This window comes from Sphingobacterium sp. UBA5996, assembly GCF_002429765.1.
Classification (GTDB): domain Bacteria; phylum Bacteroidota; class Bacteroidia; order Sphingobacteriales; family Sphingobacteriaceae; genus Sphingobacterium.
The window spans coordinates 288,358-346,028 of sequence record NZ_DJAS01000023.1; the positions used below are offsets into that span (position 1 = coordinate 288,358).

Annotated in this window: 35 protein-coding genes and 5 tRNA genes (1 of these 40 running past the window's edge); 14 read left to right on the top strand and 26 right to left on the bottom strand. The window is 39.8% G+C overall.

From position 1 onward, the window contains the following. The 5 genes from B3E00_RS18200 to B3E00_RS18220 form a co-directional block, all read right to left on the bottom strand. On the bottom strand, positions 1 to 661 hold the 5' portion of the coding sequence (locus B3E00_RS18200; RefSeq protein ID WP_209581697.1) for a beta-ketoacyl-ACP synthase III. The gene continues 329 nt to the left of window position 1, outside the view; only the first 661 of its 990 coding nucleotides appear in the window; its start codon is at positions 659 to 661; its stop codon lies beyond the left edge, outside the window. 7 nt (positions 662 to 668) lie between these two features. After that, on the bottom strand, positions 669 to 1,607 hold the full coding sequence (gene plsX, locus B3E00_RS18205) for a phosphate acyltransferase PlsX (RefSeq protein WP_293879633.1): 939 nt from the start codon (positions 1,605 to 1,607) through the stop codon (positions 669 to 671). A gap of 106 nt (positions 1,608 to 1,713) precedes the next feature. Next, positions 1,714 to 1,905, bottom strand: a complete 192-nt coding sequence (rpmF, locus tag B3E00_RS18210; RefSeq protein WP_046672269.1) for a 50S ribosomal protein L32 — start codon at positions 1,903 to 1,905, stop codon at positions 1,714 to 1,716. 14 nt (positions 1,906 to 1,919) lie between these two features. Then, positions 1,920 to 2,456 (bottom strand): YceD family protein, encoded by a 537-nt coding sequence (locus B3E00_RS18215; RefSeq protein ID WP_209581693.1) that lies wholly within the window; start codon positions 2,454 to 2,456, stop codon positions 1,920 to 1,922. A gap of 102 nt (positions 2,457 to 2,558) precedes the next feature. Then, positions 2,559 to 3,209, bottom strand: a complete 651-nt coding sequence (locus tag B3E00_RS18220) for an epoxyqueuosine reductase QueH (RefSeq protein ID WP_209581691.1) — start codon at positions 3,207 to 3,209, stop codon at positions 2,559 to 2,561. A gap of 178 nt (positions 3,210 to 3,387) precedes the next feature. Between B3E00_RS18220 and B3E00_RS18225 the strand changes: the two genes are divergently transcribed. Then, complete coding sequence (locus B3E00_RS18225) at positions 3,388 to 4,548, top strand: hypothetical protein (RefSeq protein WP_293879635.1); 1,161 nt, start codon at positions 3,388 to 3,390, stop codon at positions 4,546 to 4,548. Positions 4,549 to 4,556: 8 nt separating this feature from the next. Here B3E00_RS18225 and B3E00_RS18230 read toward each other — a convergent pair whose 3' ends face one another. The 20 genes from B3E00_RS18230 to B3E00_RS18325 form a co-directional block, all read right to left on the bottom strand. After that, positions 4,557 to 5,405: a transglutaminase-like domain-containing protein gene (locus B3E00_RS18230; RefSeq protein WP_293879636.1), complete on the bottom strand. Its 849-nt coding sequence runs from the start codon at positions 5,403 to 5,405 to the stop codon at positions 4,557 to 4,559. A gap of 100 nt (positions 5,406 to 5,505) precedes the next feature. After that, the gene (locus B3E00_RS18235) at positions 5,506 to 6,165 is read right to left on the bottom strand and encodes an ABC transporter ATP-binding protein (protein ID WP_209581685.1); all 660 of its coding nucleotides are present in this window, start codon (positions 6,163 to 6,165) and stop codon (positions 5,506 to 5,508) included. Between the two features lie 106 nt (positions 6,166 to 6,271). Continuing rightward, a complete protein-coding gene (locus tag B3E00_RS18240; RefSeq protein ID WP_293939597.1) occupies positions 6,272 to 8,674 on the bottom strand; it encodes an FtsX-like permease family protein in 2,403 nt (800 codons plus the stop codon). 254 nt (positions 8,675 to 8,928) lie between these two features. Continuing rightward, positions 8,929 to 11,367, bottom strand: coding sequence for an ABC transporter permease (locus B3E00_RS18245; protein WP_293939598.1), 2,439 nt, complete (start codon positions 11,365 to 11,367; stop codon positions 8,929 to 8,931). A 205-nt stretch (positions 11,368 to 11,572) separates the two neighbouring features. Then, positions 11,573 to 11,797, bottom strand: a complete 225-nt coding sequence (locus B3E00_RS18250) for a helix-turn-helix domain-containing protein (protein WP_293939600.1) — start codon at positions 11,795 to 11,797, stop codon at positions 11,573 to 11,575. Positions 11,798 to 12,042: 245 nt separating this feature from the next. After that, the gene (locus B3E00_RS18255; protein ID WP_293939602.1) at positions 12,043 to 14,439 is read right to left on the bottom strand and encodes an ABC transporter permease; all 2,397 of its coding nucleotides are present in this window, start codon (positions 14,437 to 14,439) and stop codon (positions 12,043 to 12,045) included. Positions 14,440 to 14,466: 27 nt separating this feature from the next. Further along, positions 14,467 to 16,872, bottom strand: coding sequence for an ABC transporter permease (locus B3E00_RS18260; RefSeq protein ID WP_293939604.1), 2,406 nt, complete (start codon positions 16,870 to 16,872; stop codon positions 14,467 to 14,469). 192 nt (positions 16,873 to 17,064) lie between these two features. Next, positions 17,065 to 19,470, bottom strand: a complete 2,406-nt coding sequence (locus B3E00_RS18265; RefSeq protein WP_293939606.1) for an ABC transporter permease — start codon at positions 19,468 to 19,470, stop codon at positions 17,065 to 17,067. A 32-nt stretch (positions 19,471 to 19,502) separates the two neighbouring features. Then, positions 19,503 to 21,896: an ABC transporter permease gene (locus tag B3E00_RS18270; RefSeq protein ID WP_293939608.1), complete on the bottom strand. Its 2,394-nt coding sequence runs from the start codon at positions 21,894 to 21,896 to the stop codon at positions 19,503 to 19,505. Positions 21,897 to 21,941: 45 nt separating this feature from the next. After that, a complete protein-coding gene (locus B3E00_RS18275; RefSeq protein WP_293879643.1) occupies positions 21,942 to 24,335 on the bottom strand; it encodes an ABC transporter permease in 2,394 nt (797 codons plus the stop codon). 75 nt (positions 24,336 to 24,410) lie between these two features. Next, a complete protein-coding gene (locus tag B3E00_RS18280; RefSeq protein WP_293879644.1) occupies positions 24,411 to 26,771 on the bottom strand; it encodes an ABC transporter permease in 2,361 nt (786 codons plus the stop codon). Between the two features lie 97 nt (positions 26,772 to 26,868). After that, entirely contained in the window at positions 26,869 to 29,259 is a 2,391-nt protein-coding gene (locus tag B3E00_RS18285; protein WP_293939610.1) for an ABC transporter permease, read from the bottom strand. Positions 29,260 to 29,474: 215 nt separating this feature from the next. Continuing rightward, positions 29,475 to 31,838 carry an ABC transporter permease gene (locus B3E00_RS18290; protein WP_293939611.1) on the bottom strand — a complete coding sequence of 788 codons (2,364 nt, stop codon included), beginning with the start codon at positions 31,836 to 31,838 and terminating at the stop codon, positions 29,475 to 29,477. A 55-nt stretch (positions 31,839 to 31,893) separates the two neighbouring features. Continuing rightward, entirely contained in the window at positions 31,894 to 34,302 is a 2,409-nt protein-coding gene (locus tag B3E00_RS18295) for an ABC transporter permease (RefSeq protein WP_293939613.1), read from the bottom strand. 43 nt (positions 34,303 to 34,345) lie between these two features. Further along, a complete protein-coding gene (locus tag B3E00_RS18300) occupies positions 34,346 to 36,748 on the bottom strand; it encodes an ABC transporter permease (protein WP_293939615.1) in 2,403 nt (800 codons plus the stop codon). 69 nt (positions 36,749 to 36,817) lie between these two features. Continuing rightward, positions 36,818 to 39,238: an ABC transporter permease gene (locus B3E00_RS18305; RefSeq protein WP_293939617.1), complete on the bottom strand. Its 2,421-nt coding sequence runs from the start codon at positions 39,236 to 39,238 to the stop codon at positions 36,818 to 36,820. Positions 39,239 to 39,298: 60 nt separating this feature from the next. Further along, positions 39,299 to 41,704, bottom strand: a complete 2,406-nt coding sequence (locus B3E00_RS18310; RefSeq protein WP_293879650.1) for an ABC transporter permease — start codon at positions 41,702 to 41,704, stop codon at positions 39,299 to 39,301. A 44-nt stretch (positions 41,705 to 41,748) separates the two neighbouring features. Beyond that, positions 41,749 to 42,426, bottom strand: coding sequence for an ABC transporter ATP-binding protein (locus B3E00_RS18315; RefSeq protein ID WP_293879663.1), 678 nt, complete (start codon positions 42,424 to 42,426; stop codon positions 41,749 to 41,751). A 90-nt stretch (positions 42,427 to 42,516) separates the two neighbouring features. Further along, positions 42,517 to 44,883, bottom strand: a complete 2,367-nt coding sequence (locus B3E00_RS18320; protein ID WP_293939619.1) for an ABC transporter permease — start codon at positions 44,881 to 44,883, stop codon at positions 42,517 to 42,519. Positions 44,884 to 44,948: 65 nt separating this feature from the next. Next, entirely contained in the window at positions 44,949 to 46,202 is a 1,254-nt protein-coding gene (locus B3E00_RS18325) for an efflux RND transporter periplasmic adaptor subunit (protein WP_293939621.1), read from the bottom strand. A gap of 633 nt (positions 46,203 to 46,835) precedes the next feature. Between B3E00_RS18325 and B3E00_RS18330 the strand changes: the two genes are divergently transcribed. The 4 genes from B3E00_RS18330 to B3E00_RS18345 all read left to right on the top strand — a co-directional run bounded on the left by B3E00_RS18330 (position 46,836) and on the right by B3E00_RS18345 (position 51,578). Beyond that, a complete protein-coding gene (locus tag B3E00_RS18330) occupies positions 46,836 to 48,218 on the top strand; it encodes a TolC family protein (protein WP_293879653.1) in 1,383 nt (460 codons plus the stop codon). Between the two features lie 32 nt (positions 48,219 to 48,250). Continuing rightward, on the top strand, positions 48,251 to 49,612 hold the full coding sequence (locus tag B3E00_RS18335; protein WP_293939622.1) for a sigma-54-dependent transcriptional regulator: 1,362 nt from the start codon (positions 48,251 to 48,253) through the stop codon (positions 49,610 to 49,612). A 3-nt stretch (positions 49,613 to 49,615) separates the two neighbouring features. Continuing rightward, positions 49,616 to 50,935, top strand: coding sequence for a sensor histidine kinase (locus B3E00_RS18340; protein ID WP_293939624.1), 1,320 nt, complete (start codon positions 49,616 to 49,618; stop codon positions 50,933 to 50,935). A 115-nt stretch (positions 50,936 to 51,050) separates the two neighbouring features. Next, on the top strand, positions 51,051 to 51,578 hold the full coding sequence (locus B3E00_RS18345) for a hypothetical protein (protein WP_293879655.1): 528 nt from the start codon (positions 51,051 to 51,053) through the stop codon (positions 51,576 to 51,578). Positions 51,579 to 51,759: 181 nt separating this feature from the next. Here B3E00_RS18345 and B3E00_RS18350 read toward each other — a convergent pair whose 3' ends face one another. Continuing rightward, the gene (locus tag B3E00_RS18350) at positions 51,760 to 52,923 is read right to left on the bottom strand and encodes a BamA/TamA family outer membrane protein (protein WP_293879656.1); all 1,164 of its coding nucleotides are present in this window, start codon (positions 52,921 to 52,923) and stop codon (positions 51,760 to 51,762) included. 326 nt (positions 52,924 to 53,249) lie between these two features. Between B3E00_RS18350 and B3E00_RS18355 the strand changes: the two genes are divergently transcribed. The 9 genes from B3E00_RS18355 to B3E00_RS18395 all read left to right on the top strand — a co-directional run bounded on the left by B3E00_RS18355 (position 53,250) and on the right by B3E00_RS18395 (position 57,651). Further along, a tRNA-Thr gene (locus B3E00_RS18355) sits at positions 53,250 to 53,322 on the top strand. A 26-nt stretch (positions 53,323 to 53,348) separates the two neighbouring features. Then, a tRNA-Tyr gene (locus B3E00_RS18360) sits at positions 53,349 to 53,429 on the top strand. A 50-nt stretch (positions 53,430 to 53,479) separates the two neighbouring features. After that, a tRNA-Gly gene (locus B3E00_RS18365) sits at positions 53,480 to 53,552 on the top strand. 95 nt (positions 53,553 to 53,647) lie between these two features. After that, positions 53,648 to 53,719: transfer RNA gene (locus tag B3E00_RS18370), tRNA-Thr, on the top strand. A 70-nt stretch (positions 53,720 to 53,789) separates the two neighbouring features. Next, positions 53,790 to 54,974 (top strand): elongation factor Tu, encoded by a 1,185-nt coding sequence (tuf, locus tag B3E00_RS18375; protein ID WP_075991174.1) that lies wholly within the window; start codon positions 53,790 to 53,792, stop codon positions 54,972 to 54,974. A 163-nt stretch (positions 54,975 to 55,137) separates the two neighbouring features. Continuing rightward, positions 55,138 to 55,208 (top strand) — tRNA-Trp (locus B3E00_RS18380). 23 nt (positions 55,209 to 55,231) lie between these two features. Next, positions 55,232 to 55,426, top strand: coding sequence for a preprotein translocase subunit SecE (gene secE, locus B3E00_RS18385; RefSeq protein ID WP_028072657.1), 195 nt, complete (start codon positions 55,232 to 55,234; stop codon positions 55,424 to 55,426). Positions 55,427 to 55,446: 20 nt separating this feature from the next. Next, positions 55,447 to 55,992: a transcription termination/antitermination protein NusG gene (nusG, locus tag B3E00_RS18390; RefSeq protein ID WP_209582306.1), complete on the top strand. Its 546-nt coding sequence runs from the start codon at positions 55,447 to 55,449 to the stop codon at positions 55,990 to 55,992. Between the two features lie 69 nt (positions 55,993 to 56,061). Continuing rightward, positions 56,062 to 57,651, top strand: coding sequence for a S41 family peptidase (locus B3E00_RS18395; RefSeq protein ID WP_293939626.1), 1,590 nt, complete (start codon positions 56,062 to 56,064; stop codon positions 57,649 to 57,651). The last annotated feature ends 20 nt before the right edge of the window (positions 57,652 to 57,671 follow it).

Below are 57,671 nucleotides of genomic sequence, written 5' to 3' on the forward strand. Positions count from 1 at the left end.
CTTCTTGATAGGCATAGTGCAATCCGGCATCTACCGTTGCATGCGAGGCTGGGTTAAGTGATCCACCACCTTTGATATTCAAAAATTGTCCCCCAGAACCATCGGTTTTTAAAATTGCATCTTGTATACCTAAACCCTCTTCATTAGGTTCCAATAGGACACAACCACAACCATCACCAAATAGGATACAGGTATTGCGGTCTTGATAATTGATGACCGAAGACATTTTGTCTGCACCGATAACGAGTACTTTTTTATGTGTACCAGCAATGATAAATTGCGTTGCCGTGTTCAAACCGAATAAAAATCCTGAGCATGCAGCCTGAAGATCAAATCCCCAAGCATTGGTCGCTCCAATTTTATCGGCAAGAATATTAGCTGTGGCAGGGAACAGCATATCTGGAGTACTGGTACAAAAGATGATGAGATCAATATCTGTAGCAGCTATGCCTCTTTTTTTCAATAAACCTTGAACGGCAGGTACAGCAAGATCTGAAGTAGCAAGCCCTTCGCCTTTTAAGATGCGACGCTCTTTGATTCCCGTTCTGGAAACGATCCACTCGTCGTTAGTGTCGACCATTGTTTCCAATTCTTTGTTGGTTAGGATGTAATCCGGAACGTAACCATTTACAGCCGTAATTGCGGCGTGAATCTTTGACATAAATATTCTAATTGAAAATAGATCTGATGCTGTCAATGAACTTAGACTCGATCATATCTCTTGAAAATAAAACCATATTTTTAATGGCCTCAGGTGTCGAAATACCGTGGCCAATAATGACAGGAGCATTTACTCCCAGGATGGGGCTACCGCCGTACTGTTCGTAGTTGAATCGGTCGAAAAAATCATCTTTAAAACCCTTTTTCAACGTTACTACATAAAATGATTCTGCAAGTTTCAAGACGACATTTCCTGTAAATCCATCACAGACATATACGTCTGCATGGTCACTGAACAGGTCGCGACCTTCTGCATTTCCGATAAAGTTAATTTTGTCGTTGGCTTTTAGTAGGGGGTAGGTAGAGGTTGTTAGGATGTTTCCTTTTTCTTCTTCTTCTCCGATATTCAATAATCCGACTTTAGGGTTGGATACATTGAACACATGTTCGGCAAAGACACTTCCCAAGATTGCAAATTGGTTCAACATCTCTGGTTTACAGTCCGCATTTGCGCCGACGTCCAATAAGATCCCGAAGCCTGATTTCAATTTGGGAACGATGGATGCTATAGCAGGACGCAATACGCCTGGGATAGCTTTAACGCTGAACATCGAGCCCACGAGCATAGCGCCGGTGTTACCAGCAGAAGCGAATGAGTCGATTTCTTTGTTTTTTAAATAGTCAAATCCCTTCGCAATACTTGAGTTGGGTTTTTGAGTTATTGCTTTGGTTGGATGTTCACCCATCGCAATAATTTCTGGAGCCTCAACATATTCAAAGTCAGATGAATTTCCTCCGGCTTGATTGATTAATTGTTTTGTCTCTTCAGTTTTACCAAAAAGGACTATTTTTTGGTCTCCAGTAAGCTGCTTTTGTGCTTCAATAGCACCTGTTATCGTTGCTTTAGGAGCATAATCTCCTCCTAAAATATCTAAACCAATCTTCATCCGTTATTATTTAGTAAATCAATAATACGCAAAAAACATCCCAAAGTAAAGCAAATTTCTAAAATAGTGCTTGTCTGGGATGTTTTGGCGTTATGAAAGGTTTACCTTAGACAACAGCTGTATTTTCAATGATCAATTTACCGTTGTAGTACAAATTTCCGTCTACAGTATATGCACGGTGAGGTAAATGAACTGCGCCAGTTTCTTTACATACTGTCAAGCTTGGAGCTTCAGCTTTATAATGTGTTCTTCTTTTGTCTCTTCTTGATTTAGAAGTCTTACGTTTTGGATGTGCCATCTCGTATTCTTGTTTTAGTTATTTTTAATATTTCTCAATGCTTCCCAACGTGGGTCGATAATTTCTTCTTCTTTTTGTTCCTCTGATTCTGGCTCGCTTGTGAATAATGCGAGCATCTCAGGATCACATTGTATGCCTTCTCCTTGCTCTTCACATTTGACGATATAGGGAACAGCTAAATTAATGTATTCATACAATAGCTCAGCTATATCCAACTCATGGTCGCTTTTGGATAAAATTAACACCTCTTCGGTGTTATCTGTCCAATCTTCATCCGTGAATTTGACTAATATCCGCTCTTGAATTGAAATCGGTGACATAAACTCTTTTAAGCAGGTATCACAAGTCAACTGAATTTCACCTTGGATATCAAAATGCAATATCAACAGGTTCTCCTGTTTTTGCAACTCAACTTCTGCTTCCAGATTGCCATCTTTTACAATCGAATGTTCGTAGCAGTCAAAGAACTTTTTATTAATGTCAAACTCAAAATTGTGCTTTCCAGCGTTGAGCCCCGAAAAGGGAATTCTATATTGTTTTAGATGTTTCACAATCTTGCATTTGAGCCTGCAAAGGTATGTATAAAATCATTAGGATCGAAATATTTTTTTAAATATTCTAAGGCCAAGCTTTATACCTACCAATGATAGGGCTTATTCATAATAATTTTTGCCTAACTCTATCTTTTCGCGCCCATTTGCCATGCGCCATTTATTCGTGTCGCGCAGCGAATAAGCGCAGCCGCAATACTCCTGCATATAGAATTTCTCCTTCTTGGAGACTTCCAACATACGGGCCGATCCACCTTTCTTACGCCAGTTGAAGGTCCAATATTCCATACCTTCATGCCGCGAAGCCGCACGTAAGCCGCAATCGTTGATTTGCTCCATATTTTTCCAGCGTGAAATGCCCAGTGAACTAGAAATCACATCAAAGCCATTCGCCGCTGCATACTCCGCTGTTTTTTCAAAACGCATATCAAAACACATCGTGCAGCGAATACCTCTCTCCGGCTCTTGTTCCATCCCCTTGGCTAAATCAAACCAATGGTCTACATCATAATCTGCATCAATAAAAGGAATATGATGTTTTTCTGCAAATCGAATGTTCTCGTCTTTGCGTAAATCATATTCTTTGCGTGGATGAATATTGGGATTGTAAAAATAAATCGTAAAATCGATATCTGAAGCAATGAGTGCTTCCATTACTTCTCCAGAACAAGGAGCACAGCAGGAGTGTAAGAGTAATTTCTTGCCTTCTCCAGGTAACGTCAATGTCTCCCTTACAAATTCCTTATTTTCCATAATCGTATATGCTAACAAAAACAAAGGCAATTTTAATCAAAAAGTAGCGAATTGACAAATATTTCCGTTTTACTTTGAAGGGGCTGCCCTTAAAAGAATCATATAAATTCATTTATTTTCTACATATATTAGTAGATTTGTATGTTTAACGCAATACGCTATTTTTAATAAAAAAAATATGAAATTTTCGTTTCAATCCTGTATTATTATAGTATTCATCAGTATTATAGGTTTTGTTTCCTGTAAGAAATTGGATGATGAACCAACAAACGAAGGACGAATCACGCAGATATCGAGATTGTATATCTCTTTTTTAGATTATGATCCGAATAATTCTTCCCTGAAAAATATGATGATTGTTGATCCAGCAGATACCAACAATTTGGATAATATCTATCAATATCTATCTCCGGCTAAAGGGGGCGGGCCAATTCTCTTTGATGCGAATGCCAAGGCTGTTTTCCAGGCAAGTATTACTCCGCAGGATACATTTATACAGGTTATCCCATTTGCAAATGATATCTATGGTATTCCCGGTACTTCTGGTGCAATTGGATACCGAGGTTTTACAAATGTCAGGGGCTTGGCCTACTACACTTTTTCGCAACAAAATAGTGCTACTTCCGCTACAACCATTCCGTTTCTTTTAGCCGTGACAAACCGTGGAGCCGGTAGCTCCATGTTGTATGCCGTAAGTACGCCTACTGGGAAGGTCGGCTCGAAGGGTGGAGCCCCTATTATTGATAAGCAGATAAATCTGGGAACTGTTGTCCCGAGTTCGCTGACGTTGCTCAATGGCAGCAATAACAATGATAAGTTAGTAGTTATAGGTTTTAATAGTGATGGCTCGAGTAAGGGAAGTGGATTTGCAGTTTATGCCAACCTCCAACAACAATTGATTAATCAGGCGCGTGATACGATTGTCGATTCAGATAAATTCAAGCCTATGATGAAAGTCTATATCAAAGGAAGAACCCAATTGGGCCCCGTATCTTATGCACCCAATAAGGGCTTATTAGCGGTAACATCGGGTAAAGAAGTATTATTTTTTAAAAATCCTGCCGCTTTGTTTAGTGGGACTACAGACAAAGTAGATGTTGAGCCTGATTATGTTGTCGGTGGAGCGAATACTGGATTAGTAGAGCCTTGGGGAGTAACAATTGATGACCGGCGCGACGAAGGAAAGTTTTTTTATGTTTCTGATCTAACGAATAATACGATTTCGCGGTTCCCATTGTTAGAAGAAGGTAACATACAACCAGATATTGCAGCAAAAACATACGGAAATCTGCGTCCAAATTATATCTTTTTGGATGGTCGGTCGACTACAAACTTTTAATAAATAGTTTAAGCAAGCAGTTCAAACAGTGTTTTGATTTCCTGTTGCTTGCTTGAACTTTCATGCTCTTCGTAGGCAGACATCAAATTTCGTAAAGCACGTTTAATGATTGTGACATTATCGCAGGGATAGGTAAACGCGCTATCTGGATATAGGTTCAGTTGCTTCAGAAATGAATTTACATCACTTTTTTGCATTACCTGACCCCGGTTAAATGCATTGATGTAAAATAAAACTTGTTCATTCCCTTCTTCGTCCATATCCATATACGCCAACACAAAATGCTTTGGTAAATTAATCCCATAGATTGGAATGTCCAGTTTCTGTGCAATGATGCTGTAGATGCAGGATAAGGTTAGGGGATTTCCTTTTTTTGTGTCCAGTACCTGGCCAATATAGGAGTTCTGTGGGTGATGATAGTCCTTCGTATTCCCTGCTAAGCCGAAAGACCCAAAAAGAACATGATTCATCAGGTTCACTTTTTCCAGCGGAGTCATGTCGTAATGAAGACCTCGCCATACCTCAGTTTTGAGGTCTTCTATCGCCAAAACAATTTTATGGTTTTCATAGGAAGGATATTGATAATTATTGAGGATAATTAATCCTTCCAGTAGGTTGAATGAGTTGCTCAGGTTCCAGATTTGTAACTCATTTTTGGTCTGATCAAACTGAATTTCATGAATGATATTTTCTAGACGCCCCTGTACATGGGGATCAAAGCTCGATTCCCAAAATCTTTCCAAATGGGGTATGATCTCAGGACCTTGACTTTTTAATTGGTGTTCAACTTCCTGAACAATCTGTTGGTCGGTGTCGTCCAACAGTGATACTAGCGATTTCAACTCTCTCTCATTCATCCTAACGAAGTTAAAAAATTGATTCGAGAAATAATATAAAAAAATCCCCCCAGTAATTTGCTTACCGGGTAGGGATTATTCAGGTTAATTTGGCGTACAATTATTTGAGCTGACCATCCAGCATATTCACAATTCTTTTGCCGTATTCTGCATTCTTTTCCGAATGCGTTACTTGTATGATCGTCACACCGTCATCGTTGAGCTGTTTGAATAGATCCATGATTTCTTCACCCTGTTTGGAGTTTAAATTCCCTGTAGGTTCATCGGCCAGTAATAATTTAGGCGAACCTGCTAATGCACGTGCAATACCGACAATTTGTTGTTGACCTCCGGATAACTGCGCTGGAAATAGGTCTTTCTTTCCCACGATGCCAAAACGATCGAGCATATCGGCCACAATAGCTTTTCTTTCTTTGCTTGAAATGTCTTTATAAATCAAGGGCGTTTCGATATTTTCGTATACAGTCAATTCATCCAAGAGATGATAAGCCTGAAATACATAGCCAATATGGGACTGGTAAAGCTGCGTTCTTTTTTTCGCTTTCATTTCCAATACATTCTCGCCCATAAAAAAATACGCCCCCTCGTCAGGTTCATCAAGCATACCGATAATATTCAGCAGGGTCGATTTTCCAGACCCCGATGGCCCCATGATGGAGATAAAATCGCCTTCAGCAATATCGAGACTTACATCTTTAAGGACGAATGAGCGTGTGCCACCTACATTATACCACTTGAATAAATTTTTTAATTGTATCATTTTTTAATATTGAGATCTTAGATATTCGTATTTATATTTTTTCTAGTAGCCACAATTGGTATTCGATTGCAGCGTATGGACTGGCATTGGTTCTCTTCATGTTCTATTATTCTTCCCGCAGACTGTCTACTGGATTTGTTTTTGCGACTTTTATAGATTGAAAGCTGATGGAAAATAATATCAACATAAATATGCAAAATATTGGAATCAAAAACGACCACCAGGATAGCTGTATATGATAGGCGAAATTGGAAAGCCATTTGTTCATAAGCATATAGGCTATTGGAATTGCGATCCCGATTCCGATCACAAAGAGCTTGAAAAAAGGCTTGTTTAGTTGAACAAACAGTAAGTGTACCGATGCTCCCAGTACTTTACGGATACTCATTTCCTTTTTTCGTAATGCCGCCTGATACGCTGCCATACTGAATAGCCCTAAAGCCGCGATGATAACCGAAAGGGTTGTGAAACTATTAAAAGCAGTCTGCAATTCTTGCTGCTTTTTGTGTTGTAAAGCATATTGCTCATCCATAAAGGAATAATCAAGGGGCAGATCTTTTGCGGCTGGGTTTTTCGCCCATTCTTGTTTGACGGTTTGAATTGCCCGATCGACCATTCCCGATTTTGTTTTGACCATGAGTGTTGCCTGAAAGCGCATACTGCCACATTCACTTTTAAATGAATATATCGTCGGTTGAACTACATTTTCAAAGCCGTAAGCTTTACTGTCTTTGACCAGGCCAACAATTTCAAAGTTAACATCACAGCCCTTAATTTTTACGCCTATGGGGTTTGCAAGTCCTAAATTTTTGGCAGCAGATTCGTTGATGACTGCATAATTCGATAGTGAGTCGCGGAGCAACTGGTCCATGGACAGGTTGATATTCCCCGCTAGATGAGGGATATTTAATGTCTTGAAATATCCAGGATCAATACCGACATGTGCAAATGAAACGGTTTTTTCAATATAGGAAAAATCCTTTTTCGGAGGCTGTTCGTCTTCCCCTGGGATATTTGTCGCTGATGCGACTGAGGCAATACTGGGATCATTCTCTATCCGACGTTTTAATTGTTGATAAGAACCATCGATTTTATTATCGTAATACATACCGACACCTCTGAAATTGACGACCTGTGCAGGTTCAAATCCTTTATCCGTCTGCTGCATATAATTTAGCTGTGCTCGAATAACTAGCATGCCCGAAATAAATAGGATGGCCATACTGATTTGGAAAGTTAGCAATGCGTTGCGAAATGTGCCCTTTTTGAGATTAGAAGTCAGTCCACCTTTTAGGAGATTGACAGATTTGAAGCCGGAGAGTACGATAGCTGGATATATTGCCGATAGAACCGTTGTCATTAGTACGGCAATAGCAAGTTGGGCGATTGTTTCCGAACTCAAAATATAGCCTTTAAGGTCATCATTGAACCATTTTTGAAGGATATTTCCTGTGAGGGCCAAAGCGACGAAACTTAGGCCTGCCGCACTGAATGTCAGAATAAATACTTCGAGCGCCAATTGTCTGACGATAGCCCAGCGGGAGCTTCCCAATATTTTTTTGAGTGCAAGTTCCTTAATGCGTTGATCCGCCTGTGCCATAATCATGTTGGCAAAATTGGCTGAGGCGAGTAAGAGAATCAAAACGGAGAGAATACCAATAATCCACGTGATGATATAAGCCGTGTTACTTCCCGTTTTTGGCCGAAGGTGAAGGTTGGTCAATGGATCCAGATAGATTTTCCCTTTGGCATAACTAGAGGAGCGAATTTTATCTTTCGGTGCGATTTCTTTCTGGTAAAGCGCATTGATGCGACCCGTCAAATTCGCGATATCCGTACCGGGCCGAACCTGAATAAAAGTTTGATACAAAAAAGGATTATTATCGGCAAAGAGATCCTGCGGTTCACGGATAAAAAGGAGATCATAATCAATTATGGATAGACCTTTTTCTTTGATGGTGCCATAAATCGTCTCGTGCACACCTAGAGCAAGGCTTTGAGCTGGAATCGAATGGGGACTGTCGAAATTTAGGCCCTCTTTTTTGAATAGTTGTTCGGCGATATGGCTTTTGACCATAGTCGCTTCCTTTTGTTCCTTGTTTTTGTAGAGTGGCCCAGTTGCATTTTCGATTTGAAAGATGCGTGCCGCAGAGGAGTCAATGAGCGCAGCATTTTTAATAAGGACTGTATTTTCACCAAAAAGGGGATAACTGCCGTAGTTGTAGACTATTTTTCGACCTGCATAGATGATTTCAGGTAAATTTTGTTTTAACAAAGGAGCCATAGCAGGCGAGGTCTCATCTGTAAAAGCGCCTTCGGCTTCCAAACCAATTTGATAGATATCCTTGAAATGTGGATTCCATGTATCGTAACTCGTTTCGCGATTGATGTATTGATACGAAAGGATAAAACCTGTAAAACCAAGGGGCAGTCCGATAATGTTCAAAAATGTGAAACCCTTATTTTTTAAAAGTTTACGCCATGCCAGTTTGAAATCATTTTGTGCCATTTTACGCTGGATATGTATGTTTAAACCAATTCGAACTATTTCACCTAATTAAAAATGCAATCCCCTTGCCATTGTTGTAATTGTTTTGCTATAAGTGTCTTATGTTGTGTTTATCTTGTTTTTGGATGTCCGATTTCGGACAGTTTTCGTTCGCAATCGAACATTCATCCCCCTTTAGCCATTGGCATTGCCCTCCACGCAACAGGCAAGCAATGACCAAGGCAACAAGCACTAATTTTTAAGATCTTCTGACTTTATTCATCTCTTAGACTATCGACGGGGTTGGTCCTGATAGCCTTCCAGGTCTGATAACTAATGGTACCTAAGGCGATGAGGACAGCGCCCATGCCCGCCAGAAAAAAGTATATCCAGTTGATATCTATTTTATAGTTGAAGTCTCTGAGCCATTGGTTCATTGCCCACCACGCAACAGGTGAGGCAATAACCAAGGCAACAAACACCAATTTTATAAAGTCTCCGGACAGCAGTTTCAGTAATCTCATCGTACTTGCGCCAAGCACCTTCCGCACACCGATTTCTTTTGTCCGCTGTTGTGTCACATAGGTGGCTAGTCCAAAGAGACCGAGGGCAGCCACAAAAATGGCGACGATTGCAAAACAGCTGAATATATTTTTCGTCCGTTCAACATCTTGATAAAGGGAAGCAAAGCCCTCATCCAAAAAACTGTAATTGATCTTTTGATTGGGTGAAAATTTATTCCATACACTGTTAATTCCGTTCAGGGTCTCCTGTAGGTTTTCGGGTTTAACTTTAATGGATAAAAGTGAGGGATAACCCCGTAATACCATACATAAGCCAGCGTACCCTTTACCTTTTAGCGACTCAAAAATAAAATCATCCACAACACCAACGACTGTCCAGGTATCGCCATTGGTTATTTTTGCTCCGATGGGATTTTTTAATCCCAGGTCATTCGCCAATTTTTGGTTGATGATGGCAGCGGTGCTGTCTGTGGCCATTTTGGGATCGAAATTTCTACCTTTGGTCAGTTGCAATCCGAAGGTCTCAAGGTAATCCTGATCAATCTCCCAGAACTGTCCCTGTGTGGCCATATCGATCTCCCGTCTGCCCTCATTCCAAAATGGGTTGCCGTTTCTTTTGGCACCATCAATGGGAACTGGAATAAAATCGCCTAAGGAAACGGAACTTACATTTGCAATGGACTTCAACTCATTTTTAAGGCTTGGGATCTGATTCCCCAATGTACCAATACCTCGGAGGATAATGACCTGCTCCTTTTTGAAACCTAAATCTTTTTCAAGGATATAACGTATCTGTTGATTGGTCACCAAGGCACTTACAATAAGGATGATAGATGTAGCAAACTGAAAGACGACAAGGCCATTTCTGAATAATGAAGATTTGGCTCCGGTGGTCTTGTTTTTCAATGCGGCAATTGGTTTAAATCGGGATAGATACAAAGCTGGATAGATTCCGGCCAGGCTGCCGATGAACAGTATTGCCAACAATAATGATGGGAAAAAGTAAGGGGATGTCCAGGGGATGGTCAGCGACTTATTGGCGAGACTGTTGAATATGGGCAACAAAACCCAACTCAGCAATAGACCAACAAGCAAAGACAATACACTATAACAAATCGCCTCGAGCAGGAATTGTCCGATCAATAATGTCCTTGTCGAACCAATTGTCTTCCGGATGCCAATTTCTTTGGCCCGTGTAGCGGCATTGGCGGTCGATAGGTTAATAAAATTGATACAGGCAATCAAAAGAATAAACAATGCGACGATGGCAAAAGTCCAGACCATACGGATATCTCCCCGATTCAATATACTGACTTTATCGTCATCGATATCGGAAGACTTCAAATGGATGTCAAGTGCATTTTGTAAGTTGATTTTTGCCTGTTCGAATAAAGGATTGAGCTTACGCCCTGATTTTTTATATTCAGGTAAATAGTGCGCTTTATAATTTCTTAAAATCTCCTTTTCGGTTTGTTCAATATTAACTTGCGGCTTTAATTTAACGTAGACTGTGTAATTGTTACTGAGCCATTGGTTCTGTTCGCCGGGATAAAAGGGTTCGCCTGCGAGCGACATGAAAAAGCTATAACCTGCTAAAGTGGAGTTTTTGGGTATATCTTCGATCACGCCGGTAATGGTATAGAGTTTGGACCTGTTATTATTCAGATACATGGTCTGACCTATAGGATCATTTTTAAAGTATTTTTCCGCTTTACTTCTCGTAATGACAAGTGTATTGGGTTGATCCAATGCATGGGCAAGAGTTCCTGAAACCATGGGTGTCGGAAACATGTCAAGAATAGATTGATCAATATACACAAAGCCATCATCATAAAAGCTTTGCGGGTTATCATTCAGGGAGAGCTGGTTACTTCCTGCGCCAAATAAAGGGTTAGGGAGTATCCGGCCTGTTTTTTCTATGGAAGGAATTTCAGCTTTCAGTGTCGGGGCAACGGGAGCCGAGAGTGATACCCAACGTTGAATTTTACCTTCAATCGGAAGCTGAACGACGAGACGATAGGTGCGATCCATTGCTGGATAGAACTTGTTGTAGCTGGTATCATGCTTGATATACAGTACGATGAGCATACAGATTGCAATACCAAAAGCAAATCCCCCGATCTTTATAAAAGAATAGAGCTTATTTTTTGCCATGTTTCGGCAAGCGACCTTAAGACTATTTCCTATCATAACAATACATTTTTAACATCTTATTGATCGGTAATCGACCGGTCAATCTAGACATTAGACTGAAGTCAATTGTATTGCCATTTTATTAAATTGCTGTTTTTCAGTGTTTTGTTTTGTTTTTTGGATTTTGTGGCTGTACGATATCGAACAGTTTTTCGTCCAATACCGCACAAATCATCTTATTAAAGGGCTCTAGGAAAGTATCCTAATCCTTAATCTCTTTCAGTTGGAGGTGCTCGCAGAGTTCGAGCATCATTTTGGCCGGATCTGTATCAATGGCCAGAGCAATCAAATACATTTCATCTAACCGTAATTTAGCGGTCTCGGTCATGGTCAATTCATTGATTCTCGCTTTACTTAATCCTGTTTTGCGGGCAATCTGGGATTTATTCACAGATTTCTTCGCTAAAAATTCGCCTAGTTTTGTCATCCTTTTATTTAATAATCTGTCCTTTTGTATAGATAAATATAGATAATGTTATTTTTATTTATACAAATGTTTTTGTTTTTGAAATATTTTCTATTTCTTTGTATCGAAAATCTATATGATTTCAATGTGTGAATGATGAAAACAGCGAAAATCCAAAGACTTATACCAATTATAAACTTTCATTCCCTTTAGCTAAATAATAGTTTGCACTATTTAAATTTCGCACACCTACGGCTAATTTTTTATTATTCATCCCGTAAACTATTGACGGGATTAATGCGGGCCGTCTGGAATATCCGGACAGCAATAATCGTTAACGTCGTCACACCCATAAACAATCCCGTGAAAACAAAGAGAGCAATCGGAACATCGATATGGTAGTAAAAATTTTCCAGCCATTTGTGCGTAAACCACCATGCTATGGGGAAAGCGATTAGAATCGCAATCAGCAAGAGCGCGATAAAGGATCTGGAAATCATATAGGTGATCGTATTTACCGAAGCACCGAGCACTTTACGGATACCGATTTCTTTTACCCGTCGTTCTAGCGTATAAATGGCAATGGCTACGATCCCTAAGATAGCAATCAGCATACTGGCTCCTGTAAAAAATGCCAATTGCTGGTACTGCTTTTTCTCTTTGTTATATTGATGCTGCACCTGATCTTCCTGCCAGTTGAATTGCGCGATCCGATTAGGGAAAAAGTGGTTCCAGGTGCTGTTTACCAAGGCTAAAGCTTCCTTTTTCTTACCTTCTTGCACGCGGATAAGCATGCAGCTGCCTTCCCATTCATTTTGCGATTTAATCGCAAAAGGACCGATCGGAAACTTTAAACTTGCTCCGTTGAACTCTTTAAATACGCCTACAGGTGTATTGTTTAAAGGCTCATTGCTCTTATTAAGTTTTAAAGACAGCCGCTGGGCGGTCTGTTCGGAAACGAGCATATTGGTAAGTACCCGTTGTCCGGCCTGAATCGAATCTGTAAACGGTCTATCCAGCGCATAGTCCGCACTTAAAGGCCGGCCACTAAGGAGCTTTATGCCCATTGTTTTGATGTAATCATAATCCGCATAGACAAATACCACTGGGAGTTCTTTGTTCGGATTGTTAGGGTCTGCTACTGTTTTAAAATCCACACTACCACTAAAGGGCGTCCAGCTTGTGAGACTGACCGAAGAGATGTACGAATGTTTTAATAGCTCCTGTTTGAAGGCCTGATCCTTCCCCTCCCAGGAGGTATAATTGATAGCCAAGAGATTTTTGGGCTCATAGCCAAGATCTTTGTTGTACAGATAGTGCAATTGCGCACGCATGGACATCATACAGATCGCTACGACGATGGCAATGGCAAACTGGAAAATCACCAATACTTTGGTAAATGCCATATTTAGGGGGAGCTTGAAGAAAGAAAGCTGTTTCCGAAGTTCTAGGGACGGATGTGTTTTTGATAGTGACATGGCTGTAGGTAGGCTACAAATCCAGCCCAGAACGATCCAAATAGATAGCAGTCCAACAAACATGAAGAAGGAATGTTGGTAGCTCATGGTCAAAGGATGTTCTAAATAGTGCTCAAATGCAGGAAATATAAGCACGTAACTCAAAAATGCAATCAGAAAAGAGCCGGCAAAGAGCATGGTACTCTCAAGGCCCATCTGTAGGATCAGATTTTTTCGGCTTGCTCCCAGTACTTTGCGGATACCGATCTGTTGTGTACGTTTGAGCGCATGTGCAAAGCTCAGGTTGATGTAATTGATACTGACCAATACAAGGATCAAGATCGCTATTCCTGCTAGCAGATAAATATCTTGCATAGGGTTCTCCCATCCTGTAATACTTCGCAAGTGTATATCAGTGATGGGTTCAATGAAAAGATTGTGCTCTTTCAGCCAATCACCTAGTTTTTGCGTATTATACCACTTGTTTATCTTGTCTGAAAAACTTTTAACATCAGTTGTACTTTTGAGCAACAGAATTTGTGTTTGTAACGAACCACTTTTTTCGGGATTGAATTCATTCACCTTAGGCATCAGCACAAAGGCTTCGGCCTGAAAGGAAGAGTTATGGGGCATATCCTCGATAATTGCATTAACATAGTAAGCTTCGGGTTTCCCTTCTTGTGGTTTATTGTAGAATGTGCTACCGAGCACGTCTTTGCCACCGAAGTATTTTTGTACCCCAGAGGCTGTCAATGTGATATTTTTTGCTCCGGCAATAACGTGTTTCGGATTACCTGCGATGATTTTTGTATCAAAAAGATTGAAAAAACCGCTGTCGATTTCCAGCGTATTGATTTCGGTAAACTGCTTTGAGCCCTTGTTTATTGTTAATTTTGTTGAAAATGAATGGATTGAAGTATAGCCAAGTACTTCTGGGAAATGAGCTTTTAATGTTGCAGAGATACCTTCAGGAGCTCCCGAATTATTGTTTGTGAATCCTTCCTGTATTTCTTTGGGCACAATTCGCATTCTGTAGAGCTCTTTGGAGTTGCTCCATTGTCTGTCGTAGGAAAGCTCATCAACCACAAGCGCACTGATTAGCATAAAAACCAGCAGGGCAATCGTTAAACCAACGAGGTTTGATAGCGAATAGATACGATTGCGCATCAATGTCCGCCAAGCGGTTTTAAGATAGTTCTTTATCATACTGTTTATATGGATTGGTTTCTGACATTATTCATCTCTCAATTTTTCAACCGGATTAAATCGGGTGGCCCGAAATACAATAATGGCAACCAATAAACTTAGTAAACCAATTAATGTTCCTAGTGGTAACAAGTAGGTAAGAACATTGATATCTATGCGGATGATGTAATTTTGAAGCCAGTATTGCATCAATAGATAACTCAGTGGAACCGTCGTCAATGCCGCAAATAGGAATATTCCGTAGTACTCCTTCGAAAATAACACCATTAAATGTGCTAACGATGCACCGAGTACTTTGCGGATACCGACTTCTTTATTCCGCAAATGGATGGAAAGGGATATTAATCCGGTGAGCCCCAATGCCACGATCAGCAGCGAAACGACCGTAGCCAACTGTGATGCACGATGCAGCTGCAGTTCAGTTTCATATAAATTTTTGATGCGTTCATCCATAAATTGATATTCGAAAGGAGCATCAGGCATCAACGTTTTCCATTTTTTTTCGAGTTGTTGTACTGTATTGGAAAGAGAGCCTTGCTTTAAACGGATGCTAAGGTATCGATATTGTAAGCTTTCCTGTACATCTATCCATACGATAGGCGGAGAGGCCTGGTGAAGTGAATTGGCCACAAAGTTTTCAGCAACGCCTAAAATAGTCATTTTGTAACTTGGATCAGCTAGAGCAATCTGCTGACCAATAGCTTGCTCGGCATTTTTAAAACCAAAATCGTCCATGGCTTTTTTATTGATCACAACTGGCCTATTATTCGCATTGGCAACATAGTTTTTAGGGAGAAAAGTTCCAGCAACTAGTGGTATCTCATAGGTCTCCAAAAAGTGACTATCACTTGTAATCCGTTGTACCTGGATTTCTTTGTCGTCAGTCGTCCCGAATGCTGGCTGCATATTGGATCCCAGCAATCCAGGTATTTCATAAGATAAGGTTACTGATTTAACTTCTGGTTGCAAGCTGAGTTCTTGTTGCACAGTCTCCATTTTGCGAACGCCATTTTCGGACCAGTCTCTGGGTACTTGGACAGTTAATAAATAGTCTTTGTTGTAACCTAGATTGCTATGGAGAAATAGATCAACTTGTTTAGAAATAATTAGCGTACAGACAAGCAGGAGCAAAGCTACCCCAAATTGAAAAAACAAAAGAATTTTTCGCACCAGCTGTTTGCCTCCTAGCGTCGAAAATTGATTTTTGACTGCAGGAAGTACCGCTATATTGGAAAGTTTAATGGCTGGGTAGAGCCCGGCCAGTAGGCCAATGAATAACGTCATTATACCCAATAATCCAAAAAAGTAAATCGGCAATTCCACTAAGGTGGGCAGCTTTCGCATCAAGATATGCTCAAAAATTGGACTTGCGATGATATAAAGCGGCAGACTGATCAATGCTGCTATGCTCACGATTAGGATATATTCGGTCATCAATTGCCTGATAAGCTGTATTCGAGATGATCCCATCATCTTGCGAACACCGATTTCCTTTAATCGGGTAATGTGCTGAGCGATACTAAAATTGATGAAATTGATGATAGCCATAATCAGGATAAAAATGGCCGTCCAAATCAATGTCTGTATCATTTTACGCACGGCCCCTTGGTTGTCATCCAAATAATAGGTTTTCAATGGTTTTAGATCAGGGCTATATTCACTGGAAAATTCCTTATCGGTATTTTTTCTTACCAACGTTTCAATGGCGGCATCTACGCGATCCAAGCTTACACCTGGTTTCAATTCGATATAACCGGCAATATAAGGGTTATTCCAATTGTCTATAGATCGACCAAAGAATTCCTCATTGATGATCGGTAAAAATATGTCTGCATGCATATTCTTTGTGAGATCCATAATGGCATTTTGGACGTCGGATCTAATGATTGCTGTAATTTCAAAATCGTGTTTTTCACCCTTGAAATTTTTTATCTGTAGCGATTTGCCGAGTACATCCACATGCCCGAAATATTTTATGGCAGCTTTGTCACTGATGACAACTGAAAAGGGATTATTTAAAGCCGTATTAGCATTGCCCGCCAGCATATGGAATCCGAACATCGTCAATAGGCTGGGATCTCCGAGAGACATCCCTTCTTCATGGATTGTCGAACCGTTGGCTACGATACCTGTCAATCCATCAATCCGATAATAATTAGAGACCAGATTGGGATACTCCTCATGTAAGGCTTTAGGGAGCGCCCCTAATGTGGTTAAGTTAATACCAAATCCTTCTTTCTTATACTTGCTTTGCAACAAAAATTGCCGGTCAAGATTTCTGATGCTGCTATTCACTTGATGTACATCCCATATATAGGCGCCTACAAGTAGGAGAAAAGTAATACCGCAGGTCAATCCAATTAGATTGATCAGATTTTGCACTTTTTTCTTTCCGATATTTCGCCAAGCAATTTTGAAGTTTGTAAAGTTCATTGTTTTATACTAAGAATTTATTCCGGTCGTGGAGCTGCTAATAGCTTGTGTGCTCCACTTAAAAAATTAAAAATACAAATGTTTGGCCAAGCAATTATCCTGTTGATCATTAACGGGTTGCCTTCCTCATTCTTTTACTTGCTGTTCGATATCGGACAGTGCTTTGTCCACCGCTGAACAGACAAGTCTATTTTATTCATCGCGTAGACTGTCAACAGGCTTTGTTATGGCCGCGCGTATCGCTTGTGAACTTACAGTAATTAAAGCAATAAAGACGGCTAGAGCTCCTGCTAGCACAAACATCCACCATTGCATCTCAATACGGTACGCGAAATTCTCTAACCATTTGTGCATTATCCACCAAGCTAGGGGAGAAGCAATGATAATGGCACTGAGAACGAGTTTGACGAACTCAATGGAAAGCATGAGTGTGATATCTGAAACTGTAGCCCCAATAACCTTTCGGACCCCTATTTCTTTTCTGCGTTGATTGGCGGTGAAAATAGCCAAGCCGAATAAACCAAGGCAGGCCACAAAAATAGTCAGTCCTGCAAAGATGCTCAGTAATTTACCCGTTTTCACTTCTGCTTGGTAGGTTTGTGCGTATCGGTCATCCAAAAAGGAATAGCTGAATGGAATGTCTGTTGGAAAGGAGCGATAGAGAGACGCTAATTTTTGAATGAGCTTATCCATATCGGCTGTTTGTATTTTGAGAATCAAACTCCCGGCTTGATCGCTAAGAACCATCACAAGCGGGGAGATCTGCTCATGTAAAGAGCGAAAATGAAAATCCTTAACGACACCAATAACACGATAGCTTTTGTTGTCTTTATTGGTCAATATTTTACCAAGGCTATGATCGTTCCAACCTAGATCTTTTGCTGCGGTTTCATTGATGATGACAGAAAGGCTGTCACTACCAAATGTTTTTGCGAAATTTCGTCCTTCTTTAAGCTGCATACCCATAACCGGAATATATTCTTCATCTATATCGTAACGAATCGTTTTGACCCATTGATCAGTATTGCCATCTGGATAGATGAAAAAATTGTTGTTGTTACTTTCTCCGGCAGGGAGATAGGACGAATGAGAGACATGCTTGATTCTGCTATCTTGCAGCAATAAATTATAATATGTCTTTTCGTTTTTCCCTAAAGGCCAGCTCGGTATAATAAGGACATTATCCTTGTTATATCCAAGTTTAATATGACGCATATAATCCAGCTGCTGAACAACGACCACGGTTCCAAAGATAAGTCCGACGGAAATGATGAATTGAAATACAACAAGTCCACTGCGTAAATTAAGGCCTTTAGTCGAACGACTTATTTTCCCTTTTAATACACGAAGTGGATTAAATGAGGACAGATATAACGCGGGATAGCTGCTGGAAAATAGACCGACGACTAAACCAAAAGTTAGCAGGAAGGGAATAATTTTAAAAGCGTCAAGTTTTTGAATTTCAATCTCTTTTCCTGAAATTTGATTAAATAGAGGAAGGACAAGTAAAACAATTCCCAAAGCTATTCCTAAGGCAATATAGGTCAGGAGGACACCCTCCAGCATAAACTGTCGCATCAGGTTTTGCTTGTCGGCACCCAATACTTTTCGTACGCCAACTTCTTTACATCGTTTAAAACCACTTGCTGTAGATAGATTCATGAAATTAATTGTGGCAATCAATAGCATAAAGAGCGCAATAGCGCTGAAAATGTAAACGTACCTTATATCCCCTGGAGCGCTGAGGTCGTAGTTGAAATTTGAATGTAGATGGATATCTGTTAGCGGCTGTAGGTAAAGCCCGATCTTATTTCCCGTCTTCTTGTATTCTTGGTAACTCATGCCAAAACCTGCCATAAATTGTGTGGCAACATGTTTGTCGAATAGAGTGGCTAAGTTTTTTTCGAGCTTTTCACGTGAAGCATTTTTCGAAAGCAGTGCATAAGTATAGTATTCGGAAGTCATCCACGAATCTGATCGTGAATCTTCAAGTGCATCCAAAGAGGTAAACACATCAAAATGAAAATGGGAGTTTTGAGGGATATCTTTGATTACTCCAGTAATTTTGAGGATATTTGGACTGTCTTTGATGATGAGGTCTCGACCGACAACATCGTTTGTGCCGAAGTATTTTAAGGCGGTGGATTCGGATATTACTGCAGAATTTGGGGAAGAAATAGCTGTAGACAAATTTCCTTTGATAAAAGGGAGCGTGAAAATTCTGAAGAAAGAAGCATCCACAAAAGCCATTTTTTCTTCGTGAAACACTTTATTATTGACGACAAATAGGGGAGAGCCACCGATTCTTAAGCGCGTGGTTTCTTCAACTTCGGGCAGCTCCGCCTTCATGGTCGAAGCAACAGGTGGCATCACATGTGCCTCATTGATTGTTCCACCCTTAACAGTTCCTCTGAAAACGACACGGACAATGCGATCTGCATGCACATTATAACGATCAAAGCTAAATTCATCGCTTACGTATAAACTGATTAGCAAACAGGTTGCAATCCCCATCGCTAACCCCGTTATGTTGATCAGTGAAGTGGATAAATTTCGGGTTAAATTCCGCCATGCTATTTTTAAATTGTTCTTGATCATATGGATGACGCTTAATGCTTTTATAATATAACTTACTCATCACGCAAACTATCAACGGGATTTACTAAAGCTGCTCGTATTGTTTGGATATTGACGGTAATGATACAGATCAAAAACACGACAAGAGCAGCAAGGGTAAAGTACCACCATTGTACCCCCACATTGTAGGCATAATCTTCGAGCCATTTTTTTGAAAGATACCACCCTATAGGACTGGCAATAACAATAGCGAGGGAGGTTAAAATGAGATAATCTTTTGAAAAGAGATGCGATAGGTCCAGCACTGTTGCGCCTAGGACTTTGCGAATGCCAATTTCTTTCGTTCGCTGTTCAAGATTTTGCATAATTAAACCCGTAATACCCAATGCAGAGATCAATAACGCCAATGTACTGAATAAAATAAATAATTGCACTTGCTTGCCCTCTTTTTCATATTGCTGTGCAATTAGCTCATCGATCCATTGATAAGACAGGTATTTGTGAGGATAGGTATGCTGAAAAATTTTAGATACCGATTGAAGGATATGTTGTTCTTGTCCTTCCCCCACTTTTATCAGTATATTGCCGCTTCCATTAAAATCTTTAGCCAAAATCGCCGTCGGTACGATCTTGAAACGAAAAGACTCACTATGAAAATCTTTAATGATGCCGACGGGGATAATCTGAAGGTCTTTATACAGGACACCGAGTCTGTCTATGCCAAGCATTCTTGCTGTACTTTCGGTTACAAGAGCATTGTTGACTCCGTCCTCTACCAACCCCATTTCAACATGTGTGTAATCTTTGGGAGTTAATAGTCGTCCCTTAACCAATTGGATTCCCAATGTCTTGGAGAGATTGATATCACCGCCGATGAAACTGACTTGGATTTTTTTTTCAGGACTATACTTGTCTGCGATTGTCTTGACAAGATAGCCTGAACCAATTGTCGGTGTCCAGTTAGCTATGCTGACCGATTCAACACCAGTGAGTTGGCTTATTCGGTCTTTTATATCTGTATTTTGTGTTCCCGTGTTGAAATAATCGATGTTGAGCACATTACTGACCTCGATCCCCAAGGGTGCTGATTGCATATAGACAAGTTGTGATTTGATTGTTATAAGTCCAATAATGACGATAATAGTGATGCTAAACTGTATTGTGATAAGTATTTTTTTAATAAACATTTCAACATTCGGAATTTTGGATAGCTTATTTTTCAAGGCATCCGAACTCTTAAGTCCAGAAACCATCCATGCGGGATAAAAGCCAATCAATAGACCAAGAGCGAGCGATATCGTCAAAAAGGACAGTACCAATGGAAGCTGTATGGACCTTATATAAGCGAGATTATAGCCTATAAAGTTTTCCAGTTGGGACAATCCAAGTTTAAAAAGAAGTAAGCTACATAATGCGGAAATAAAAAACAGCAAGGTTGTTTCAAATAGCATTCCTCGAACCATCTGGGGGCGGCTGGCTCCCATGATCTTATGGATATGCAGCGTTCTTAATTTTTTAACGGTTCTTACAGCGTAGATATTAATAAAATTTATGAAGGAAACAATAAGGACCAAAATGGCAACGCCTACAAATATGTTTGTTATTTTTTGGTCGCCACTGATTTCTACACTTCCTAATGGCTCCATATAGATATCCTGAATAGGCTGCAGGCGAAAGGAAGCCACATGTTGTGTGTTTGGAATCAGGTATTCTTTATACCAATGATTGAGTTTCTGTTCAAGCGTTATCCTTGATGTCCCGGCTTTTAGCTGTACAAATTGTTCTGTGTAGTAGCCTGAGCCATCTTTACTTAATTCCATCGATATTTTTGGAACTAAAGCAATGATGGAAGCTCTGAGCGTTGAATTATAGGGAAGATTATCCATGACACCCGTAATGATATATTCGGAAGGCTGATCAGCATAGGGGTCGGCACTTTGGATAATCTTTCCAATGACATTTTCGTTCTTAAAGTACTTTTCTTTAAATTCTTTGTCAATGAGTAAGTTTGTTTTTCCTTGAACGAGTTGCTTCGGATTGCCTTCAAGAATCTGGATGCTCAGCATGTCCAAAATACATGTTTCCGATTCCAAAGCCTGTACTGCTATGGGCTGTGTGGTGTTGGAATCCGGTTTTAGATAATATTTTCTAGATTCTATACGAGCTTCATTTCGAATTTCTGGAAATACTTGTTTTAATTCTGTACTTAAATTAACCAACGTTCTCGACATTTGTCGTTCAAGACCAGCAGTAGAATCTATAGTAACAATACGGAAAAGATGATCGGCATTTTTCCAGGTTCTGTCATACGAATTTTCTTCAATAACCAGGGCAAACACCAGAAGACACAAGGAGAAACCCATGCTTAAACCTAAGATATTGATCCAAGTGTATTGCCAGTTTTTAATAAGGCTGCGGAGGGCAAGTTTGAACGAATTCATAGTCATCTATCCGGTATAAAGCTATCGAAAAAAATAATGGTAAACGTTAGGCTACTCATCACGCAAACTATCAACGGGATTCACTAAAGCTGCCTTAATCGTTTGATAACTTATAGTAGCCATACTGATTAAAATTGCCATCAATCCAGCAACGGCAAAGTAATACCAATGGATCGCTATTCGATAGCTATAATCTTGCAACCACTGGTCCATTGCCCACCAAGCGATAGGCGTTGCTATAAAAATAGCGATAACGACAAGTTTGATGAAATCGATAGAAAGTAAAGACGTTACTTGGACTACACTTGCGCCAAGAACTTTGCGAACAGCAATTTCTTTCATGCGGGTTTCCGCCATGTATGCGATCAGTGCCAGTAAGCCTAAACAGGAAATAAAGATCGTCAATCCTGCAAAAACCATCGCTAATGTACCTATAGCCTTTGTTTCCTTAAATTTTTGTTCATAGGTTTTGTCAATGAACTGATATTCAAATGGGTAATCTGGGTTGAATTTTTTAAAGATAGTTTCAATTGTCTTTAAGTTGTCTGCGATGTTATGGTTTGTATTTAAACGATAATGAATCGTTGTAAACCAAGCCTTTGGACCCAATATCACCATAGGTTTTTTGTCCCCAAAAGGCGATCCCATAATAAAATCTTTGACAACGCCAACGACTGTCCATTTGGTGCCATCGCCATCCACAATGCTATTTACAGGATTTGTAAGATGAAGACTTTTAACGGCAGATTCATTTAAAATTAATGCAGTACTGTCTGTTGCAAATTTATATATATCGATGTCACGTCCTTGAATCAAAGTGAGACCAAGATTCTTTACCGCATCAGCGTCCGTACTAAAGCGGTTGTAAGAAATTCTTTTGTCCTCTTCGGTCGGTGTACCGGAGGTAAATCCCCAACCATTGCTATAAAAGTCTGTTACTGGCGACATGTTCTTCGATACAGAGACTACAGCATTGCTGGCCAAAAGCTCGTCCCGGAGGATTTTATAATTCTTCTCCAGGTCACCTTTAATACTGCTGTAGAGCAAACCATTTTCATTATAGCCGCGGTCGCGCTGTTTAGTGTACTGGATCTGTTTTGCCACAATGACTGTAGCGATAATCAATATAATAGCGAGGCTAAACTGTATAACCACGAGTATCGAACGGATGTTCAACCCTTTAGTCTTCGATACAAATTTTCCTTTCAAAGTTTTGATCGGTTGAAAAGAGGAAAGGAAAAAGGCCGGATAAGTACCCGCTAATATCCCTGTAAACAGTGCGAACGCAAGTAGAAAAAGCCAGGTTTGTAGACTTAATAAGGAAAGACTGAGATTTTTTTCAACAAGGTCATTAAAAAAAGGCAGCACTATAAAGACAAGTAGAGTTGCGAGAACCATCGCAATTAAGCTAATTAGTATGCTCTCAACGAGAAACTGAGCCATTAAGCTTGTCTTACTGGCACCAATTACCTTACGGACACCAACCTCTTTTGCGCGACGCTCAGAACGTGCTGTGCTTAAGTTCATAAAATTGATGCTGGCTACTAATAAAATAAAAACACCGATCCACGCAAAAAGCTTGACAATATCAATCCGTCCCGATGTATAATTTCCACCTTTACCATTGTTATACAGAAAAGAATCGGGATAAGGAAAGGCAAAAATCTCCCCTGTATTTTTCGCTGATAAGCGACCCTCTGCCTTATTGCTGGCATTGATATGATCCCTTAAATAGGTCTTGATCTTACTATTAAATGCTGTTAAAGAAGCACCATCTTTTAATAAGACATAAGTACTTATTGAATTATTGCTCCAGTTGTCATCCACATAGCCAATTATTTTTGCATATTCAAAAGGAAGGAGCATGTCAAATCTGAAACTTGAATTACTCGGGATATCTTTGAGAACAGCCTGTACATCAACTTGATTGACCGAATCTATTCTAACCGATTTGCCTATTGGATCCTCATCGCCGAATAGCGACTTAGCATATCTTTCGGTAAGAACAACACCTTTTGGGTGATCAAATTTAACATTCTGTTCGCCTTTGATAAAAGGAAAAGAGAACATCTTGAAAAAGCCGGGATCGACAAAAACTGTGTTTGCAATAAGCTTCTTTTCTTTAAATGTCGTTAAAAATTCATGTCCCTCGTTGTATCGTGTAAACGCTTCGATATCTGGGAAATCAGCGGCCAATGAGGGGCCTAATATTTTAGGTGTATACGCCCAGGCCGATTTATCACCCTGAAATTCATCACGATTACTCAATACATGCAGACGATTCCCCTTTTCATGAAAGCGGTCCATCGTCATCATGTTCTGTAACCAAAGCACTATAAGCAATGCTCCGGCCATGCCTATTGCCAACCCAATGATGTTAGTCAGGGAAAATGACTTATTCTTCATTAGGTTGCGCCATGCTATTTTGATGTAGTTGCTTATCATAATTATCTTTTTTCTCTATTTGTTTTTAAAGTTGGTTTTAAGGCCTAATTTTATTTATTAACCTGTAATTCTCCGCTATTCATCTCTTAATGTCTTCACTGGATTACTGCTTGCGGCTCTAATGGCTTGGCTACTAACAGTAATGAGAGCGATCAGTATGGCGGAAGCTCCAGCGAAACCAAATGTCCACCACTGTATTTCAATGCGATAGGAGAAATCCTGAAGCCATTTATTCATAGCCCACCACGCAAGCGGAGATGCAATTAAAATGGCAATGACGACAAGTTTGACAAAATCTCTAGATAACATTGCTGTGATTCCCGAGACGGATGCGCCAAGTACTTTACGTATACCAATTTCTTTTGTTTTCAATTCGGCCATATATGATGCAAGTCCAAATAGACCTAAACAGGAAATTGATATGGCTAATAGCGAGAAGATAAATGCTAACTTTGCCGTCTGTTGTTGATCGCCGAATTTTGAAGCGAACTGTTGATCAACAAATTTGTATTCAAAAGGATAAGCTGGATTAAATTTCTTAAGCGTCTTTTCAATTTGATTCAACTGATCGCTAAACGATGATGTAACATTGACCCGAATAACCATGTTTAGTAGCCAATTTTTGTTCGCATATATCAGCAATGGAGAGACGGGATTATAGGGAGATCCGCTAATGTGATCATTGATAACACCAACAATCGTATATGTCTTATCGCCCCATTTTAAGTAATTGCCAACCGGATTTTTGAGTTTCATTTCTCTAATGGCAGCTTCATTGAGCAATATTGATGAACTATCTGCTAGCATCCTACTATAATCGATATCGCGGCCTGCTATGAGTTTTAATCCTACAGTCTTTACAAAATCACTTTCTGTTTTTCCAAGATTGAAGACAATTTTATTGCCTTGTTCAGGAGTAGCACCCTCCCATAAAAAACCTCCGCTCGTATTCGATGCATTTTGTGTAATAGACCAACCGGTGCGTGTCACCGATTGCGCTATGTTGGCGCTAATCAGCTCCGATTTAATTGCTTCGTAATTTCTTTCCATGTTACCTTCCATTGGTATTTCGATGAGCTGTGAACTGTTGTAACCGATATCACGTTGCGCAGCATAATTGATTTGCTGTCGTACAATCATCGTTGCTATAATCAGTATGATCGCGATACCAAATTGGAAAATGACCAGTAGCTCTCTGAAATTCAATACAAACTTGTTGGAGCGGCTTAGCGGTTTCAGTGTTTTAACTGGTTTAAATGCCGATAGGACAAAGGCAGGGTATAATCCGGCCAATGTGCCTGTAAAAAATGTGAATCCAGCTAACGATATCCATATGATTGGATCTGTTAAGGAAAATGATAAAGGCCTGTCTAATATTTTATTAAATAAGGGCAATATACCGATAGCCAGACCAATAGCGATTAGTCCAGAAATAAGTGCTAATAAGACAGATTCAGTAAGGAATTGGGCAATCAGGTTGAAGCGTTGGGCGCCCACCACTTTGCGAACCGCAACCTCTTTTGCTCTTTTCTGACTTCTTGCCGTACTGAGATTGACAAAATTGATGCAGGCGATCAGCAGAATTAATAGGCCGATACCGCCAACCAGTTTGACCTGGTCTATGTTTCCCCCCACAGGTATTCCCTGTTCGAATTTGGAGTAAAGATGCATTTTTGACAAGGGATATAGGAAAAGTGATCCCTTCGAGACATTGTTCGTTTTTTTTGTGATAAAACCGACCAGTTTTTTATTGAAAGCTTCTATATCAACACCTTTTTTCAGCTGCACATAGGTGTAAAATGAATTGGAATTCCAATCCGGCGAGTAATTCTCCGGTTGAACCAAGGGGATTAAATAGGTAAAATCAAAATTTGTATTACTCGGCAAATCCGCGATTACGGCAGTCACTTTATAAGGCTCTTTATCGTCGAGCATAACTGTCTTATCCAAAGGGTCAACGTCGCCAAAGATATTTCTTGCAAGGCTCTCTGTGAGAACAATACTTTTCTTGTCTCCTAGCGCATTGTTGTTATTTCCCCTAAGGATTTTGAATTCAAAAATTTGCATAAAAGCGGGGTCAACTTCGTTTCCTTTAGATTTGATTTTTTTCTCATCGAAAGACAATAATCTATTGGAGCTCCAATAGATTCGTGCAGCGTGTTCTACCTCTGGATATTCAGCTTCCAGTGCCGGTGAGGCGAGGCCCGAAGTAACTTGTTGAAGATTAATTTTTCCCTCGTCTTCATATTTGTTCCAAAGTTTGTAAAGACTGGTATTATTGCTATAAAAATTGTCAAATTGAAATTGATTTTGTATCCATATTCCGATAATCAACACCGCAGTCATGCCAATGGACAACCCAATGATATTGATGGCGGAATAACCTTTATTTTTCCAAAGGTTACGCCAGGCTATTTTGATATAATTCTTAAGCATTTTTTGTTTAGGTTATCGATAAATAGCAAAACAAGAATTTACAAAGTCTCCCGCGTGTTATCTATCGGATGCATTAGTTAATTAGTCACTTTAATAATTATTCGTTTCGTAAACTCTCAATAGGGTTAACGATTGCTGCTTTTACAGTTTGAAAACTGATGGTTATAAATGATACCAGCAATGCGCTGATTCCAGCCAACATAAATACCCACCAATCCAACGTAATGTGATAGGCAAAATTTTCTATCCAGCGATGCATAGCATACCATCCCAATGGTACACTAACTAGCAGGGCAGAGCAGACTAAAATCATAAAGTCAAAGCTTAATATCTTGACAATTTTGATTGTTGAGGCACCTAATACTTTACGTATTCCTATTTCCTTAAAACGTTGTTGGACGGCGTAGGCCGATAATGCAAATAGTCCCATGCAGGCAATAGCAATGGTAATGATAGAAAATAACTGCATGACGCGCGTGGTTTGTTGATCCTTGAGATAAAGCTTGTCATAATCGTCGTTGAGAAAGTGATACTCAAAGCTATTTTTTACGTCAATGTCTTGTACGACAGACTTAACCTGAGCTAGCGCATCTTGAACAGGTGTACTTGGGTTGATTCGAATAAAAATATTGCCGAAATAATCATATTCTGGAAAGAGTACGATCGGCTTAACCTCACTATGTAGCGAAGCAAAGTTAAAACTCGCTACGACCTGTTTAATACTTCCTTTACGCCCGTTTAGGTTGATTTTCTTTCCAATCGCTTGTTGAGGTGTGAACCCCATAGCGGATGCCGCTAGCGTATTGACAACAAAACCATATTCAGGTGAGACTGTATCCTGTGCACGTAAGATATCCGTGTCTGATAGCGGTTCGCCGGCAACAGACTGAATGTGAAAAACAGAAACAAAATCCTTTTCAATCGGGATCGCAGTAACATCCATATCAAAGTCATTGGGTTGACCTTCTACCTCCCTAATGCTATATCCTCCTTGTATATTGACTGGATTATCGTAGGAAGCGGTGACACCCTCGACACTGCTAAGCTGCATCAACTTTTCTTTTAGTAGTTGCCTTTCTTTATCCTGCCATCCTCGGCCGTCAATGACCAACATCCCTGCACGATCAAGGCCAGTGTTTTTAGACTGGATGAAATCCATCTGCCTACCTGCGAATAAGGTGCAGATAATAAAAAATATAGAGATACTGAATTGAAAAGTTACGAGCACTCTGCTCAGGGATATACCACTTTGTTTTTCAGTCAATTTTCGTTTAAAAATTGAAATAGGTTTTGAGCTAGCTATGGAATAGGCTGGCCAACCGCCAGAAAGCAATGTTATTAATACTACAAATACAGCCAAAACTGCATAAAAACGGGGGTCGTTCCATATGGTCAATTTTATCTCGGCGCCCATAAACGAACTAAATACCGGTAATAAGAGTACAGTTGTCAGAAGACTAAAGCCAACAGCTAGAAAGACCATCATACTACATTCAAAGAAGAACTGAAAGAATATTGTTTTCTTTGCAGCACCCAGCACTTTCTTGACACCGATTTCCTTTTTACGTTCAAGCGCATGTGCTAATACCAAATTTGTAAAATTGATACAGGTCAAAATAATAAGCGCAGCACTTAATGCCATTAAAATATAGATATAAGTGATGTTTCCGGTCCCTGCTGCTTTGGAGTGAAGATGGATATCGGTCAGCTTTTCCAGGACGAATCGAAATTGATAGCCTTGTTTTGTTGCTTCGGCGAATTTTGAATTAGTCATTTGATCCAATTTCTGTTGGATCAAACCGAACTGATGTTTGTTTTTTAAGAGCGCTATGGTTACATCATTTGCGGATGACCAAGCCATTTCTTTGTAGCGTTCTAATCCCTTATTGGAAAGGAGTGCGGAGAAGTTCAACTGTGTATTCGTGGGCAAGTCTGCGATAATGCCTGTGATTTTCCAGTTGACTTTGTCAATGGATAGTGTTTGACCAATCGCCGACTGATTGGGAAAATATTTCTCTGCGAGTTTTTTCGTCAAGACAATCTGATTTGGTTCCGCCAGGGCTGATTGTGAATCACCTTCGAGAAAGGTATAACCTAAAGTTTTAAAGACATTCTGATCAGCATAAAGTAGGCCTTTTTCAGTTATTACTGCCTCTTTAGATTCTATTTTACCGCCTTTGGAATAACTGTAGAATCTGGTTGCCTGTTCTACATCTGGAAATTCAGCCTGCAAAGTAGGCGCTAGCCCTGTTGGCGTAGCCGAAGAATTAACTTCTTCAGTGCTATTAGGTGATTTATAGGTGAGGCTAATATAAGCTAGGCGGTCTGCGTGGGGAAGGAAACGTTCATAGCTGGATTCATGATATATATACGCTGCCAACAATAGAAAACATGTTATTCCGATACTTAGGCCAAACATATTTAAAAGAGAAAATCCTTTGTTTTTAATGATATTCCGCCAAGCGGTTTTAAAATAGTTTTTCAACATGATACTGCGTATTTACATAATTAATTAAGCTATATTGTTGTCAATAAACACGCTTTAGTAGAAAGCATTGTTATTCGAAAAATAGCAAAGTCAACCAGTTCAATTGGTTTGCCATAAACGTAATGTATTGATTTTTAGGTTTTTGATGTGTTTTTGTGGTGGTTTTAAATGTTCGGAAACGGACAGTACAGTGTCCGTCCCCGAACAAATTAATATTATTCGCTTCTTAGGGTTTTTACGGGATTTGCTAATGTAGCTTTAATCGCTTGGTAACTAACGGTTAATAGGGTAATGAGTAATGCGGTTAAGCCTGTGATAGCAAACACCGTCCATGTAATTGATATGCGGTAGACATAGTCTTCGAGCCACGATTCCATCAACAAATAAGCCAGGGGAGATGCAAGCATAAAGCTGATGCCCGTGAGCCAAACGTATTCCGTGGATAGTAATCGCCATAAGCCGACTTCTGAAGCACCCAATACTTTTCGAATACCGATTTCCTTTTCACGTTGCTCCGTAAGAAAGGACACTAAGGCGTATAGACCGAGACAAGAAATGAGAATGGCGAGACCTGTAAACAGACTTGTCAAACTTTTGATCATCTCCATCTGCTGAAATTCTTTAGCATATTCCTGATCAGTAAATGCATAATCGAAGGTAAAATCCGGATCGATTCGATTGAAGGCTGTAGCAATGGCTTTTAAGTCCTGCTTAAGATCTTGACCATCGTTCAATTGCAGCGTGATCTTGTTTTTCGGTAAAAATTTGAGGAAATAAGCTGTCGGCGTAATCGATTTAAAAGGGGATTCGGAAAGTGTATTCTTGATAATCCCAATAATTGTATAATTGATACCTCTTTTAGACAATTGTTTACTGTTGAGGTCTGTCACTCCCATAAATTGAGCAGCGGCCTCATTCAAAATAACAGCGGTTGAATCTGTTTTAAAATCTTTTGAAAAATTACGGCCCTGTATAAAATCCCATTGTACAGTCTTTGCAAAATTGTCATCAACGGTAAAGATCCCCATAATAGCACCATCTTTGCTGTCATTTCCCTGCCAATTAAACCCACCTCCTGTTAACGAAAGTCGGTTAACAAAGTTAGACGAAAGGGCAGCGTCCTGAATTAATCGCTGTTCGATTAGTTTTTTTCGGAGGATAGCGAAGTTGTTGACGATCGTGGGATTGGAGGAGGTAATATTCACCAAATTGGAACTCTTATAGCCTATAGGACGTTTTTTTGCATAATGTAATTGCTGGATCACTAGATAGGTGGATATCATCAGAAAAATGGAAATGGCAAATTGGACAATCACCATCGCTTTTCGCGTTTGCGATCCGCCTTTTCTACTAGTGATCTTACCTTTCAAGGCCAGAATAGGGTTGAAACCCGATAAAAATAAAGCTGGATACATACCCGAAAGGATACCTATGACGATTATTCCCAATAGCGAGAAACCATAAAAACGAAAATCGGCAAAAGGTATGTGTAGCGTCGTATGCGTGATTGTATTGATCCAAGGAAGGAGCAAGGTTGCCATTAACACAGCCATCAAAAAAGCACAACATACCGCCATTGTCGATTCAACCAGAAAACCCGCAATAAGCTGTCGGCGGTTGACGCCAACAGATTTTAAAACCCCGATTTCTTTTCCTCTTTTTAGACTTCTTGCAGTACTTAAATTGATAAAGTTTATACTGGCCAGCAACATAATGAATATACTGATCCACCCAAACATCCATACATATTGAATTTGTCCACCTACGTTCTTCCCATTTTTAAAGGAATCGTATAAATGCCATTTCGACATGGGATGTAAGAGGATCTCAGGTTTTATATCCGTTAGTTTTTTGTTGATAATATTTGTCAGCTTGTTTTCCAACGCGGGAATCGATGCCGGATTATCAACCTTAACGAACGTGCTAAAGAAGCAGCTAGACCAGCTATCTGCAATACCTTGATCTTTAGTGAGGTAATCGGCAAATGGCAATACATAGTCCAAACCATAAAACGTGTTGTTTTCAGGAATATCTTTATAAACACCTTGAATAGTATATTGTTCCTTCCCATTGAGCTGAAGAATTTTTCCGATAACATTGGCGTTTTCGAAAAGCCGTTGTGCTAACGATTCCGAGACAATGATGGTATATGGGGCAGTTGGCGTACTGCTGGCCCCCTGTAAGGATTTAAAGGAAAATAATTCAGCGAATCTTCCCATGGCATAAAATCCGTTTGCATTCAACTTTTTATCCCCTACTTTAATCGTATTACTTTCAATCGTAGTAATCAGCGCAGCTTCTGGCATTTCATTTTTGAAATCCGTTGCAATTGTTTTGACCAAAGGAATAGGCGTAGAGCGATCAGTAGATTTTTCATCGTTGAAAGTTCCGGTCATCATGACCTGATAAATATGTTGATAATTGGAGTAATGCTTATCGTAAGAAAATTGTTTCAGCACCCATAACGTACTGATCAGAGCAACAGTAAACCCCAGTGCTAATCCCAAAATATTTATTGTCGTATTTAAGGGACTGCGCTTTAAATTTCTAAGCGCTGTTTTTAGAAATAACTGAATCATTTTATTGCTGTTGTTAGGTATTTAATTATAAGCTACTCATTATTTATCAACTGTTCTATTCGTCCCTTAAACTATTTATTGGATTTGCTTTTGCTGCAAAGACACTTTTGGTTGAAAGTACAATACTCGCAAATGCAATCAATCCCACGGCGGAAAGCCCAAAAATCCAGGGACTGATTGTCGTTCGGTAGACAAAATCATTAAGCCAATTATGCATAAAATAATAGGCAATTGGAAAAGCTATTATACATGCTATCGCAACCAGTGATAGCAAATTTCGAAGCAGTAGGAATGTGATCTGGAAAACAGATGCCCCCAATACTTTACGGATTCCAATTTCTTTTGTGCGTTGATTTGCCGTGAAGATGGCAAGTCCGAATAAACCCAGTCCAGCGATGATTACAGAAAGTCCCACTGCCCAGGATAAAAGCTTGGAAAGCTGCTTTTCTTGTGAATAGAAGTTTTGGATAACCTCGTCCACAAATCGTAGATCCAATTCATCATCGGGGAAAACCGATTTATAACTAGACGTTATTTTATCGATCGCATTTTTCCAGTTTTCAGGATGCGATTGATCCAATGCAATATGGAGTACATAACCTTCTTTGCTACCCATATAAACAACGGGTTTAACTCCTTGTCGCGCTGAAGCAAGATCAAAATCTTCCATCACACCAACAATGATGTTATGTCCATTTTCGAAGGTTTTACCAATGGCATCGTGTGGTTTTTTGATATGTAGGAGTTCAAGGCCTTTTCTATTGATCAACATTTCACTGGTTGAATCCAATAGGCGTATATTCCTTCCTGCTAAAAGCGGAATCTGATAAACGTCTAAATAGTTATCATCACCCGATCGACTATCAAAAGTCAAGGATTCCTTGTCGGGCGATTGATCGTAGGAGATTGCAGTGGTCATCCAGCCGTTCATCGCTGGAGCGATGTTCCCAAAACTGATTGCTTTGACATCTTTTAACTTCTTAAGCTCGTTTTTGAGAATGACGCCTTTAGCGGAATTTTGAAAAGCTCCCGGAATATAGATATTAACAATGGCATCTTTCTGAAAGCCCATATCTCTATGAGTGGCGTAGTTGATTTGGCGAACAACGATAAGTACACATATAAGGAACGCTTGGGCCATGATAAATTGAAAGATGGTCAGCGCTTTACGTATCCATGCACTTCGGGAAAGGTTGGTGTTTTTCCCAAGTTGATTTTTGAGCGCCAGCACCGGCGCATATCCTGTCAGTACCCAGGCAGGGTAGAATCCTGCAAGTAAAGTGACTAAGATCAATTGCCCCAATAGGAACAAAACAATAACGGTCTTGTCCAAGCGTTCTATGCTCAGGTTTTTCGGAATAAATCCTTCGAAGACATGTAAAAACAAAGGAAGCAATAAAATAGCAAATAATGTTGCCGTCAAACTTATGAGAAAAGTTTCGATCAAAAACTGTTTAATCAATGTCGTTTTAGAACTGCCCAGGGTTTTGCGAATACCCACTTCTTTCGCTCTTTCGATGGATTGCGCAGTGGATAGATTGATGAAATTTACCGCGCCTAGCGCCAGGAGGAACAAGGCCAGTAGAATGAGGTTGCGTAGTGCTTCGGGATGGGTCGCATCATAATTAAATCGCGTATCAAAATGTACCTCTCCTAAGGCTTGCAATTCCATCTTATCGCTGATCTTTTCTCCTTCTTTGTATTTATATTTTTTAAGAAGATTTGCAATATTGTGCTCCAGTAGATGCGGATTGCTGTGGGCTTTTGTTTTGATAAGTACTTGATGGGAGTCGGATATGCTATTCCAGGCTTCCCAGTTATATATGTTCTTTAAATTATTGTCAATAGGGATCGTCGCATCAGCAATGAAACTTTCAAAATTGAAATCCGAATTATGTTGCGGATTTTCAATCACTCCAGCGACTTGAAGCGGGATACTATCCGCATAAATAATCGTTCTACCCATTACATTGGATGGAAGTTCTTTGCCATAAAACTTTTCTAATGTTGTCTGTGTAAGAATAATATTGCCCGAGGAATTTAAAGCTTGTGCGCTGCCAGCTAACCATTTCGAAGGGAAAATATCGAAATATTGACTGTTGGTAAATACCATCTTCTGTTCTTTAGGGAAAGTCTGGAATTGATTGGTTGCCAAAGAAACTTTAAGTTTTTGGATATGGCTGCGGTAGATCGGGGCTACCGTTTCTACGTTTGGGAGTTCTGCTTCCATCGTACGAACCAATGGGACGTAGACACCAGCATTTTTAAATTCGCCATTGTTAACCACACGATATACTCGTTCTTTACCTGGTACATGTTTATCAAAACTATAGTCGTATTGAATCATGAGGAAAATAACCAACGTAGCCGTAATTCCAATAGCGAGACTAGTAATATTGATGAACGTGATCAACTTATGTTTTTTTAAGAAACGATACGCCGTTTTAAGTGAATTTACAATCATTGTTATTTCTTTTTTTAAACCCCAATTTGATAATCTAGTGTTGTTATTCGTCCCGCAAACTATTTACAGGATTTAGTAATGCAGCTTTGAACGTTTGAAACCCAATGGTAATAAATGCCACAAGGGTAACTGTCATTATCGCGACCCCGTAGGCCCACCACGGCATCTCGATATGGTATACAAAATTAGCTAGCCAACTATTAAATAGGTAATATGCAATTGGTCCTGCAATAAGAAATGCTATACAGATCAATTTGATGTAGCTGGCAGACAGTAAATGAATAATACTGCTGATACTTGCACCTAAAACTTTACGGATACCGATTTCTTTACTTTTTGATTCAGCTGTATACGCCGCTAGTCCTAGTAAACCTAAACAGGCAATAAATAGGGTCAGAAAAGAAAATAGCGTCATGATATTGGACGAGCGAATTTCATTTTCATATTGATCCTGTACATGTTGATCTAAAAAAGAGAAGTCAAAAGCGGCGTCAGGGACAATAGCTGTATAGATTTTTTTTAACTCCTCGATATAAGTTTGCAAATCTGTGGTTTTATAACGTATTAATAAATTACGGGGTGATTCAGAAGGATCATTCATGGTATAATAGGTATATCCGCCGATCTCAGATTTTAGGTTAGCATAATTAAAATCTCGGACAACACCGGATATAATGGAGTTAGTCGCACTCATCTCTGTGATGATATGCTTTCCTATCGCCTCTTCGGGTGTCTTGTAACCTAAAAATTTCATTACTTTTTCGTTGATCAATACATAACATGTTGAATCAGTACCGCCGATAACATTTGGTAAATCCGCTCCAGCAAGTAACTTTAGCCCTAAAGTATGGATTGTATTACCGAAAGTAACACAAGTTGAAGTTGGTAGTCCCTGTTTGTCGGTTGTTAATCTGTAAGTTGTTTTTCCGCTTTCATTGAATCCGGGTATAGATTGTGCGAAAGTAGTGGAAACGGTATTGTTCAGGCTGCGAACTCGCTGCCCCATTGCATGTAGCTTTTCTTTATTTTTTATAGATCGAATTGAAATGGATACAACATTTTCGGGCTCATAACCCAAATCTTTGTTGCGGATAAAGTTCATTTGTGTGAGCATAATGATAATACCGATAATGAGTACGATCGAGATAGAAAACTGGCATACAACCAATACTTGCCTAATGAATATTGTTTTTCCCTGTTTATTGTATCCTTTGTTCATTAAAGATATCGATTTGATGTTCGAAAGAAATAGTGCAGGATAGCTACCAGCAACAAGTGTAATGATCAACCATGCCAGTGCCAATATCCCAAGCATATCCCAATGAAGTAGATGTTGAAGGGTGATATCGGTCTTACCGAAAAAATTGAATACAGGGATAAGTATAATGGCGAGGATTACCCCAATGAGCATTGCAAAGAAACTTATCGTTGCCGTTTCCACAAAAAAGCGGATAATAAGCTGTCTACGCGTAGCACCAAGTACTTTATTGACACCTACTTGCTTCGCATTCTTCTGCGATTTTGCTGTTGCTAGATTCATGTAATTGATACATGCAATCATAATGACTAAAAAAGCAAGAGCCGATAGTGTCTTGATATTGTTTATATTTCCACTACGTGTTGTCACTCCACGCGTCAAATCGGAAGAATAGAGGTGTACTTTTGATAAAGGTTGGAGGAAAAATTGCGTATAATATTGATTGTCTTTTTCGACATACTTATCAATCAATTTAGTAGCTTCTTGCGCAATGGAGCCTGGATCTGCGCCTTTTTTCAACAGAATATAGGTTTCGTAACTCGCATTGGTCCAATACACATCTTTCCCCATCCATGAATCCATTATATTCATGACCATGTTACAGTCTAATGTGCTATTGGCAGGGAAATCTTTAAATACCCCAGTTACCTGAACGGTATCTCGTTGATTGATAGTGATTATTTTTCCTACAGCTTCCTGTTTACCAAATAGCTTCTCTTTCGATGATTGAGAAAGAACAATGCTCTTCTTGTTTGAAAAAGCGGTATGCGCATTTCCTTCAATAAATTGAAAATCGAATAGGGAAAACAAAGAGGAATCTGCGAGATATAGTTGCTTTTCGGAGAAATTCTCATTGTCGGTGCGGAGAGAAGCCGTCGCACCATAGCCATCTTTTACAACACGTACCATATTATCTACCTGTGCAATGTCTGCCTTTAAAGCTGGGCCTACCGCATTCGGTAGCGTGAGCATTTTTTCCTCATTATATGCTGCGGATAATTTCATGTACACCCTATAGATATTATCTGCTTTAGAATACATGGTGTCAAAACTTAATTCCTGCCGGATAAAGGCAAATAAAAATAGCGATACACAAATACCTATAGCCAGTCCACTAATATTGAGGATACTGAAAAATCGGTTTGCTATGATCGTTCGCCAAGCTGTCTTCATATAGTTCTTTAACATGATCGTATGGGTTTTTCTGTTGCTGATGTATATAGTGTTGTTCTACCAAATATGCTTTATTTATACTATTTATTCATCCCGTAAGCTATCTACAGGGTTGGCTCTTGCGGCCTTCAACGTTTGATAGCTCACCGTTACTAATGCGATAATGATTGTAGCAAAACCAGCAAAGACAAACATCCACCACTGTGGATCAATATGATAAGCAAAATTGTCCAGCCACTTTTTCATTGCCATCCAAGATAGGGGAGTTGCGATGAGCAGGGCTACAGCCAACAACTTGATAAAGTCCGAAGAGAGTAGAAGGATTAAATGATAGATGGAAGCACCGAGGACTTTCCGTACGCCGATTTCTTTGGTACGCTGTTGGGCTGTATACGTAACAAGTCCCAATAAACCTAAACAGGCAATAAAAAGTGCCAGTCCGGAAAAGGCTGTAAAAAGTCTTCTAAAATTAAAATCCGCTTCATATTGTCGATTGAAATTGTCGTCAAGAAAGCTATATAAAAATGGACGGTTTGGTACAAGTTCATTCCACAGCTTGCCGATTCTGGCAACGGTCTCAGGCTGGTTTACATGTTGGATATTCACCGTTAAATACCGGCTGCTGCTTGGTTCAAGTCGCAAAGCTAAAGGCTCAATCTTACGATGTAAAGAAAGGTAATTGAAATCTTTCACTACACCGATAACCGTTCCTTCTCTTCCCCATTGACGAAATTGTTTGCCAATAATATCTTGTGGATTTGAATAGCCCCATTGTTTTGCAGCAGATTCATTGATAACAAGTGAATGGGCCGTATCCGCTGGGAAATCTCTGGAATAGGCACGCCCTGCGGCCATTTGCAGACCAATATTAGGAATAAAGTCAACATCGACTTCATATAAAAAAGGAGCAAATTGACGCATTGTTCCGTTTGATGACATGATTTCTGTTCCTGCATTTGGAAAAAATGTTCCCGGTACCGTACGTGATGCAGTGACAGACAAAACATCTTTATCTTTTGCTAGTGTAGATTTTATCGCTTCCAGATTATTGTTTACCTTATCATCGAAATTATAATCTATCACAAGCCGTTGATCTTTTTGAAATCCAAGATCTCGTTGCTGTAATTGATCTAGTTGAGAAAAGACGACGACTGTACCTGCAATGAGCACAATAGAAAGGCAAAATTGAAAAACCACTAATACCCGACGTAACGATGTACCCCCTTTGCTGTTGCTATAACTTCCTTTAAGTACTGCAATCGGTTTGAAATTTGCTAGAATCAACGCGGGATAGCTGGCAGCAAGAAGTCCTGTAAGAAGGGTAGTGAATAGGAATATTGCCCAGGTCGTCCCATTTTGCAGGGACGAATAATTAAGATGTTTGCCCGAGAATGCTTCCAAAAAGGGGAGAAAGGCTATAACAAGCATTATCGCCAAAATACTACTAACGAATACAAGAACCAATGATTCAGACATAAACTGAAAGATCAGATTGCTTTTGCTCGCGCCTATCGTTTTTCGGACGCCGACTTCTTTTGCTCTTTCCATTGACCTTGATGTAGCCAGATTCATAAAGTTCACACAGGCGATCAGTAATATGAATCCGCCAATAATGCTGAATATGTATAAATTCTGATAGCTTCCATTGGTGCCGGGCTGACGATCAGCAGACGAGTGCATGTAAGCCTGTAGAAGTGGTTCAATATGGAAATTGTATTTTGCGTTGGCGTTTTGGTTTGTTGGGATATGACGCTTGAGAAAATCGGGTATCTTTTGATTGAATTTAACAGGGTCAAAGTCTTTTGAAGCCAGAAAGTAGGTGTAGAAGTCTACATAATCCCAACCTTCTTTGTCAAAGACTTCCGGTCTTGCTTTTCGAAATGTACTCATCGAGAGCAGTGCATCGAATGTAAAGTGCGAGTTGGGAGGTACATCGGCTATTACTGCTTTTACCGTATATAAACCGGCTTCGGCACGGCCCGCGGCTAAGCCCCCTTCAAGCGTTTTGCCAATGGGATTTTGATCGCCGAAATATTTCTTAGCAGTGCTTTCTGTCAATACGACAGAATAGGCATTATTTAAGGCTGTACGCGGGTCGCCGGCTAAAACCTTCCAACTGAAGACATCAAAAGCAGTAGAATCCATGAAAAATACATTTTCCTCTTGGAATCTTTTATCGCCTTTTTTGAGTAGGATAGACGTTTGCCCTGAAAATTGAACGACCTTCTCTATTTCAGGGAAATCAGCCTTGATAGCATCACCGACGGGTGCATTGCCCCAGATCTGATGCTGCTCTGTACTGCTTACATCCTTATAGTCATGGACGATGCGGTAAATTCGATCTTTATTCGCATGATAATTGTCATAAGACAATTCGTTTTGTACATAAAGAGTTATTAATAGGCAACAGGCCAATCCTATTGCTAACCCAATTATGTTGATGGTCGAATATCCTTTATTTTTGGAGATATTGCGCCAGGCTATTTTTATATAGTTCTTGATCATAGCTCAATTTCTTAAATTGCAGTTTGTATAACAATCAATTAGTTTCTTCTATTCCAGCTTTTACTCATCTCTTAAACTATCAACTGGGTTTGCACGTGCCGCTTTTATGGATTGGTAGCTCATCGTAAAAAATGCAATCAGAAGGGTCGCCGCAGCTGGAATCGTAAACATCCACCAGGTTAGATCTATCTTATACGCAAAATCATCCAGCCATTTGTGCATCATCCACCAAGCAATTGGGGTAGCGATCAATATAGAAATGAGTATAAGTTTGATATAATCTTTTGATAATAAACCAATAATTCCCAGTACCGTACTTCCCAACACTTTTCGAATACCAATTTCTTTTGTACGTTGTACCGTGGTGATGGTAACCAGGCCGATCAATCCCAAGCAGCTGATGAGAATTGTCGTCGATGTAAATAGATTGATGATCTTCGAGAATTTTAGATCACTGCTATAGAGTTCTTTAATTTGTTGATCATAAAAATCATATTTGAAAGGCGCTTTTGGGTAATACTTTTTCCATTCTTTTTCAACCTGCTTTAATGTTTCGGTCCAGGTCGCTGAATTACTGTTGAGTTTGATAATCAGTCTATTTAGTTCCCATTTTTTTATGGAACTCAGCATGACGACAGGTTGAATGGCTGCATGGAGATTTTTGGTGTGGAAATTGTCTGTTACACCGACAATTTGCCGCTGTTTGTCTGTAAACGTAATAAAGCTCCCAACAGCATTTTCAGCGGATTTGAAACCTAATTTTTCCACGCTGGCTAAATTTAAAACAATGCCTGTACTCGTATCAGCCAACTGCAGTGGGCGGCCTGCAAGCATTTTAAAATTAAAGAGCTTAAAGTTGTCCTGGTCGACAAATTTCATTTGTACGTCTGCTTGTACCTGGCCCGTATCACTCTTTGAGAACACTGCATTACCCCAATGATCATTACTCATGGGCAGATGACCCAAAGAAGCCTGCTCTACGCCTGCGATGTGTTTAATCGCCTGTTTGAAAACAAATGGATCAACATGGCTATCCTGATAGCTTTTACTTGGAAAACGTAGGGTGACAATAGCGTCCTTATCAAAACCAGGGTTGTTCTGAAGTGCATGTTTCAGCTGTAAACCAATGATGCAAGTTGAAATAACAAAGAGTTGCGCAATCAAGAATTGAAAAATAATGAGCATTTTTCGAAAAGATAGATTGCCAAATTTGAGACTTTGCGCGTGTGAGATTTTAATGACTTCAACAATCTTGATTTTGTTTGTTAATAAGATCGGATAACCCGCGGAAATGAAAGTGATCGTAATTGTAAGTATTGCTAGAAAGAGCGAAACGCCCCACGGATCGGGATACAACTTAAGTTGATCCGGAATATAGGCGGATAAAATTGTTTGAACTACGAGCAGTAAAGGCCAAGATAAAAGTACCGAAAAAGCGGTGATACAAAATGTTTCTAGTAAAAAGAACGTTGTAATTCTCTTTTGACTTTCTCCTAAGGTCTTTCTGATACCAATTTCCTTAGCGCGTTGTGGAATTTGCGCGGTAGCAAGATTGATGTAATTGACACAGGCAAGTAACAGCAGGAATACACCAATACCAATAAGACCATACATTATTTTCTTATCCACGTTATTTTGAGCGTAAGATGTAAAGTGTAAGTCTTTTAAAGGGACGGTATTGATGTGCATTTTAAATCCAAACTTATCAAATTCAGCATGTGTCATCTCATAGACTTTTTTGTCGGCTGTTTGGATCATGTTTGGGAGAGAAGCAGATGATTTTACTTTAATAAAGAGCTGCCAATTTGAATTTGAATTGTTCCAATTTGTACTCTGCGATTCCTTTTCTGGAATCCGGATAAACTCTTTAGCCAAAAAGCTGCTGGGATGAGCTAAATCTTTTACAACACCAGCGACATTGTACAGTGTACTATCGTAGGACAATGTCTTTCCTACGATTTGATCTACGGGCATATTTGGAAAATACAATTTCGCACGCGATTCCGTCAGGACGACTTCATGGCTATTTTGTAGTATATTTCTTGGGTTGCCAGCTAACCAAACATAAGGTGTCATTTTGAAATATTCTGCTGTGGTGCCAATGATTTCGGACTGATCTTCAAACTCTATTTTCTGGCCACCACCCTGATTACTGACCCGCTCGAAGTATTGTTTAAATATAGGTACTGTCAGTTCGACATTGACAAAGTTTTCCTTGATATATGCCGGTAACGGTGCAGGAACACCATCGAAATGATCTAATTTATCCTTTTCTTCATAAGAGGTGTGAACCTTGTAAATCTGCTCGCTTTCCGGGTGATGTTGGTCAAAACTAAATTCATAATTGACGATGCGGAAAATAAGCCAACAGGCACTTATTCCGATGGCAAGTCCAAATACATTTAAAAATGTGAAAAGACGGTTACGCCATAGTTGTCTAAAAATTAATTTAATCGTACTCATCATCTATAGGTTTTTTATGTCAATTTATTCGCTATATCATCCTTGTCTTACACCGAAGTGGTTTCCATGATCACCTGTCCATCCAACATGCGGATCACTCGGTCAGAAAACTTGGCATCGTGTTCACTGTGTGTTACCATGACGATAGTTGTGCCGGCTTCGTTCAATTCTGTCAGGAGCTGCATGACTTCGTTACCATTATTGGAGTCTAGGTTACCTGTAGGCTCATCCGCCAAGATCAGTTTGGGATTATTAACAACGGCACGGGCGACAGCAACACGTTGCTGTTGACCACCGGAAAGCTGTTGCGGGAAGTGATTGCGACGGTGCATGATCTGCACTTTTTCCAATACTTCTTCGACCCTTTTTTTGCGCTCTGCTGCTGGAACATTGGTATAAACCAAAGGAAGTTCCACGTTTTCAAATACAGTGAGTTCATCAATCAAATTGAAGCTTTGGAATACAAAACCGATATTATGTTTACGAAGATCTGAACGACCACGTTCTTTGAATTTGGCTACCTCGATGTCGTTGAACAGGTAACTTCCTTCATCCAGATCATCCAATAACCCAATAATATTGAGTAAGGTCGATTTTCCACAGCCTGAAGGCCCCATTACAGCAACAAATTCTCCTTCTTTAACATGGATATTTAGGTTGTTTAAGGCTACGGTTTCAACTTCTTCTGTGCGGTAATACTTTTGAAGGTTGGTGATTTTGATCATATTTTTTGTGCTCATGGTTTTTATGTTTTGGATCCTTGGCAAAATTGCTTTGGATGTATACTGTTCTGTTATTAAATTCTTTTTAATTTTTTACTGATCTCTTAACGTTTTAGTCGGATTAGCTATCGCTGCTTTAAATGCCTGTGAACTGATGGTCAATAAGGCAATGACAATAGCTGTCAAACCGCTGATGATAAAAATGGTCCAGGAAATATCAATATGATGTGCATAGTTAGTTAACCATTTATTCATGATCACCCACGCAATAGGAAACGCAACGATGCATGATATTGCCACTAGAATGACGAATTCACGATTGAGCATTTGGATGAGTTTCGAAACTGAGGCACCCAAAACTTTCCGGATGCTGATTTCCTTGGCACGCTGTTCGGTGGCGTAGGCCGCCAGACCAAAGAGTCCCAAACAGGAAATAATGATGGACATGATGGCAAATACGCTGGATAGTTGTTGTACAAAAAGCTCGGCTTGAAATTTAGTGTTGAAGCTATCGTCCAAAAACTTGTAGTCAAAAGGAAAACCAGGATTATTTTTGGTGATGATCTTCTCGATTTGCTGAATTGCATCCGGTAAATCGACTCCAGCCTTTGTCTTGATGGTCATGATGCCATTATCTCTGTTCATCGGCAGAAACAGCATTGGCTCAGGATCAGCATACACATTGTTATAAACAAAGTTCTTAACGACACCGGCGATGGTGAATTTTTCCTCACCGTAACTGATGATATTACCGGCCACAAGGCCATCTTTTTTGATCATTTTTGCAAATGCTTCGTTGATGACAACCGAGGTGCTATCACCTACAAAATTTTGATGGAAGTTTCTACCGTCAAATAGCTTTAGATCTAAAGCGGGAATGAGTCCTTCGTCCGAACGTAACATGCCAATTAAAATACTGGCATTTGGATCTTTTCCTTCCCAGCTAAAACCCGAAGTATTGGAGTTGATATTGAGAATACTCATGTCACTGACACCGATTCCTTGCACAACTCCTGTTGCTAATAATTGATTCTTAATGAGCGGCAGATGTTTGGCCATATCACCTTGTAGCGCTGTAGTCAACACCTGACTCTTGTCAAAACCGAGATCCCTCTTCTTGTTGTGCTGAATCTGTTGGTAGATGATAATGGTACAGATAATTAACACAACTGAGGCTGTATATTGTAGGATGACCAACCCTTTACGGACGAAACTTCCGCTACCGGCCTTCTGTTTTGCCCCTTTGATCGTTGAAAGCGGCTTGAATGCCGAAAGGAAAAATGCAGGATAGCTACCTGCAAATAATCCACATGCTAATGTTATTGTCGTTAAAAATAGCAGGTGTGAGGGGGCTAAAAGATTAACCTGAAGATCCTGGCCTATCATGGTGTTGAACGGCCTGATGAAGATATAGATTAGTAATATAGCAACAAGAGAGGAAATAATTGCCAAAACAACGGATTCTCCCAAAAATTGCATAATGAGCGATTTGCGACTTGCACCAACCACTTTGCGCATCCCAACTTCTTTTGCTCTTTTTTCTGATCTTGCGGTTGCGAGATTCATAAAATTGATGCAGGCAATTAATAAGACAACCCAAGCGATAAAGGTAAATAGCCGAATATTCTTGATACCACCCTCTTTTTCAATACCACTGTTATCAAACTGATTGTAGGTAATCCAACGTTCCATTGGATAGAGAAAATTCTGTGAGAAGGTGACTTCACCATTGGTCTTGTTTTTGACAAAATCCATCATCTGTTTGTTGATCCGATCAACATTGGCATTATCTTCGACCTGAACCAATGTTTGTACACCATTGTTTCCCCAGTTTTCCAACCAATCCTGACCAGCTTCAAACTTTTTGAAAGGAATCAGCCATTGAAAATCATAGCTGCTATTTTTGGGTAGATCCTTGATTACGCCTGCAACAATAAATGGTTCAGTATTGTTTGTTTTGACAGTTTTTCCCAATGCCGGGCGGTTACCAAATAATTTCTTCGCTGCAGTTTCTGATAATACAATGTTATTGACTTGATCAAAGGCTGTCTTTCGGTCTCCTTCAAGAAATACTAAGGATAGCACATCGGCTATGCTCCCATCGGCATATACACCATTTTGAAATATATTATTGTCTCCGACGGAAAATAGCATGGGTGAATTCCAGCTTATGCGCACGGCATGCTTGATGCCTGGGATCTCTTTCGCTATGCTTTGAGCGAAAGGCCCCGGGGTTGATTCAAATACATAGGTGGCCCCATCGTAAGTCTGTTTTGATTTGACAATGTAGATATCCTTTTTGTTGGCAAAGTTATCGTTGTAGCTCAACTGGTTTTCAACCCATAAAAAAATCAACGATGCCGCCGCAATCCCGATCGCTAGTCCAAAAATATTGAGAAAGCTATAACCTTTGGTTTTCCAAAGGTTGCGGATTGCGGTTTTAATAAAGTTTTTGATCATGATTGTAATCGTATGATAAAAGGGTGTATCGGCATATTTATATTCCCGATACCCCCTTTATAATGTTACTTTTTAATATTCAATTCTTGAACCTTATCGTAGGTCTCATAGCTCGATACAATAACTTTATCTCCCGGTTGTAGGCCTTTGATAACCTCATAATATTCGGGATTCTGTCTTCCAAGCTGGATATCTACACGATATGCTGTACCCCCATTCTTATCCAATTTGAAGATCCAGTTACCACCGGTCTGTTGGTAAAATCCGCCTTTTGCCAACAGCAACGCTTTTGTTTCATCACTCAGTGCTAGACGTATTTGTAGGGTCTGACCGCGACGGATTCCTTTGGGGACATCATTGACAAATTCCATGTCAACCTGGAACCGACCATTGGTAACTTGTGTATAGACTTTCTTAATACGAAGTTTGTAGGTTTTGTCACCGATAGAAAACTCTCCCTGTAAATCAGGGAAAATTCGGTTGATATAGTGTTCATCAATATCCGCGCGAACTTTAAACCCTGTTAAAACGTCGATTTGTCCCAATCGTTCACCTGCATTTTTGTTTTGTCCAATTTCTGCCTCGAAGGAAGTCAGCTGTCCGTCAACGGGTGCCCTAACAATTAAGTCGCCAATTTTCCTTTTCATCAGTTCCAAAGCACTTTGTGTACGTTGATAGGTTTGTTTATCCTGATTAGTTTTTTGTGCGTTGGAAATTTCGTCTTGTTTGAGAATCTGTTTAGTCAGGTTCACGCGCTCTTTTTGATAATTATATTCGTTCTTTGATTTTTCGAATTCCTGTGTACCGATGGCTTTTTCCGCCAGTAATTTTCTATTTAAGGTATACACACGTTCAGCCTCTCGGTAGGCCTGTTCGACATCAGCCATTTGGTTGCGGTTGTTAATGGTAGCTTGCTGAGCATTGGTCTGTGCAATCTGAGATTGTGTCAATAAATTGAGCACTTGTGTTTCTTGTTGTACCAAGGTAAGCTCCTGATCCGTATTGGATAGACGCATGATAGCATCCCCTCTTTTTAAGATAGCGCCGTCTTCTACGAATTTTTCTTCTACTCGTCCACCCACAGAAGCGTCAAGATATATACTGCTAATTGGAAGTACTGTACCGTTTATGGGGATAAATTCTTGAAAGTTACCATTTTTTATTTCGACAATAGAGATGCGGTCGGCTTCAACATTGAGTTTGCTTTTACCAGATGTAAAATAGAAACTGGCGCTGATTAATCCAACTAAGCCAGCAACCCCTACAATGGTCATGATACGTTTGCTATTCCACTTCTTCTTTTCTAAAGGTCTGTCCATAATTTAATATCAATTTGGTATGTAACTATGAAAGCTGTGCCAATAATTTAATGTATTGATTTATAGATTTTTATTTTGTTTTGTCGAGTCTTCGGTGTTCGATAGCGGACACTTCTTGTACGAAGGCGTACAACGGTCTTTTTTTTCTGTCTATGGTGCTAACTGAAACGTTTTGAACAAAAATCAAACATAACTATAGGTTGTGTTTGATTCAGTAACATTTCATCCGACGATGTTGTTGCTGGCTTTGCTCAAGAGATGCAATATTTTCAATGGTTTATTGCGTTTTCAAACCTATTTAAGTAAAGGAAATTCCGAATCCACATTATACCATATTCGTACTTTGCTCGGTGCTTGTTCGGTACTTGTTCGGTGCTTCTTCGGAGTTTCTTCGGTTGTAACCGAATAAACTCCGTGCGAATACCGATGAATATCCGTAGAATAAACGAGTAAAGGGCGAACTTGATCTTCATCATGTTCCTATTTATATGCTTGTGGATTTTAATTGTCCAACTACGCACACCGACTGTTCATTAACGAACATTTTTCAAAAGTCACTTTTTATATCATTTTGATATTTAGTGTTTTATTTGTTTGGCATGGCGATGGTCAGCAAGAAAATAAAAAATGGATATGAAGAGAGTCTATATATATACTACATTATGCTTTTTATTGAGTTATGCAAAGACCGAGGCGCAGCAGACTGAGCAACGGCTACCAGAGAAAGTGGCGCAAACAACAACAGTAACAAGTACTGACGATAAGCAAATTTCCAAACGGAGTTTAGCTGAATGTGTTCAGTTGGCAATAAAGGCCAATCCAACCTTATTGCAGAATGAACTCGATGTGAAGCGTGCGGAGGTGAATTTAGCCCAGGCTAAAGCAAATAGATTACCCGATGTAGATGCAAATCTGCAGCACAGCCTAACTTCTGGAAGATCTCAGGATAATTCAACCCTTCAATATATTTCATCAAACAATTCGACAGGGAATTTTTCTTTGGGCGCAAGCCTGCCTATATTTAGAGGGTTTCGCTTATTTCACGATATACGGATGCGCGCCGACGCGAAGACCGCCGGTAAATTGACTTTTGATACGCAGATTAATGCCTTAAAACTGGATGTGATTACTGCTTATATTCAAAGTTTAACTGCTCAGGATATATTGCGGCAATCGGAAATGCAGACTGAAGTAACCCGAGAACAGGTCAGACGTGCGGAGAGTATGCATAAGGAAGGTGCAATTAATCCTGGAGATTACTTTGATTTGAAAGGACAACTGGCAAATGATGTCAATACGATTGAAAATAATCGTCAGTTACTATACAGTAGCCGTGTGAAGCTTGCAGCCTTACTCAATATGGATGAAAATCAATTGGGCGAATTGGAGAATCTTGGAATAAAAGAGAGCGGGCAACGACTGGACGCGAAACAGCTCTATGAAATGGCTGTTGATCAATTGCCCGATATACAGGCCCTGGATTATCGGATCAAAGTGGCGGAGCGGGATATTAAGATTGCGAAATCATTCTATTATCCATCCTTGAGTCTGAGCGCCGGTTTAGGCTCAAATTATTCTAAAGTGGGGATTCAAGGAACATATTGGTCACAAATGCGTAATAACGTAGGAAAGTATATATCGCTCAATCTTTCTGTTCCGATTTTTAATCATCTGCAGGTTTACAATAACGTTCGTCTGGCAAAATTAGATCTACAGTCAGCTAAATTTCAAAAAGAGATTCAGCAAAATATTTTACGATCGGCAACTTCTAATGCTGTTTTCAATTTGCAAAATGCGAGTAACATGATTACACAGCTCCGTAGTCAAAATGAAAATTACGCGGAGTCTTTTCGTATTGCCAAGGTAGTTTTCGAATTGGGCAACAGTAATTCAGTGATTTTTTTGACTGCAAAAAACAAATACGATAACAGTCAGATTCAATTGCTGGTAAAACAATATGAATGGCTGCTGCAAAAATATATCAATGATTATTACGCAGGCTCGTTGAATTTATAGTTATCTTAGTATCTTCAATGAAGTCAGGAAGTATGAAAAAAGCATCTATTTTAGTCGTGGATGATGACCAGGATTTATTAACTGCGGCAAGAATCTTGCTTAAACCTAAAGTTAGTCATATTCAAGTTGAGCCCAATCCGGAGAATCTTATCGCACATCTAGATAAGAGCCCTTATGATCTGGTGCTTTTAGATATGAATTTTAAAAGTACGATTAATACTGGTAATGAGGGATTATACTGGTTGTCGCGGATCAAAGAAAAGTTTCCACAGGTACATGTCATTATGATAACCGCTTATGGAGCTGTTGATCTCGCTGTAAAATCATTGAAGCAGGGTGCTGCGGATTTTGTGGTGAAACCCTGGGAAAATGAGCAGCTGCTCGCAACAATAGAAAGCACCCTTGCCGAATCAAAAAATAGGGAAAAGAAAAGTAAAAGCTCATTGCTGAGCAGCACAAACAGTCCTGATATGATTGGTAATTCCGTTGTGATGGATGAATTGCAATACAAGTTGGAGAAAATCGCTCCTACGGATGCCAATATATTAATACTTGGTGAAAATGGAACCGGTAAAGATCTTATTGCCCAGGCCATTCAACGAAGATCTTTACGTTCAGATCGGACTTATATCAAGGTTGATGTTGGGGCATTAACAGAAACATTGTTTGAAAGTGAACTTTTTGGCTATAAAAAGGGGGCATTTACGGATGCACGAGAAGATCGGCAAGGGCGATTCGAAGCAGCAAATGGGGGAACATTGTTTCTTGATGAAATCGGCAACATATCGTTGCAACAACAGGCGAAATTGTTGACCGTATTGCAGAATAGACAAGTGACGCCGTTGGGTTCTTATCAGCCAATTTCAGTGGATATACGCTTAATCTCCGCAACAAATGTTCCGTTGAAGCAGCTTGCAGATGAAAGCCGCTTTCGAAAGGACTTAATTTATCGGATCAATACCGTGGAAATTCAGGTACCGCCCTTACGAGAGCGAGGGGGGGATATCAAGCTATTGGCCGAGCATTTTCTAGATATTTATTCAAAAAAATACAATAAACGGATTGAAGGCTTTGAGTCGGATGCGGTTAAGAAGATGTCCGCATACCATTTTCCAGGAAACGTACGCGAACTACAATACAGTATTGAGCGCGCTGTTATTATGGCCGACCAGCTTAGTATTGCTGGTAACGATCTTTTCTTCTCGCCAATTGAACAGCAAATGGAGAGCCGTATCGTTGAATCTAGCCCTGGCAGTCAAAATTTAGAAGAACTTGAACGTAAAGCGATCAAGTCAGCGATTGAGCGTTATAATGGAAATATCAGTAAAGCAGCAAAAGAATTGGGGCTAACCAGGGCCGCGCTTTATAGACGTTTGGAAAAATATGATATTTAGTCGATGCGGAACGGAAAAATTCTAAATGCGATTAAGATTGTTGTACTGCTGATAGCAGCTCTTCTGAGTGCTTATTTGTTACTAAAGCGTGAATATGTGCAGGCTGCTTTGATCTTTTGTGTCATGCTTTATTTAGGTTTTAATTTATATGCACAATATAATTTTTTAGCCCGACAATTGATTGAATTTTCTGAAGCTGTCAAATATCGTGATTTTACAAGACGTTTCCTGGTGAAAAATACCAAATCTGTGGAAGGAAAGCTTTTCCTTGCTTTTAACCAGATCAACGAAACCTATAAGGATATCAGCATCAAACAGGAAATTCAACATCAGTACCTGGATCGTGTAATCAATATGTTGAATTCTGCAATCATCTTCTATGAAAGGGATAGTGGCAAGGTGATGTGGGTCAACGATGCATTTAAACAACTATTCCATTTGCCGCATCTTGGAAATATCTCCGGACTAAAGAAAAAAAACAGCGATTTATATGAAAAGACTATGTTGCTTGAAAATGGACAGCAACAAATGGAATCCGTTCAGTCGAGTAAAGGGAAAATCAAATTATTGATCCAAAGCTCAAGTTTTGAGGCCCAGGATGCTGTATTTAGGATTGTTGTCTACCAAAACATCAACGAAGCAATCGATGAAACAGAGACAAAGGCCTGGCATAAATTGTTGCGTGTGCTAACGCATGAAATCATGAATTCCATTGCACCTATCAGTTCACTTGCCGAAACCCTAAATGGCCGTTTGGATCACTTTAAGGGATATGAGGATATAGAAGATCTAAAAATTGGTATTTCCACCATCAAACGCCGCAGTGAAGGGTTACTGCATTTTGCAAAAAGTTATCGTATGATCAATAAAGTGGATCAACCTCAACTTGCACCGATTCAGATTGCACAGCTGTTTGAGCATATTTATCAATTGCTTGAGCCTACATTGATCCAGAAAAATATTGACGTCGACATCATCCTAAAAAATACGCGACTCATGCTGTCTGCGGATGTCAACTTGATTGAGCAGGTTATCATCAACTTAATGTTGAATGCTATCGATGCGGTTAAGCATAGTGAAGACGCTTATATCAGTTTATCTGCCCTGGAGGTTGATGGTAAGGTGCAGGTCCGAATTGAAGATAACGGCGCAGGAATTCCTGCTGATCTTCAGGAGCAAATCTTTACCCCGTTTTTTACAACGAAGAAAACGGGGACAGGTGTAGGCTTGACTTTAAGTAAGCAGATTATGCTGTTGCATAAGGGAACCATTTTTCTGAACAGCACCGAAGGGCAGGGGAGTGTTTTTGTACTCCAGTTTTAGTACTTTTTATCTGGCGCCAAAATTCTTTTTTGGGTTGAGCAGTCCTGCCGATTGTCCAAATAAACCTTGATGTTCCATGTGAAAAATCATAAAATTTAGCGATGTTTGCAGCGAAATGAACTACCGGCTTAAGTATTGGCGGCATTATTTTGTATCCCATAGTCGCCATGGGACCCATTCTCCTTTTGTGTATAAATTGGTTGATGAAGTGATCTATCGGAAAGAACTTATTGACAATCTGTCAGCATTCTCTGCCCCAATACGGAAAGCAAAGAAAGTGGAGCAGAAGAAATATGCATTGGTCAATAGGTTATTAAAAGCATTTATCTACGATCAATTTAGTTATTGGGCCCATGAGCCTCAGGAGAGTTACGCAAATCTCCTACAGCAGCAATGTGGGCATTATGCCTATCGACATATCTATTATATTGATCGCGACAATCTTGAACTGAATTTTTTGAACGATATTCGGGACCGCGATATGTTAATTATAAACGAACCTCATCAGTCGGAGAGCAGGGAGGCCTACTGGGATAAGATCAAAAAAGATGATCGGGTTGTGGTGACGATTGATTTGTACCGGATGGGTTTGGTTTTCTTTCGGAAAGAACAGCGCAAGGAGAATTTTATGATAAGATTCTAATCTACTTTTGTACCGCTTATCTGGCAACCTGTTGGACTATGTTCATTGTATCCTTTTTGGGCCTAAACTAATGTTTCTAAACTGATAAGATTGGAGGGTAGAGCGGATAGGAACAGGTGTGTGGTCCAATAATAATAAAAAAGAGCATCTATAATTTCTAAGTTATCGATGCTCTTTTTTATTAAAAAGCTTCACTTAAGGATAGATAGAATCCCGATTGTCGCTTTTCTCCAGGTCGTTGTTCGCCAAAGGAATAATCGAAGCGAATACTGCTGTTGTGTTCAAGACTAAAGAAGTAACGTAAGCCACCGCCATAGCTTGCAATATATCGACTACTATTTGCTTTAGAGAAGGTAGATCCTATGCCTGAAAAACCAACGATACCAAAGCGTGGATGAAAGCGATAACGCAGTTCAGCCTGTGAAGCCAGGTAATTTTTATCGCGATAACGTCCGAGGTAATAACCGCGCATCATCATGTCTCCACCGAGCTCGCGGTAGTTGTAAAATGGGATGGTTTTACCAAATGTGGAACGAAAGATTCCCTGTAAGGCCAGCGTGACTTGGTTGTGCAGCGGAATAAAGCCGCGGAGATCCACATCGAGGTTTGCCCCCGTAAAATCAGTACGTGTCCATAGCTTGGGCGCATAGGCAAGGCGCAACTTAGCATAATAGCCCGTTGTGGTATAAGAAACATTGTCCCTGTTGTCAAACAATTGCGATAGCCCTAGGAGTAATTGTTGTCCGCCAGTTTTTCCAATAAGGTCGGACTGATTGAAAATGCGATCGGCTGTATCGCTACGAATGGTAAAGTTGTCGTATTGAATATTGAGACCCGAGTAAAGGTTATTGCTGATTTTCTTTTCAGCTTCCAGTTTGATGCGAAATAATTTTTGATCGATGCGCTCTTCATTTGCTTTCCAGGTGTCCATACCCACCCCATAATAGTTAAAGGGCCAGTTTCGGTAACGTATTTCACTGATTAAATGGTAGTCGTTATTTTTGGTCCATAGATCTGTCTGCAGTTTGAAGTTCGATTGGCTGTTGGATGTGAAAGTTCCCATGACCATGACCGTTGAGGTCCGTATTTTGGGGTCAGATTTGTCCAGATAAAAATTATAGGTGCTGGCTAGGCCATATTCGACACCTGTTTCCTGTGCATAACCAATCGCCGGCAACACCATAAAACTGCCGGAACGCGTGGAGTCTCTTTCGGAAGAAAGAAATTTTTTACTCAATTTTTGAATAATATTTTGAGCCTTCAATTCAACTGATCCCATCAAAAGCACCGTGACAAGTGTCGAGTATGGGATAAGTTTAGAAAGTGATTGCGGTAAAATTTGCATGCCCAAAGATAGTATATTAGGTAAATAACCAAAACAGGCAAATAAGCATAGAAAAATTATTGTGCTGCATATCAGTATCATTGACCAAAAGTGTGGTTTTTTTTTGATAAATATTTTTGTAAAGTGAGTTTTGTGTCTATCTTTGCATCAGCAAACAAGGGAACAACGGTTCAAAACAACGAAAGTTTGCTTAGTTCTTTAAATGAAAAAAAATAAAAAATAAACTTGCAGAAATCAAAAGTAAATTCGATATTTGCACTCGCTGAAAAGGTAGAAATGCTTGGTCAGACGTTGATAGAATGTAAGTTTTAAAAAAGATATTAGAAGCCTCTTTAGCTCAGCTGGTAGAGCAACTGACTTGTAATCAGTAGGTCATTGGTTCGATTCCGATAAGAGGCTCTAAATGTAACGCGAGTTACAGGTCTGGAGGGGTTCCAGAGCGGTCAAATGGGACGGACTGTAAATCCGTTGCTTCGGCTTCGAAGGTTCGAATCCTTCTCCCTCCACACTTTTTTTTTAATTAGATGATTAGATTATTCTAATTTCTGATTGTTAAGCGGAAGTAGCTCAGTTGGTAGAGCGATAGCCTTCCAAGCTATAGGTCGCGAGTTCGAACCTCGTCTTCCGCTCAAATTTTTCAAGTATTAAATTTAGTCTCTATCTTCTTTGATAATAATGTATCTAAAGGTGGGGGCATTAATACGTAAATAAGGTTTTTTAGTAAGCCGAAGTAGCTCAGGGGTAGAGCACTTCCTTGGTAAGGAAGAGGTCGTGGGTTCAAATCCCATCTTTGGCTCGTACTTGTAAAAGTTAAGCAAGAGTATATAACAAATAGAAATAATTTATAATTACTAATTCGCATAAACATGGCAAAAGAGAAATTTGACCGTAGTAAACCACACTTAAACATTGGTACTATCGGTCACGTTGACCACGGTAAAACTACAACTACAGCTGCTATCACTAAAGTATTGGCTGATAAAGGTTTGTCAGAAGCTCGTTCATTTGATTCAATTGACTCTGCTCCTGAAGAAAAAGAGCGTGGTATCACAATCAATACTGCGCACGTAGAATATTCTACAGCTAACCGTCACTATGCACACGTTGACTGTCCAGGTCACGCTGACTACGTTAAGAACATGGTAACTGGTGCTGCTCAAATGGACGGTGCTATCATCGTAGTTGCTGCGACTGATGGTCCTATGCCTCAAACTCGTGAGCACATCTTGTTGGCTCGCCAAGTAGGTGTTCCTGCGTTAGTAGTATTCATGAACAAAACTGACTTAGTTGATGATCCTGAGTTGTTAGACTTAGTTGAAATGGAAGTTCGTGAGTTATTATCATTCTACGAATTCCCTGGTGATGATATCCCTGTAATCAAAGGTTCTGCTTTAGGTGCATTGAATGGTGAGCCTGAGTGGGTTGAGAAAATCATGGAATTAATGGATGCTGTTGATAACTACATTCCAATTCCTCCACGTTTGACTGACTTACCTTTCTTGATGCCAGTAGAGGACGTATTCTCGATCACAGGTCGTGGTACAGTTGCTACAGGTCGTATCGAAAGAGGTGTAATCAACTCTGGTGATCCAGTTGAGATCTTAGGTATGGGTGCTGAGAACTTGAAATCTACAGTAACAGGTGTTGAGATGTTCCGTAAAATCTTAGATTACGGTGAGGCTGGTGATAACGTAGGTTTATTGTTACGTGGTATTGAGAAAACTGATATCAAACGTGGTATGGTTATCTGTAAACCAGGTTCAGTAACTCCTCACGATCATTTCAAAGCAGAGGTTTACGTATTGTCAAAAGCTGAAGGTGGTCGTCACACACCATTCTTCAACAAATACCGTCCTCAATTCTATTTCCGTACAACTGACGTAACTGGAGAAATCTCTTTACCAGAAGGTACAGAAATGGTTATGCCAGGTGATAACGTTACAATCAGCGTGAAATTAATTTCTGCGATTGCAATGGAAAAAGGTCTACGTTTCGCTATCCGTGAAGGTGGTCGTACAGTAGGTGCTGGTCAGGTAACTGAAATTATCTAGTCTTAAATAAGGATCTAGAATCACATAGAATAAGCTAATCGACTCAGGTTGATTAGCTTATTTTTTCGATAAGCGATTTATCGGATTAGAATAAAAAAAAGTGAAAAAAGATTTGCAGAAAGTGGTTTAAAACACTATATTTGCATCACAAAATAAGAAATACACGGGCATAGTTTAAAGGTAGAACGAAGGTCTCCAAAACCTTTGGTCTGGGTTCGAGTCCTGGTGCCCGTGCTTATAAAAACAGATAAACTAAAATGGCAAAAGTACTTGATTTTTTTAAAGACTCTTATGTAGAGATCACTGAGAAAGTGACTTGGCCTACATGGTCTCAGTTACAAAGTTCAGCTGTTATTGTGCTTGTTGCTTCTCTTCTTATTGCATTGGTAGTCTTTGTAATGGATAAAGCTTCAAGTGTAGGGTTAGAATTCTTGTACGGTATTGCTTCTTAATTTTTCAATCGTATTTATTTATGGCAGATCAAGGTTTAAAGTGGTACGTAGTTCGTGCTGTAAGTGGTAAAGAAAAGAAAGTAAAGCAATATATTGATGCCGAGGTTAGCCGTTTAGGTATTGAACACTTGATTCCTCAAGTGTTGATTCCAATGGAGAAATACTATTTAATGCGCGATGGTAAGAAAGTTGCTAAAGAACGTAACTACTATCCTGGTTATGTTTTGTTAGAAGCTGCACTTGATGGTGAGTTAGAGCACGTCATTAAAAATATCAATAGCGTAATTGGTTTCTTGGGAGATAAAGCTGGTAATGCTGTCCCTTTACGCCAAGCAGAGGTAAATCGTATCCTAGGTAAGGTTGATGAAATGGCAGAGCAAGGTGAAACCATTAATGTTCCTTACTACGTGGGTGAAACAGTCAAAGTGAATGATGGTCCTTTCAATGGATTTACTGGAGAGATCGAAGAAGTTCACGAGGATAAAAAGAAATTAATCGTGATGGTGAAAGTATTCGGTCGTAAGACGCCACTTGAACTAAACTACATGCAAGTAGAAAAAGAGTAAAATTAGTAATTAACGATAGAGAAAAGCTTTTCATGAAAATTGGAAGGCTTTTTTTGTATCTTACTGCCGATGAAAAAGCCAGTAATTTATCTATTTCTATTGTTATACTTCTTTACATTGATAAGCTGTACAAGTGTAGCGAAGTATAATCGATTTATTCAGACTCCACTGTCCGTCAAAGCCATGCTGCAGGATATCAACTATGTTGAACGTAATCTATGGAACATGCATCCCGACCTGTTTCTTTATGTGCAGCAGAATCAGTTGAAAGCTAAGTTTGACAGTCTTCGTTCCACCATTCGTCAACCGTTATTGCCCAACCAGTTCCAGCTGGCATTAGCGGCCGTGCTGGCTCAAGTTCGGCAAGGGCATATGACTTTAAGTCCACTTATTTTTAAATTTGATCCGAAAGGTAAGGATAAAGTCCGCTACCAAAAAAGCAAGGGCCCCCTTTCCCAATTAGGCTTTCATTGGACAGAAAATACACTCTATCTCTCAAAAAATGGGACCTCAGATTCAACTTTGCTTGTCGGATCCAAAATACTTGCTATTGAGGGAATACAGCCGCAAAGTTTATACATCAAGTATCGCCCCACCTTCACTTCAGACGGCTATAATACAACATTTATAGATCGGGCTTTTGAGCGTTTATTACCGCGCTACTATCCTTTGGAGATAGGTTATCGCGACTCGGTTGTGATCTTGCTTTCTTGCGCCGATAGCACCTATCAGCGAACTGTTTTAAGAAGGTTCGCATCAGCTGAGCAAAAGGGTAAGGCGGGAGTGAAGCAGGCTGCTACTGAAAAGAAAGATAAGCCTGCGGAAAATAAGGCTGATACGAAAAAGCAACGCAAGATATTCGGTTATAATGTCAACCTTAAGCAGATCAGCAAACAGCTTTCTTTTCCGGTAAAGGAAGATAGCACTGTTGCTTTACTAAAGATGGCCGACTTTTCTTATGGGCGGCCAAAGGAAGCCTATAAGATGATTTTTGATCGTCTAGATCGTTGTTCGGTACAGCATCTGATTCTTGACCTTCGTGGGAATCTGGGCGGACGATTGTCCGATGTTTGCGAGCTATATAGCTATTTGGTGGAAGATGATCAATTCCAATTTGTTTATCCAGCAGTCATCACCTCTAAATTCAACCTGCCTTTTTACCAGATGAAAGGACTTCCGGGCTGGTCTTATCCAATTTTATCGCCGTTTATTATACCGAGTGCTGTTGTAACTTGGGCAAAGACGTTTTCTAGAGATGGCATAGATTATACTCATCTTACAGGGAGTAAAGTCAAACAATCAAAAGCAAACCGGTATCGGGGCAATTTATTTGTATTGATCGATGGGGGAACTTTTTCTGCAGCGAGTTTAATTGCTACAAATCTAAAAGTTGCGAAGCGGGCTGTTTTTGTCGGAGAGGAAACCGGCGGTGCTGCCAATGGGACGGTGGCAGGAATCCTCCCTGTGCTAAAACTCCCGAACTCCCATTTACGTTGGCGTTTTGGTTTAATGGAGGTGAGACCCTATTATCAAGTTAGTGAAGAGGGGCGGGGTGTCATGCCAGATGTTCCTGTCGTACCAAGTGCTGATGATGTTGTTAGCGGAAGAGATCCTGCCATGGATTGGGTGCTGAACTGTATTACTGACGTTAAATTTTAAAAATAGTAATGAAATACTTT

Excerpts from the sequence above, each read along its gene's own strand:
- plsX (WP_293879633.1), bottom strand. The coding sequence starts at position 1,607 with ATGAAGATTGGTTTAGATATTTTAGGAGGAGATTATGCTCCTAAAGCA.
- rpmF (WP_046672269.1), bottom strand. The coding sequence starts at position 1,905 with ATGGCACATCCAAAACGTAAGACTTCTAAATCAAGAAGAGACAAAAGA.
- B3E00_RS18220 (WP_209581691.1), bottom strand. The coding sequence starts at position 3,209 with ATGGAAAATAAGGAATTTGTAAGGGAGACATTGACGTTACCTGGAGAA.
- B3E00_RS18225 (WP_293879635.1), top strand. The coding sequence starts at position 3,388 with ATGAAATTTTCGTTTCAATCCTGTATTATTATAGTATTCATCAGTATT.
- B3E00_RS18230 (WP_293879636.1), bottom strand. The coding sequence starts at position 5,405 with ATGAATGAGAGAGAGTTGAAATCGCTAGTATCACTGTTGGACGACACC.
- B3E00_RS18235 (WP_209581685.1), bottom strand. The coding sequence starts at position 6,165 with ATGATACAATTAAAAAATTTATTCAAGTGGTATAATGTAGGTGGCACA.
- B3E00_RS18240 (WP_293939597.1), bottom strand. The coding sequence starts at position 8,674 with ATGGCACAAAATGATTTCAAACTGGCATGGCGTAAACTTTTAAAAAAT.
- B3E00_RS18245 (WP_293939598.1), bottom strand. The coding sequence starts at position 11,367 with ATGATAGGAAATAGTCTTAAGGTCGCTTGCCGAAACATGGCAAAAAAT.
- B3E00_RS18250 (WP_293939600.1), bottom strand. The coding sequence starts at position 11,797 with ATGACAAAACTAGGCGAATTTTTAGCGAAGAAATCTGTGAATAAATCC.
- B3E00_RS18255 (WP_293939602.1), bottom strand. The coding sequence starts at position 14,439 with ATGATAAAGAACTATCTTAAAACCGCTTGGCGGACATTGATGCGCAAT.
- B3E00_RS18260 (WP_293939604.1), bottom strand. The coding sequence starts at position 16,872 with ATGAACTTTACAAACTTCAAAATTGCTTGGCGAAATATCGGAAAGAAA.
- B3E00_RS18265 (WP_293939606.1), bottom strand. The coding sequence starts at position 19,470 with ATGATCAAGAACAATTTAAAAATAGCATGGCGGAATTTAACCCGAAAT.
- B3E00_RS18270 (WP_293939608.1), bottom strand. The coding sequence starts at position 21,896 with ATGACTATGAATTCGTTCAAACTTGCCCTCCGCAGCCTTATTAAAAAC.
- B3E00_RS18275 (WP_293879643.1), bottom strand. The coding sequence starts at position 24,335 with ATGATAAGCAACTACATCAAAATAGCATGGCGCAACCTAATGAAGAAT.
- B3E00_RS18280 (WP_293879644.1), bottom strand. The coding sequence starts at position 26,771 with ATGCTTAAGAATTATATCAAAATAGCCTGGCGTAACCTTTGGAAAAAT.
- B3E00_RS18285 (WP_293939610.1), bottom strand. The coding sequence starts at position 29,259 with ATGTTGAAAAACTATTTTAAAACCGCTTGGCGGAATATCATTAAAAAC.
- B3E00_RS18290 (WP_293939611.1), bottom strand. The coding sequence starts at position 31,838 with ATGATTCAGTTATTTCTAAAAACAGCGCTTAGAAATTTAAAGCGCAGT.
- B3E00_RS18295 (WP_293939613.1), bottom strand. The coding sequence starts at position 34,302 with ATGATTGTAAATTCACTTAAAACGGCGTATCGTTTCTTAAAAAAACAT.
- B3E00_RS18300 (WP_293939615.1), bottom strand. The coding sequence starts at position 36,748 with ATGTTAAAGAACTATATGAAGACAGCTTGGCGAACGATCATAGCAAAC.
- B3E00_RS18305 (WP_293939617.1), bottom strand. The coding sequence starts at position 39,238 with ATGATCAAGAACTATATAAAAATAGCCTGGCGCAATATCTCCAAAAAT.
- B3E00_RS18310 (WP_293879650.1), bottom strand. The coding sequence starts at position 41,704 with ATGATGAGTACGATTAAATTAATTTTTAGACAACTATGGCGTAACCGT.
- B3E00_RS18315 (WP_293879663.1), bottom strand. The coding sequence starts at position 42,426 with ATGATCAAAATCACCAACCTTCAAAAGTATTACCGCACAGAAGAAGTT.
- B3E00_RS18320 (WP_293939619.1), bottom strand. The coding sequence starts at position 44,883 with ATGATCAAAAACTTTATTAAAACCGCAATCCGCAACCTTTGGAAAACC.
- B3E00_RS18325 (WP_293939621.1), bottom strand. The coding sequence starts at position 46,202 with ATGGACAGACCTTTAGAAAAGAAGAAGTGGAATAGCAAACGTATCATG.
- B3E00_RS18330 (WP_293879653.1), top strand. The coding sequence starts at position 46,836 with ATGAAGAGAGTCTATATATATACTACATTATGCTTTTTATTGAGTTAT.
- B3E00_RS18335 (WP_293939622.1), top strand. The coding sequence starts at position 48,251 with ATGAAAAAAGCATCTATTTTAGTCGTGGATGATGACCAGGATTTATTA.
- B3E00_RS18340 (WP_293939624.1), top strand. The coding sequence starts at position 49,616 with ATGCGGAACGGAAAAATTCTAAATGCGATTAAGATTGTTGTACTGCTG.
- B3E00_RS18345 (WP_293879655.1), top strand. The coding sequence starts at position 51,051 with ATGAACTACCGGCTTAAGTATTGGCGGCATTATTTTGTATCCCATAGT.
- B3E00_RS18350 (WP_293879656.1), bottom strand. The coding sequence starts at position 52,923 with ATGCAAATTTTACCGCAATCACTTTCTAAACTTATCCCATACTCGACA.
- tuf (WP_075991174.1), top strand. The coding sequence starts at position 53,790 with ATGGCAAAAGAGAAATTTGACCGTAGTAAACCACACTTAAACATTGGT.
- secE (WP_028072657.1), top strand. The coding sequence starts at position 55,232 with ATGGCAAAAGTACTTGATTTTTTTAAAGACTCTTATGTAGAGATCACT.
- nusG (WP_209582306.1), top strand. The coding sequence starts at position 55,447 with ATGGCAGATCAAGGTTTAAAGTGGTACGTAGTTCGTGCTGTAAGTGGT.
- B3E00_RS18395 (WP_293939626.1), top strand. The coding sequence starts at position 56,062 with ATGAAAAAGCCAGTAATTTATCTATTTCTATTGTTATACTTCTTTACA.